The sequence below is a fragment of the Bradyrhizobium valentinum genome (genome assembly GCF_001440405.1).
GTDB classification, from domain to species: Bacteria; Pseudomonadota; Alphaproteobacteria; order Rhizobiales; family Xanthobacteraceae; genus Bradyrhizobium; species Bradyrhizobium valentinum.
On sequence record NZ_LLXX01000101.1, the window covers coordinates 55,420 to 112,377 of the forward strand.

The following is a 56,958-nucleotide window of genomic DNA, read 5'->3' on the forward strand; positions in this document are numbered from 1 at the left end:
ATACCGGCCGGCGTCGACGTCCCTGGCGAGGTGCGGCTGTTCCCATAGCGGGTCGGCACTCGTCACGATCGGGATGCTGCGTGCGCCATATACGCGGTTGTGAACCCACTCCAGCGTGCCACCGTTCCATATATTGCCTGCGGTATTCGAAGCGTCGGGGCGCAGATTTCGGGCGAGATCTATCAGGAACAGCGCTATGCCGGCGGCGAACAGGAAGGCTCCCATGGTGGAGACCATGTTCAATACTCCCCACTCCATCACGGCCGGATAAGTATATACGCGCCGTGGCATGCCCATTAGGCCGGTCAGGTGCATCGGAAAAAACGCGATGTTGAAACCGCCGAACATCAGCCAGAATGTCCATTTCCCGAGACGTTCCGATAAGGCGCGGCGGCTGAAGGCCGGTGCCCAGTAATGGAAGGCTGCGAACAGCGGAAACACCATGCCGCCGACCAGCACATAGTGGAAATGGGCGACGACGAAGTAGGTATCGTGCACCTGCCAATCGAACGGAACCATCGCGACCATCACGCCTGTGAGCCCGCCCAGGGTGAAGATGAAAAGGAAGCCCAGGATGAACAACGACGGTGTTGTCCAGCGCAGGCGCCCCGAGGCAATCGTTGCAATCCATGCAAAGACCTGGATCCCGCTCGGCAATGATACCGCCATGCTGGCGGCGGAAAAGAAGCTGAGCGACAGCGCAGGGATTCCTGTTGTGAACATATGATGCACCCACAGGCCGAAGCTGAAGAATCCCGTTGCGATGAGGGCCACGACCACCAGCCGGTATCCCACGAGCGGTGTTCCGGCCATGGTCGGGATGATCATCGAAACCATGCCGGCAGCCGGCAGGAAAATGATGTAGACGTCAGGGTGGCCGAAAAACCAGAACAGATGTTGCCAGAGCAACGCATCGCCGCCCTTGGCCGCGATGAAGAATGGCCAGCCGAAAGCGCGCTCGAGTTCGAGCAGAATCGTGGCGAGGATGATCGCTGGAAACGCAAACACGATCATTCCGGCGAAGATCAGCATGGTCCAGGCGAACATCGGCATCCTGTCGAGAGTCATTCCCGGCGCGCGGGTGCGCAACACGCCGACGATGATCTCGATCGCGCCCGCGATCGCTGAAATCTCGATGAAGCCGATACCGAGCAGCCAGAAGTCTGCGCCTATATTGGGTGAGAACCGCGAACTGGTGAGCGGCGGATACATGAACCATCCACCCGATGGGGCGAGGTCGAAAAAGAGAGTGCTGAAGAAAACCAGCCCTCCGACCAAGTAGGCCCAGAACGCAAAAGCACCCAGCCGCGGAAACGGCTGGTCGCGGGCACCGAGCATCTGCGGAAGCAGGAGGATGCCCATGGCTTCGACGACAGGAACCGCGAACAGGAACATCATCACCGTGCCGTGCATGGTGAATATCTGGTTGTAGGTCTCCTGGCTGAGGAACGTATTGCTCGGCACGGCGAGCTGTAGCCGTATCAGCAGAGCCAGCGTGCCGGCCAGCAGAAAGAACAGCATTGCCGTGCCGACATAGAAGCCGCCGATCACCGTATTGTTGACGTCAGTAACGATGCGCCATGACCGGGGGCTTGCCCAGACGGCTTCAAGTGCCGCCTGTTCGCCGCCTGGCCGGGGCAGCGTGCTTGGATAACTAGATACGGTGCTGGTGTCAGCCATCGGGATCCGTTGCCTTAAGGCTGAGAAGATAGGCGGCCAGCGCATCCAGCTCTGAAGGTTGCAGGAAGCGAAACTCTGGCATCAAATTGCCGGGCTTGACGAGCTGGCCATCGGTTATGAAACGCACCACGTTATCGCGGGTGAGCGGCATTGTATCGACGCCGACCGAGCGCCGTGCACCCATCTGCGTGAGGTCCGGACCCAGCGTGCCGGCAGCGGCGGTGCCGCGCACCGTGTGGCAGGCACCGCATCCCGCCGCGAGGAAGAGATCTTGTCCTCGTTGCTCGATGTCCGATTGGGGAGCCCTTGCCGGCATGGCCGCGCGCTGCAGCCATGCGGCATGTTCGGATGCCGGCATCGCTACCACCTCGAGCGCCATCAGCGCATGGGCGCCGCCGCAATACTCGGCACATTGCCCGCGATAAGTTCCCGGTCGTTCGGCGGTGAGCCGCAAATGCGTGGTGCGGCCAGGGATCATGTCGACCTTTCCCCCAAGACTGGGCACCCAGAAACTGTGGATGACGTCGGCAGCTCTGAGCTTGAATGCGATTGGCGTGGCAACTGGAATGCGAATTTCGTTGGCGCTTGCGACAGGCGTACCGCCGGGGGCCAGGTAGGTGACGCGCCACCACCATTGCTCGCCGACCACTTCGATGCTGACGGCGTTCTGGTCGCGGCCAGTATCAAGAAGAGCTCGCGTCAGCCAGACGCCGTAACCCAGCAGCAAACTCAGCGTCACCACAGGAAACGCGATGCCAAGCGCGAAGACGGTGCTCTCCTGCGCAAGGATCCGGCGGCTCCGCGCCGATCCTCCTATGGCAAGCCATGTTGCGGCGATGACGATGGCCAGTACGAAGATTCCAAACCCGAATAGCAGCCATGCCAGGCCTGCGATCTGCTCGGCCTGAATTCCCTTCGGCGCCAACATCGATTGCATATCGCGGCCGCAGCCGGCAAGCATCACGGAGCTTGCGACGATGGCCGTGAATGATCGCGCGTGCCTCAATGATTTTGCTTTCCTGGAGACAGGACATGCATCGACGAGAAATACGCCGAGACGTCTTCGATCTGCTGCTCGCTGAGAGATCGCGCAATCGGCGCCATGATCTCGGAACGCGAGGTATGTGCATTTCTCCAAAGACGCAGGCGATTGGCCATGTAGGCTGCATGCTGTCCGGCAAGGCGTGGGTAGACTTCGAGCGATGAGGTGTTGTGGCAGTCCATGCAGGGAGGGATTTTCGCATCGAGATCGCCGCGGGTCGCGAGCATGCGGCCACGTTCGACAGCTTCATCGCTCGATGACGGCTCCGGTCTGGCCGGCGGCGCCAGCCCGGCGTAGTAGCGCGCTACTCGCTCGCGGTCTTCGGCGGAAAGTTCGCTAGCCTGCGGCTGCATGATCCCGCTCGGGCGGCGCGCGTTCGCGTAGTCCTCGAGCGCCGCCATTAAAAAGCCGGCGGGTTGGCCGTGCAGAACCGGCACGAGACGACTTTTCGGTCCGCGCTGTTTCTCTCCATGGCAGCGTGCACACGCGCTCGCTGCGCCGGACGTCGCCTCCGTCGTCGCGATTTCGCGTCCGCTTTGCGCAGGAACGGTCAGCCCGCCCAGCGCCATCTCGCGATAGGCGGCTGCATCCAACGTGGGAAGGAGCCTTAGAAAGGCAACGACTGCCCAGACCTCGTCGTCCCGCTCCTGGGCCACCCAGGCCGGCATGCCGGTGTACTTGATGCCGTTCTTGACGATCCAGAACAGCTCCCGATCGCGCCACTCTCGCATTGATTTCGACAGATCCGGCGGGGAGGGCAGCATGCTTTGCGCGATCGGGCTGACCGGTACGCCGGGTGCGCCATGACAGAAGGCGCATCCGCTATGGAAATGAGCGGCGCCAAGCGTCGCCAGGTCTTTGCTGTCCAGTGGCCGGGCCTCGATGCCGAGCGCATGAGTTCTGACGGAATTCGTCATCCCAAATGTCAGAATTGCGTCTATCGCGGCCCAGTGGCCGCGACTTGCGGCAACGTTGTAGAGGCCGGACCATGCCAGGAGAAATCCTCCCAGAGCGATTGAAGTAAGGCCGAGCAAGATCAGGCGGACGGACAATAGCAAGCGAGATCGTGGAATGGTGCGCACGCTAGCGGCCGGCGAGAAGTCTGCGGTGCGGCAAAATGGCTGCCGAGGTCTGCGGGCGGCCGATCAACTGTACGGTGATGATCAGGGCCGCGACCAGGTAGCTCAACGGACAAGCCGTTATCATGAGAAGGCCGGCCATATGCTGGTCATCAAGTGCGCGAAATGCCGGCAAATGCTCTGCAGCATGAACGAGGTGACCGGCGGACTCGTAAAGGCTTCTCGGTGCAAAGATCAGCAAGGCTGCCAGCAGGCATGCCAGTTTCCCGGTGAGCAGCAGGGCCGCGATAGCCTGCCAGCGCGCGGCGGAGGTCGTCAGCAGGGTGAACCAGAAGAACACGGCAGCCAGCAACAGAACGCCGTGGAGTGCGAGGCCGACGGCCGGAGATCGAACAATGATGGCGTGAACGGCGGGAGCATGCCACGTCCAGAGCAGCATGATCTGGACAAGGGTTGCGATCCACAGCCAGGAAACCCGAATGTCCCGCGCTGGCCCGTAAGCAATTGCCCATGCTGCCAGTAGCGGCGCCACGACATTCATGGAGGCGATATGAAGCATCATGTGCCTCGAGACATGCCCGAGGTCGTACGTCGCGAGGACGGTCGCCCCGGCAACGAGAACGGCGGAAGCGCTTGCCAGGGCTGGTTTGATCATCCGGATGCTCAAGGGCCGGCTCGCTCCTTGGATGCCCAAGGTGATTCAGGAATACGCGGCGGGTCGCCCAAAACCAACGACATCCCGGCGCAAGGGTTCCATTTGAAGGACCTGCCGGCGGATTTTCAAACCTCGGGCGATGAGCGCCGCGAGAATGAGAAGCCGTATCCACCCGTCATTGCGAGGAGCAATGACGGACAAGGCAGCAGCGGGCAGGCCGTCGCTTTGCTCCTCGCAATGCCGCTGATAGGGTTGAAAAATGAGGTGATATGAGAGCCAAATACCCCCGGAAATCCCGTGCTCCGGATGCCGCTTTTGAAGTGTTGATACCCGCCCGTCCATGCTACTTCTGGCCGCCGGGCGACTAACTTCCTAGGACCATACCTTTGATCGACAAGCTTGAACTCCTGCTGGCGCTCGCAAAGGAGCGACATTTCGGACGGGCGGCGGAAGCCTGCGGCGTCACCCAGCCGACCATGTCGACCAGCCTCAAGCAGCTCGAGGAAATTCTCGGCGTCATGCTGGTGCAGCGCGGTTCCCGCTTTCAGGGATTTACGCCGGAGGGCGAGCGCACCCTCGACTGGGCGCGGCGCATCGTCGGCGACGCCCGCGCGATGCGGCAGGAGATCAACAGCCTCAAGGACAAGCTCTCCGGCGAGATCAGGATCGCCGCGATCCCAACCGTGCTCGGCATGGTGGCGTCGCTGACGACGCCGTTCCGCGCGCGGTACCCGGACGTGCGCTTTCGTATCCAGTCCTGCACGTCGGCCGACGTGCTGGGCCTGCTCGAAAATCTCGAGGTCGACGCCGGGCTGACCTATATCGAGAACGAGCCGATCGGCAAGGTTCGCACCATTCCGCTCTACAACGAGAGCTATCGCCTGCTGACCTCGCCCGATGCCATGTTCGGGGATCGCAAGCAGGTCACCTGGAAGGAAGTCGGGCAGGTGCCGCTGTGCCTCTTGACGCCGGACATGCAGAACCGCCGCATCATCGATCGCGCCCTGGCGTCGGTCGGCGCCGAGGCCACGCCGACGCTGACGTCGAACTCGCTTGTGGTCCTCTACACCCATGTGAAGACCGGGCGTTGGGCGAGCGTGATGCCGGCAAAACTCGCGGAGACCCTGGGGCTGGCGGACACCATCCGCAGCATTCCGATCGTCGATCCCGTCGTCGACTACAGCGTCGGGATGGTGATCCCGCAGCGCGATCCGATGACGCCGCTGATCGCGGCGCTGGTGCAGGTCGCCCGCGAAGTGGCGCCGACGCTGGAGTAGGTCACGCGGCTACTGCCTCGACCTTTGCTTTCGCCATCGGCTGCTGCGGTTCGCGCGGCAGGACGATGCGGACGACGGTGCCGGTGCCAAGCTTCGAGCGCAGCCGCATCGTTCCGCCGTGCAGGCTGGTCAGCGACCGCGCGATGGCAAGGCCGAGACCGGAGCCCTGGTAGGTCTTGGTGAGCTGGCTCTCGACCTGTTCGAACGGGTTGCCGAGCCGCCGCAGCGAGGCCGGCGCGATGCCGATGCCGGTATCGGCGATCATCAGCACGATCGAGTTGGGCAGCACGTGGCTCCGCACGGTGACCTTGCCGTCGTCGGGGGTGAACTTCACGGCGTTGGACAACAGGTTGACGAAGATCTGCTTGACCGCGCGGCGGTCGGCCATCACGGAAATGGTGCTTTCGATATCGGCGTCCAGCGTCAGATGCTTGTCCTCGGCGCGCCCGGAGACCACGCGCAGCGACTCCGCCAGTATCTTCGACAGGTCGAGTTGCTCCATGTCGAGCTTCATGCGGCCGGCCTCGATCTTCGACATGTCGAGGATGTCGTTGATGACTTCGAGCAGGTATTTTCCGCTGGTCAGGATGTCGTGGCAGTACTCCTGATACTTGTCGGAGCCGAGCACGCCGAACATGCCGCTGCCCATGATCTCGGAGAAGCCGATGATGGCGTTCAGCGGCGTGCGCAGCTCGTGGCTCATATTGGCGAGGAATTTCGACTTGGCCTGGTTGGCCTCCTCGGCGCGGTTCTTCTCCTGCGAATATTTTTCGGCAAGATCAGCCAGCTCCGCCTTCGAGCGCTTGAGGTCGAGCACGTTGGCGCGCATCCGCGCGTCGTTCTCGATCAGCTTCTGCTCGTGTTCCTTGATGCGGGTGATGTCGGTGCCGACCGAGACGTAGCCGCCGTCCTTGGTGCGACGTTCAGAGATGTGCAGCCAGCTTCCGTCGTCGAGCTGCGCTTCGAAGGTGCGGGCTCCCGGCGCTTGCGCGCCGGTCTCCTGCAGTCTGGTGCGCACTTCCGGCATGCTGCCGACCTCGATGACGGTCTCGTACGACGTGCCGGGGGTCACCGCCGTATCGGGCAGTTTGTGCAGCCGCTGGAAGTGCGAATTGCAGAGCACGAGGCGGTCTTCCGCGTCCCACAGCACGAAGGCTTCCGGGATGGTCTCGATCGCGTCGCGCAGCCGCAGGTCGGCTTCCACGGTCTTCTCGGCGAGGCTCTTCTGCTCGGTGATGTCGACCGCGATGCCGATCAGGTGCAACCCGCCGTCTGCCGAGGTGTGGCTGAGCTCGCAGCGCACCCGCAGCCAGATCCAGTGGCCGCCGGTGTGCTGCATGCGGAAGCTCTGGTCGATGTGGTCGAGCTTGCCGGCGATCATCTGGTCGGCGATCGCAAACAGGTCGATGTCGTCGGATTTCACCAGCGCGTTGACTTCGCCGAAGGTGAGGAGATCGTTGCGGGAGTCGAGCCCGAGCATCGTGAACATCGATGCCGACCAGAAGATCCTGCCGCGGGAGAGGTCCCAGTCCCACAATCCGCAGCGGCCGCGATTGAGCGCGGTGTCGATCCGGCCGCGCACCGCGTCGTTGATGAGGTCGCCCTCGCGGGCGCGGGTCGACTGCCAGTGGAAGGCGAAGCCGAGGATCAGCACGACGAAGCCCGTGGTGGCCGAGAGCGTCACCGACAATGCGGCGTCCGAACCCCACAGCGGCTCGTTCTTTTCCTGGATGACGATGACCTGGCCCGGCAGCGACTTGACCAGCTTCGAGATCGCCATGGCGCCATTGCCGTTCGGAAGCGTCATGTCGGTGACGACGCCCTGCTGGCCGGGAGCGGCGAGCAGTTGCGCCGTGCTGATGACGTCGAGGATGCGATCGCTGCCGCCTAGGCTGCTCTCGATCGGCACGCGGGCCAGGATCCGGTGATCGGAGCCGGTGATGATGACATGGCGGCCGGAGGCGACGCCCCAGGCCGGAATCAGGTCGGGCAGCAGGCTCTGTAGCCGCTCGATGCTGGCGGCGCGGTCCTGCCGGATGGCGGCGAAGCGGTCGAGCCGTTCGGCCAGGAGATCCGTGAGCGCGGAGAGGTCGCGCTTCATGGCGGCGCGTTTTTGCCGGCTCTGGTCGATCACCTGCACGAAGGCGCCGAGGCAGATGGTGATGAGGAAGGCAATGATGAGCGTCGGCACGGCGCGACGAAGCGCCGGCTCAGCAGTGAGCAGCCGGTGGTAGGCAGGTTTCGCAATCGATTGCGCCAATCCCTTGATCGAATCGGATTGGACACACGCGTTCGCTGCATGCGCGCGCGCCATGCTTTAGACCCCCGCCGAAGGCTCTTTTGCACACTGTCCGGATGCGCGCCCCACGTCGCTTCCGAATCATAGCGATTTGAATCCAGTTTTTCCGGGCTGTCGAGAGTCAACGATTCGTTAATTCGAAATAAATCTTGTCCAACGCGAATTAAGGCATCGCCAAGCGAGTCCGAAACGGGAACGCGCCCGCAAAACTACGCGCGCGGCGGTTCGGCATGACTGATGACGCGCTTGATCGAAGGGAACGCGCCGCGCAGCGCGCGCTCGATCTCGTCGACCTTCTCGTGCACCTTGATGACGCTCATCGACGGTGCGGCGCGGCAGTGGAAATTAACGATTTCGCCGGCATCGGTGTCGCGCACCCGCACATTGTGAATGTCGTGGATCGCGCCATTGCCGGCAAATCGCGACAACGCGGCCTTGATGGTCTCGACGCGCTCGGGCGCGGCGTCGGTGCCGTGCGGCAGTTCCGGCTCGAGCGGTTCGATGTGGGTGTCGACCTCGACATCCTCACCGAAATCCCCGCGGATGCTGCGCTCCAGCCCGTGGGCGATATCGTGCGCGGCTGACAGTTCCATGTCGCCGTCGACTTCGAGGTCGATGCCGACGATCAGCTTTTCGCCGAGATCATGCACGGTGACATGGTGGACGGCGAGGCCGGAGTTGCGGGCGATCACCATGATGCGCTCGCGCACGCTCTCATTGTCGCGCGCGACGGGCACCGCGGTGAAGGTGAGGTCGGCATCGCCGAGCGCCTCAGTGACCGCCGCCTGCGCGGTTTTCTTGATCGCCTCGACGCGGTCGATCGGGTAGCTGCGCGGTACGTTGGCGATGGCGTCGATGAAATGTGTCGGCCCGACCATGCGAACGCGCAGGCGCTCGACGCCGACCACGCCGGGCACCGCGCGGATCGCAGCGGTGGCCTTCTCGGCGGCTCCCTGCGGCGCACGATCAAGCAGCGTCTCAACGGTGGAGCGTCCGAGCCGCAGGCCCAGGATCGATATCATCACGGCAACGGCGATGGCCGCGACCGAGTCGCCCCAGACATAGCCGAGGCCGGTCAGCAAAAGCCCGGCGATGACGGCGATGGAGCCGAGCACGTCAGAGGCAAAATGCAGCGCATCCGCCGCCAGCGCCTGGCTTCGGGTCGCGCGCGCCGTGCGATCCAGCGCCCGCGCACGCCAGAAATTGACCGCGATATCGATCACCAGCACCACGAAGGGAATCGCCGATATCGTCGGCGGGGCTGCGCCCTCGCGCAGGCGGCTGTAGGATTCGACCAGGATGCCGCCGGCCAGCACATAGAGCAGCGCGATGACAAAGAGCGCCGACAGGCTCTCGAACTTGCCGTGGCCGTAATGATGTTCTTCATCGGCCGGCTGGTCGGACACCCGCACCACCAGCCAGGTGATGACGGTCGCGATCACGTCGACCGAGGAGTGCAGGGCCTCCGAAATCAGCGCGAGAGAGCCGATCGCGATGCCGACCGCGAATTTGGCCGCGGCCATGCCGGCACTGGCGAAGATCGAGATCGCCGCGACGTTGGTCTTGATGGTGGGGGTGTGACTCATGGGCGGCGGTTTAGCAGGGCGTTGTCCAACATTAAAGGCGACCGTTGAAGGCGCAATCGCTACTCACTTGCAGGAGCGATTTGTTGCGAATTGTTCTGAGTTGAGAAATTCACCATCTGTGATCCGTCATCCTGAGGTGCGAGCGGAGCGAGCCTCGAAGGATGAGCGGCCCCGCTGGTGGCCGTCGCCCTTCGAGACGCGCGCAAGAGCGCGCTCCTCAGGGTAACGGGGATAGATGAGCGCCAGCGAGCAAAGTACGCCTCCGCATTCTCGCGGCGCATTGCACCCGAGGTTTGCAAAATCATTCGCCCATCGAGAAGAGGGCGCAGGGAATGCCGGGTGCTTGCTGCACCCGCGGTCTCGTGTGCAAATAACGCAAAGAGAACGCACACGAGCATACAGGTACAGCCGGAGCAGCCCGGCACTCCCTGCGCAGTGGTTTTACGGCTTATACCGCGCTCTCCCTGGAGACGAATTCGTCTTGCCTCCATCGCTGACGGATTGAAGACACTGCGAAGCCCGGTTGGGATCGCAACATCTCCGCCAGCTTGACACCAGCAACGGGTGCCAGGACCACACGGCTTTGCCGTACGCAGCCTCGCCAGTCGTCCGCACGTTGTGTTCGCTCACAGGCCAAGGCCCGCCCTGCGAACACGACCACGCGCCCGACGCTGCCGCGTCCACCGCAACCCGCCCAACGTTCGTGACGATGGCCAACGCCCCTCTAGTAGGACGGGATGGCGCGAGTTGTAGGGGTGATTTGGGTCTGCGGCGAAGCGGAATATTTTTGCGGGGGAGACTGGACGGGGCAAATCACGTTGAAGCTGCTAGGGAAAATCGATCTTTCAGGAAAAATCGATTTCTCGCGCGCGCCTGCTATTTATCAACGTGCAGAACAGATAAACCAAGGCGGCGCACGCACTGAAGAACATCGGCCGCGCAGGGGGGGCATGGCGACTTCATGGTGAACTGGCATTGGGTTCGGCCCATGTCAGTTTTGGCCCAAAGCAGACATTTGAACGCTGTTAGCGACCTCTTTGTTAGTACGCCGGCCGCGGGAAGTCGTTTTTTGCATTTGCTTCAAAGTCTAAGGGTTCGATTTCCGAAGAGCTACTTAGGCCGTGATAGTCTGCCAACATGCAACGTCTCGGCAGCATGCTCATTTCACATACCCTGCCCATTGGCCTTTCGTTGTGGGGGGCAGCTCTGACGCCATTGTGCTCGCTCTTCATTTTTGGAAGGCCGGAAATGGGGTTCGGCGATGCATTTCTCACTGCGCTGATGTCGGCGACCATGGCCGCGGCAGTGTTCTACTACGCTGGCCTTCAACTCCTTCGTGGTTTTGGGTTGCCTTCTGACACGACGATGCTCCAGTTTCACAAATTCATGATGGGCCGCTCTGAGGCGTAAGTGCGGTTCTGATGTCACCGCCAAGGATTAGGTATGACGTATAGTGATACTGTTGGGTTGGGCTGTTTTGCTGTGCTGGGCGCGTCCGCATTCATGGTGTTGCGTCCAAAATGGTTCTTCGTTCGAAAATTGTCGTTGGAGGAAGCGCTCACGTTCTGTTGGGTCGTATGGTCGATCTATATGGGGGCGTTCGTGGTCTACATCGGGCTAAAGCTGCCATTAGGCCTTTCGCGCGATGCGCACGGCCTGGCGGTCGGCGTTGCTGTTTGTTCATCCATTGTTGCTGGTCTGTGGTTGGCACGGGTCACTACCGACTGGAAGAGCGCGGGGACAGATCAATTTTTGGTCTGTTTATTCTCACACTTGTGGTGGTTCCCCTTACTGCTGCCTTGGCGCTGTCTCGAAATTGAGAGCTCGTTCGAGCAACAAACAGCTAGTCTTTTGCAACTGGCCCCAAAAGCGGGCTTCAACCGCTCCGCGCAGCAATTCGGCTCGGTCACAAGCGTGATGGCCCAGAGATCCATGTTGCATTCGCGGTAGCGCGAGCCGCAACAAGACGCCGCGGTTTCGCTCCCGCGTGCCATTGCCGTTCGCGATGCAGCGGCGTCGCCCTTGACCCACGCCTGCGCACCGCCACACGCATTGCAGCGCGGCGTCCTTGCTATCTGGACACGAGCCGGCCGCATTGTCCAAAATCGCTCGCAACAAAGCGGAGGCCCCGATGATGATTGTCGATTCCCAGGTTCATGCCTATGAGGCGAACAGTCCGAAGCGGCCCTGGCACAGTGTGCCGAACTGGCCCGATCACGTCACGGGTGACGAGATGGTGGCGGCGATGGACAAGGTCGGCGTCGACGGCGCGATCTTCATCTCCGCCTTTTCGTTGTACCGCTACGACGCCAGCTATGCCGTGGAAGTGCAGCGGGCCCATCCCGGCCGGCTCGCCATCGTCAAGCCGGTCGACCCTGATGACCCTGATGTGGCCGACGTCGTTGCCGACTGGAAGAAGACGCCGGGCGCGGTCGGAATCCGCATCATGCTGACGAAGGAGGCGCGGCGCCCGCCTGATGACCCCGGCCTCGACCGGATTGCGCGCGCGGCGGTTCGCCATGATTTTCCGGTCAACCTCCACTGCTGGGACAATCTGGACGCGGGCAGGGTGCTGATCGATCGTCACCCCGACACGCGATTCATCATCGACCATCTCGGCATCCTGCAGCCACGCGTGCCGCCGGCGCCGCCCGAACCCTGGGCCGTCCTGCCGAAAGTGCTGGAGCTCGCAAAACGCCCGAACGCCGTGATCAAAGTCAGCGGCGCCTGCACGTTGTCCCGCGAGCCCTTTCCTTTCCCTGACATCTGGGACCCGCTCGCCCGCGTATTCGATGCCTGGGGTTTCGAGCGCTGCCTGTGGGGCACGGACTGGACGCGGGCGTTTGCCGTCGTCAATTACGCGCAGGCCGTCGAGCCCTTCCTCAGGAGCAGCCGCCTGAGCGACTCCGAGCGGGCCATGCTGATGGGCGGTGCCTGCATCAAGGCTTATGACTGGTCACCGAAGAAGGGTTAGTGCGCAGGTATGACAGAGTTCCGGGCTGGAAAATCTTCGGTCCGATGCGCATATTTCCGGGATGGCGACAATTGTGCAATGCACTTGCGGCGCCGAGTACAGTCGCACTGAAGAGAAGTTCTTGGTGCCGCATACGGGTGACGCGGTCTGCAAGGTCTGCGGAGCTGCACTGGAATCGTGGCTGGAAACCACCCACGTTCCCATATACGAACTTATTGAACGTCCAGAGAAAAAGCCGGAATGACGCTAGCCCAGTAGCCCACTGCGCCTCATTTGGTTCCGCAAGAAAGTTAATCTTCAAAGTTCTGGCGCTCCTCAGGATCAGGGCGCACACTTTGGCATCACCGCGCGTCTCGTGGCAGTCATCGGTGATGAGAACGCCAGTCGCGCTCCCGCCAATCCTCAAATGGGGAGCCGCGTATGTCAGAGCGTCGCCGTTTCATACAAACGACCTCCCTCGAAGAGCGCCTTGCAAAGGAAGCAACGCAGTTGCGCAAGCAGGCCCAAGGTACCCCGCCGGGTATTGAGCGCAATCTCCTGGTTCGCAAAGCCCGCCGGGCCGAGACAGCTTGCCGTATGACCGCGTGGCTGGCCTCGGGCTCCAGGCACCAAAATAGGTTCAAGTAGAATGGCTATTTATCGCCTATTGAAGAACTCTACCTTGGGGCCGGAAGAGATTGGCCACATCACTGCGGCGTACGAGCAAACGTTGCACACCCTCTGCGTCAAGGATCGCGACGACCCCCTGACGGAAATGGTTGCGAAGAAGATCATCAAGATCGCGCAAACCGGTGTCCATGACGCGGCGCAGCTTTCGGCTCAGGCGATCAGAGAACTAGGCGTCCGGTAAGGTCGTCGCAGTTGGCGGCCTCGCTTATTTCGAATGTCGCCTGTTGGCATCCGCATTTCAGAAAGCCGAAATCAGGGGTGGTCGCTGATCATCACGGCGGCAAACATCAAGGTTGAGCAACGGCCGTTCGACCTTGCATAATCTCCAGATCAGCCGGAGGAACAGCGATGCAATTGCGGGTGTTTGGGCGCACGGGAATGCGGCTCTCGGTGCTGGGCTTCGGCTGCGGCGCGGTGGGCGGGTTGATGGTACGTGGCGATCCTGTCGACCAGGAGCGCACCATCGCACGCGCAATCGCCGCCGGCGTCAACTACTTCGACACCGCAGTGCAGTACGGCGATGGCGAATCGGAAAAGAATCTCGGCCGCGTCTTGCAAAAGCTGAAACCGGCCAACGTGGCCGTCGGCACCAAGGTCAGGTTGCCACCCGGCGAGACCGGCCGCATGGCTGACGCCGTCAGGATATCGCTCGAAGGCAGTCTGGCGCGGCTCCGTCTAGATCGGGTCGACATCCTTCATCTGCACAATTCGATTACCGAGAACGGCGGCGGATCGGCGCTCAGCGTCCGGCAGGTGCTCGACGACGTGGTCCCGGCATTCGAGCGCCTGCGTCAGCAGGGCAAGATTGGTTTTCTCGGGATGACGGCGCTCGGCGATACGGCCGCGCTGCATCACGTGATCGATGCCCGCGTCTTCCACAGCGCGCAGGTCGTCTACAACATGCTCAATCCGTCTGCGGCCTGCGAATTGCCGGCGCGCTATCCGGCGCAGGATTATGGACGGTTGTTTGATCACACCGAGGCCGCCGGCGTCGGCGTCGTGGGCATCCGTGTGCTGGCCGGCGGCGCGCTGTCGGGCTCAGCCGAGCGTCACCCAATCGCGGGTCCGGCGCCGGAGCCGCTCGGTTCGGCGATGAGCTACGACGCCGATATCGATCGCGCGCGCCGCCTGACGCCGCTGGTAGAGGAGGGCTTCGCCACCAACCTGACCGAAGCCGCCACGCGGTTTGCGCTATCTCACCCGGCGATGGGCACGATCCTGGTCGGCATGGCGACGCCGCAACAATTCGAGGACGCACTCACTGCTGCCGAAAAAGGCCCGCTGCCGCAAGCTGCGCTCGATCGGCTGGCGGAGTTGCGACAGGGATTTTCTGGCGAGGCACGATGACGGTGTGGGTCCCGGCTCTGCGGAGCAGCGCTCACGCGCTGCACCGCAGAGCCGGGACACGCAGCGTGCAGGGCGGATTTAGTTCTACTGCGTCATGGCCTTTCAACCCCTCATCCTGAGGAGCCCGCAGAGCGGGCGTCTCGAAGGATGCAGGCCACAGACGGGGCCTCATGGTTCGAGACGCGCTTCGCGCTCCTCACCATGAGGGGCTTATGATGCAGTACGGTTAGCCCATCGCCACTGCGCCCGGCTACAGCGTCACCACGATCTTGCCGAGGTGCTTGTTGGCTTCCATGTGCTCGAACGCACTTCCGATCTCGGCGAACGGATAGACCGTGTCGATCGGCAGTTGCAGCTTGCGGGATTCGACCGCCGGCCAGATGTCCTTGCGGACCTCGTCAAAGATCTCCCGGATCTCCTCGATCGTGCGGGTGCGGAAGGTGACGCCGATATAATTGATGCGGCGGGCGGCGTGCAGGTCGAAATTGAAATCGGCGTGGGTGCCGCCGAGCCGGCCGACATTGACGATGCGCCCCTTGACCTTGGTCGCGGCGAGATTCTGGTTCGCGACCTTGCCGGAGACCTGGTCGACGATCAGGTCGACGCCTTCGCCATTGGTGGCCTTCAGCACCTGATCGACCCAGCCGGGATCGCTGGAGTCAATCGCAAGATCGGCGCCGAACTCCTTCAGGCGGCCGCGGCGCATCGCATCCGTCGAGGAGCCGATGACAAGCTTCGCGCCCTTGAATTTTGCGATCTGCATCGCCATCAAGCCGACGCCGGAGCTGGCGCCCTGGATCAGCACGCTCTGGCCCGCCTGCAGCGCGCCTGATGTGACGACGGCATTGTGCATGGTGGCGAGCGCGACGGGGAGGGTAGCGGCCTCCTCGAAGTTCATGTTGGAGGGCGCGCGGAACAGCCGGCCGTGGTCGGCCAGCGTGTACTCGGCAAACGCCGCGCCGCCCGAGCCCATGATCTTGTCGCCGACCTTGACGCCCTTGGCGTCGGGGCCGAGCTCGGCGACTTCGCCCGCCCATTCCATGCCGAGCACCGTGCCGACGCCGCCGGCAGAGCCATGCGCGTGGCCCTTGGTCATGCCGAGGTCGGCGCGGTTGAGGCCGCAGGCATGGACCTTGACCAACACCTGCGTGCCCTTTGGCGAAGGTTTTGCAATTTCGGCGATTTCGGCGCCGTTGGCGCCGTAGACATAGGCTTTCATGGGCTCTTCTCTTTATCGTCTAACGCAAGGTGAAGTTTTTGTTTCCCGTCATCCTGAGGTGTGAGCGCAGCGAGCCTCGAAGGATGAACGGCCCGGCCGGTGGCCGTCGCCCTTCGAGACGCGCTTCGCGCTCCTCAGGGTGACGGATCACGTTGATCGCGCATCATCTCACCATGCGTCAAGCCGCTTATTCGGCGGCCTGGCGCTGGGCACCGGACAACATACCTTCGAAGCGGCTGCGGATGATCGCTTCCGCATCGCGCATGATGCGCGACACCAGTTCGGCGCAGGTCGGGATGTCGTGGATCAGGCCCTGCACCTGGCCGGCCGACCAGATGCCCTCATCGGCATCGCCGGTGGCGTAGACCATCTTGCCGCGGGCGCCGGCGACGAGTTCGCGGACATCCTCGAACTTCGCGCCTTCCCTTTCCATCGCCACCACCTTGGTCGAGATCGCGTTCTTGGCGACGCGCGAGGTGTTGCGCATGGTGCGGAAGATCAGCTCGGTCTCGCGCTCGTCATTGGCAACGATGCGCTCCTTCACGAGCTGATGGATCGGGCTCTCCTTGGTGCACATGAAGCGCGTGCCCATGTTGATGCCTTCGGCGCCGAGCGCGAGCGCCGCGACCAGGCCGCGGCCATCGCCAAAGCCGCCCGAGGCGATCAACGGGATCTTGACCTTGTCGGCGGCGGCCGGGATCAGGATCAGGCCGGGCGTGTCGTCCTCGCCGGGATGGCCGGCGCATTCGAAACCGTCGATCGAGATCGCGTCGACCCCCATCCGCTCCGCCGACAGCGCGTGACGGACGCTGGTGCATTTGTGGATAATCTTGATGCCGTGCTTCTTGAACTCGGTGACGTGTTCCTGCGGCTTGTTGCCGGCGGTCTCGACGATCTTGACGCCGGCCTCGATGATGGCCTGGCGATATTCGGCGTAGGGCGGCGGCTTGATCGCGGGAAGAATGGTGAGGTTGACGCCGAACGGCTTGTCCGTCAGTTGGCGGCAGCGCGCGATTTCCTTGGTGAGATCTTCCGGCGTCGGCTGCGTGAGCGCGGTGATCAGCCCGAGCGCGCCGGCATTGGCGACCGCCGCGACCAGCTCGGCGCGTCCGACCCATTGCATCCCGCCCTGGACGATCGGGTGCTCGATGCCGACGAGTTCGGTGAATCGCGTCTTGATCATGTCTGCCCTCTGTTTCCCCGGCGCAACAGGTCGCGCACGTCATTTTGTGAGATTTCGCGGGGCAGGATGCCGTCACCCCCCGCAAAAGTCTACGGGGAGCAGGTGGAGGCCAGGGCAACGCCATCATGCAAAAGCGGGGACTTGTTCCGCAGTGCGGATTATTCCGTAGGGGTCCGGCATTTCCGGAGATCACCCTACTGCCGACAAAATCGACGCTTCTGACCCGTACATTGCGCTGAACGGACATTGCGATGCAACACATTGCTGCTTTGGTTTTCATCCAGGGTGCTGTCCATGAACGATCCCCGCAAGGTCGACATCTACTCAGCCGAACACAAGCGTGACCCGTTTCAGTTCTATGCGTTTCTTCGCAGCGAGGCGCCGGTCTTCGAAGTTGGCGTACCCGTCCTGAAGCGGGCGTGGCTGATTACACGTTACGATGACGTGGTGCTGTGCCTTCAAGACAGCGATAGGTTCGTAAAAAACGCGAGCAATGCCGGCTTGCGCTCGCCCAAGTCCATGCCGTGGTGGACACCCGCGAGCCTCAGGACACTCTCGGAGAACATGCTGGACCTCGACGATCCCGCACATCGAAGGCTGCGGGCCCTCATCAACAAGGCGTTCAGTCGTGCGCGCATCGAGCAGTTACGAAACCGCGCCGAAGTGTTGGCTGAGGGTCTCGTCGATCGGATGCGCGCAAAATCGAAGCCCGATGTTATCGAGGATTTCGCGCTTCCGCTTCCGTTGACCGTGATCTCGGAACTGCTGGGCTTGCCCGAAGAGGCCCGGCCGCGCTTTCGGAAGTGGACCAATGTTTTTCTCGGAGCGCGGTCAGAAATTCGCATGGCGCTCTCGCTGCCCTCGATCTTTGCATTAATGCGATATTTGCGGCGCCTCGTTGCCACGCGCCGGCGTACCCCGAGGGATGATCTCATCTCCGCGCTCATCGCCGTAGAGGAGGGGGGCGACCGGCTGAGCGAGAACGAGCTCATCGCCATGCTGGTACTTCTAATCATCGCCGGCCACGAGACGACCGTGAACCTCATTGGTTCCGGAATGCTGGTGCTGATGGAGAATCCGCGCGAGAAAGAGCGCCTCATCGGAGATTTTTCGCTCCTTGGGTCTGCGGTCGAGGAGTTGTTACGCTTCACGGCGCCCGTGGAGATCGCAACGGAGCGATATGCGGCCCAAGACATCGACCTGCGCGACACTACGATCAGGCGCGGCGATGTCATTTTCCCCGTCATTGCCTCCGCCAACCGGGATGCGCAGAAATTCGCGGAGCCCGATCGGTTGGACGTGGCCCGCAGGCCCAATCCGCACCTTGCATTTGGAGATGGCGTTCACTTTTGCGTCGGCTCACACCTGGCGAAGATGGAGGCCGAGATCGCGTTCGGTTGCCTGCTGAGGCGCCTGCCCAAGTTGAGCCTCGCCTGTCCTGCTCACGAACTGCAATGGCGCGCCGCGCCGGTCGTTCGTGGCCTCAAGTCGTTGCCGGTCATCACGTAGCCGTTGTTGCACCGGAAGACCTGCCGGGCTTTCATCGCTAAGAACCCGCACGGTTGCTCAATAGCGGACAAAGTTCGAACCGGCGATACCCGAGTCAGTGGCGTTTGGGTGCTCGAAGTGCGTATAGTCTTTGATAGATCATCGACTCCGGTATCCAATCAAGCAAGGTGTGTCCAAGTGGCAGCTTGATCAGGCCAGCGATAATTCTGGATGAAGGCGGATACCAATAAACCGACAGGTTAAAAAATTTAAGGGGAGTGAACCCCAAAGTCGTAAACTCGTGCATCAATCGCTTATGACTGAAGTGTCTTCTGTAGTCCACAATTGGACCCGAGAGCAGAAGTATTTTGTCAGGGTGTTCTTTGGCAACTTTCTCCAGGAACGCTCCCTGCTCTTCAAAGGACAGAAAGTAGACGCATTCGAGCGCCGCGATGACGTCGTAACCCTCGAATGACGCTTGTAAAAAATCAGCGCACTCAAATCTGGCATTTGGCAGGCCCAGCGATTTGGCGCGAGTAATCGCCACATCGCTTATGTCGATGCCAACCACGGATCGTGCTTTGCTGAAAGTTGTTTGGGTCAAGTGGCCTTCACCACAACCGAGTTCAAGAACGGATTTGTCCCGGATGAATGGCTTCAGGCGTCGGCGCAAGACCTTGTCCCTGAACCGCGCGTGGGAAATATGCCAGGGGTCAGGAGTTGCGTAATAGAGATTGAAATCTGCGGCCGTTCGCATTGCTGGTTTCCGCATTGCGCTTGGTTAGAAAGCAAGAGCTCTTCGCGAGTGCCCCCAAAACAGATTGTTTTTGGCGCGCCGGCGCGATCCCGGCGCTTCGAGACTTTCCTTGGGGGCAACGCTTATTGCATTTTTACCCTTTCGCGCCACCGCGCTTCGAAAGTATCAGAGTCTTTCAATGCCCAGGCTTGCGCGTCCAATGGATTGCCAGGCTCCTCTGTGACAACGCTTTGAATGTTGGAGGCGGGTTGCGCGGATGCCACCTTGGGCCATTCCAACAACGATTTCGAAAGCATGGGCTTGCCTTCGTACCAGCACTTTCGTCCATCGATAAGACGATAGGACCACCAACGCCCGTGCGGATTTGATGGCGCTGCGGCGCTGCATTGTTGTTTGGCCTGCGCATTCGGCGCCCCGACTGGTAGGAGCGTAGCCATCAAGGCGGCCAAGGCGATTGATGGCAGTTTCCTCATTTGCGCACTGAGAGACTGCTCTGTTGCTGCAAGCGGCTTACAGCAACTACCAAATCGGGGCGTTCGAGAACTTCCACCAGCTTGTCGAGGACAAGCTCATTGTTCTGCGGCCGGGGCCGAAGGTATTCTTCCAGTATGAGTTGCGCTTCGTTAATCGCCTGAAGAGCCAATTGTTGATCAGTCATCTCTTCTTCCCCATCAAAGAAATGCCGTTTCCCAATCAAAGAAATGCCGTCCGGCCGGGAAAAAGAAGCAAGAAATCAAGCCGTCTTTTGGGAGGTATCCCCGCCTTTTTCGGATTATGCGATCAATTTTTATTTCAATGCGGGAGGCCCTGCAGCGCCCGAATCGCGGCGCGTCCAGGTTCCACATTGCTTCCGCAGTCCCTTGGCATCTTCGAATGGCCGGCGCGCCTGAGCCGGCGCATTTGTGAAGGTCCGCTGCCAGCGGCGCTTTTCGGAGGGGGGCGGTCTCCGACCTAAGTCAGTAATTGCGCCCCAAAGCCACTCTGGTTTCCACCACCGGTCAGCACGCACGACCGCGCGACCAATTGATGTTCTCAATGTGCTCTCGGGTTTTTGCTGATGCGAGCGGCCGGCCCGAGTTAGCAGGTAATGTGGAAAAGGCCGATCTTCTTTGCATGCGAGTTGTTGAACGTATGAATCGCCTTGGGGGTCGGCTGCAACAGGACCGTGCAACCCTTTTTCGAAAAATACGTCTCGGCTTCCGGCGATAGGTGCACATTGCCCATCTGGCCCGAACCAAGAATTAACTGCTCGCATCCGTCCTCATAGATGAACTTCGCTTCGTCTTTCGAGAGGATATGCGAGGTGCCGTAGTACTTCTTCGATAGCTTTTTCTTCCGCTTTGCCACCTCGCCGGAGAGACGAATGATCACGTCGTGTTCATAGGTCTTTCCGTCAATCGTGATGGTGCCGAAGGTAGTGCGTTCGATCTCCATGGCCTGACTCCTTCCGAAGCTACCCCACAGGAGATGTTCTTGGGGGCTACCACTGCCAGCTATGACGCGCGGTTGAGAAAGATCGGCAGCCCTCGCTTGTTGCCGTAGATGGGGCGGTAGCGCTCCGTGTTGTACGTGCCGGCGACGTCCAATTTGCGCGGCCCGAGCTTGGCGTCGGGAATGGGCACGAGGTCGTAGCGCCCCTCCACCAGCGCCGACATGAGGCCGGTCTTGCCTTGCAGGATGGCATCGTAGGCCATGTTACCGAAAGTCAGGGCCACGAGCTTGTCCATGAAGTCCGGATTGCCAGATCGCAGGTCGTAGGTGAGGTCAGACGTGATCGTCTCCTCGCCGGCTCGCCGCTTGATCTCGTCGGCGAACGATTCCGCCACGCTCGCCTTCTTGCGATGGCCGTAGGCATCGGGCTCGCCGTATTCCTGCACCTCGTAGCCCTCCCACGCGGCGCCCTCGCTGAGCACGACCAGCGCGTAGTTGCTTGGGTTGGCGCGCTTCTCCTCGACGAGCAACTGGATCAGCTTGTCGAGATCGACCCTGTACTCCGGTATGACGCACCGTATCGAGGTGGCGTACGCGGTGTAGAGCGCCGTAAATCCGGCGTCGCGGCCAAAGACGCGGAAGATGCCGACTCGCTCGTGCGAACCGACAGTGGTGCGCTGCCGCTGGATGGCGTCGCTTGCGCGGGTTATCGCGGTCGAGAAGCCGATGCAGTACTCGGTGTTGCGGACGTCGTTGTCCATCGTCTTCGGAATGGCGATGATCTTGACGCCGATTTCGTTGAGCCTGGCTGCGTAGCTGAGCGTGTCGTCGCCGCCGATGGCGATCAGATGTTCGATGCCGAGCCCCGAGAGGTTCGCCAGCACCTGGCCGGTGACGTCCCACGTTCTGCTTGCGATGCCGCCCTTGGTGCTGAGCGAGGCCGGAAAGTCGTGGCCTGCGAGATGATCCGGCAGCTTCTTCATCTTGGACGGATTGGTGCGGCTCGAGTGCAGCACGGTGCCGCCGCTCCGGTCTATGGTGCGCGTGTTGTCACGGTTCAGCGGGATGATGTAGTGGGACCTGGAGGCCGGGTCCTCGAGGTTCACGTGCGTCAGGGCCTCCCAACCACGGCGGAGGCCGACGACCTCGATGTCGTTCTCGCTGCCGCGATATGTCACGCTCTTGATAACTGCGTTGAGACCGGGAACGTCGCCGCCGCCCGTGAGAATGCCGATACGCCTTTTTGCCATACCCACCTCGCAAGCGGTCCCTTACTCGGCCGCTTCCGGTTTGCGCTCCTTGCGCACCTGAAAGCGCTTCAGCAGTGAGGACACGGTGTCGCGGAAGCCACCATACTCCAGCTCGGAATAGGGCAGCATCGCGGCACCGGACCAGCCCTGGCTGCGCATCTCGATGGCCTTGCGCTGGGCGCGCCGGCGGACCTCGTCCCACGCCGGGTTGTCGAAGAAATCGGTAAAGGACTCCGAAAAACGGCCGTCCTTGTCGATCGAAAAGCCGGTGCAGGAAACGATCGGCAGGCAGTACATGCCTGTCACCGGTGTGTTGATTGGCACAGGCATCAGCGGCATCACGTGCGAGCCGCGCGCATCGCCGCCTACGAAGTGCGCCTTCGCGAACGGCGAGACGATTTCTTCGGGCGCCGGGAAAATCCCCTGGTTCCTGACGATCGCGACCGGATCGTCCTTTCCGGTGTACTTGCCTGCGATCGCGTGAAGACGCTGCGCCGAAACGGCGACGGCGACCTCGCCATGGGTCCGGGAAACGATGCGATCAATGCCAAAGCGCTCGTTGTCGCGGAGCAGCGCGGCAATGTGGTAGCCATCCGCGGGCGCGTCGAGTTCGATCACGCTGTCACCGGCCGTGTTGTCCATGTCGATGACATGGAAACGGAATCCCTTGATCATCGGGGGCAGCATCAGCCCGGCGCAATACATGGGATCGGCGAAGGCGAGGTAGAGCGGTAGGTTGTAGGCGCCGGGGCCGCATTTGTCGGCGGCGAACACCATGAAGGACTCCGCAGGTCTCGTGCCCGAGAGGCTGTGGTCGAAGCTGAGCTCGGCGACGCCCGGGCCGGCGCCGCGGACGTTTCCGGACGGTGCGTCGACGAGAAGATCCTGGCCGGCGCCGTAAAGCCCGGAGGTTTTCGCGACCGAGGTGGCCGCGAGGAACGCCTTCCAGGCAAGTTGATGCACCTCGGAGCTCCCTTCGCCCCGTGTGTGCGTCATGATGATCGCAATGTCATCGCCGGTGTGGCAGACGAAAGCGTCGATCAGCAGGCCATCGCAGATCGCCTTCGCGACCGCGCCCTCGACAGCCGCCATCATGCGTGTAGACGGTTTGGTGTGACCGCCAACGGAGCCTATGTCAGCCTTGATGACCGAAAGGGTGAGTCTCATGAGCGTTCCCTCCGCCAGCGCAACGCAGCGCCTCGGCGTCTGCGCTTGCTGCGCCGGGGCGACGGCGCTGCTCATTTCCGCGAAAAAGAACGTCTGAGGTTCCGTTACGTTCCACAAATGCTCTTCTCGAAAGGCTCGGGCTCATCCGGTAGCCGGGATCATCGATCACCGTAAAGATTATGCCAGAAGCGATGGGACACCAGTTCATGCGCCGCCATTTGCTGCGGTGTAGGAGCCCGCTATTGTGAAGGTTTTCGGAAGCGGGGCGATGGGCTTTTGCGATTGATCCTTCACGGTAAACTGAGACCCGCCCCAGGGCGATTGTGCTAGTCTAGAGGACGCAAGTTCTACGTGTGTGCGGTCCAGACGCATGCCAAAGGAACCAAAAAAGAAATGCACCCTTACCGAGCGTGGTCGGCTGATTGCGCTGGCTGTCGCGGTGGGGCTGGTGCTGGGCATGGCCGGCCCTACCTCGGCACAGTTTTTTAATTTCGGCGGATATCAGCAGCGGCCGCAACCGCAACGCGGCGGATGGTTTGGCAACGACCAACGCGGTGGCGGCTGGTTTGGTAACGATCAGCGCGGCGGCTGGTCTGGTAACGATCAGCGTGGCGGCGGCTGGTCTGGTAACGACACGTATGCGCCGTACCAGCAGCAGTACGCGCCGCCGCCTCGGCAGGGGCGGCAGGCGCCCCCGGCGGTGCGTGAGGATTTCTCAAAGGCGCCGCCGCCCGAGAAGCGCAACACTGTACCCGAGCGCCACATTCTTGTGCTTGGTGACTCCATGGCGGACTGGCTCGCCTATGGGCTTGAAGACGTCTATGACGATCAGCCTGAGATAGGTGTGATACGCAAGCACAAGACAGCCTCCGGCCTGATCAAGTATCAGCCGAAGGGCAATCCAGCCGATTGGGCCGCCGCCGCCAAGGGCATTCTCGCTACCGAAAAAGCGGACGCCATTGTCGTCATGCTCGGGCTTGACGACCGCGTCGCAATCCGCGAGCCGGCAGCCGACAAATCGCAGAATAAATCGGAGGACAAGAAGGACGCCGACAAGAAGGACGCGAAGGCCAAATCCGATGGCAAGCCTTCGAGCGACAAACCCGCGGCGAAGCCGGATGATGCAACCAAGGTGGCGGATCCCGAATTGTCGCCAGACGATGCCGCCGACAACAATGACGCGCGATCGGTCACAGGATCGGAGAAGAGCGCGGGCTCGCCGAGCGGCCTCCATGAGTTTCGCGAGAAACGCTGGGTGGAACTCTACAGGGAAAAGATCGACGAGATGATCGGCGTGCTCAAGTCCAAGGGTGTGCCGGTGCTGTGGGTGGGTCTGCCGGCGGTACGTGGCCCTAAGGCGACCGCCGACACGGCGTTTCTGGATACGCTCTATCGCGATGCGGCCGGCAAGGCCGGCATCACCTATGTCGATGTCTGGGACGGATTTGTCGATGAAGCCGGGCGCTTTTCACAGCATGGTCCCGATTTCGAAGGGCAGATCCGCCGGCTGCGCTCCTCCGATGGCGTGTACTTCACCAAGGCCGGCGCGCTCAAGCTCGCGCATTATGCCGAGCGCGAGATCAATCGGCTGTTGGCTGCACGTTCCGGGCCGATTGTGCTGCCCAGCGAACCGGCAACGCCCGACGCCAGTGCTCGGCCGGATCAGCCGGCACAGCGTCCGCTGGCCGGGCCGATCGTTCCCTTGGGGCCCGCTTCTGTCGCCACGGATCAATTGCTCGGCGCTCCCGGGTCGCGGCCGGTGGCGATCGATGCGCAAGCAGCTCGGGTCTTAATCACAGGTGAGCCCTTGTCGGCACCCGCCGGTCGCGCCGACGATTTTGCCTGGCCGCGACGCGAAATTGGACGCGATGGGGCCAAGGGTGAGACGCCAGTGGCGTCAACATCGCTCGATGCCAACGCACTGGCACCGGCGCCAAAGCCGAAAAAGCGTCGCCGTTAGAGCCCCAATCGCATTTAGCCTCCCCACTGCCGAAACTCGTTGGTGAGTTCGCCGATGCCGTCGATCGCCACCGTCACCGTGTTGACCGGCTCCTTCATGACGCCAATGCCGACCGAGGTGCCGCAGGCGATCAGATCGCCGGGCAACAGCGTCATGTCGTGGGAGATCTTGCTGACGAGCTGCTGCGCGCTGAAGATCATGTCTGATATGGGGTAGTTCTGACGCTCAGTGCCGTTGAGAATCGTGCGCACCACGAGGCTTGCCAGATCGATGCCTGAGGTGATGACGGGCCCACCGCTTCGCCTAGACAAACGCGTCGAAACTGGGGACCAGAGTCCCTTCTGGTTCATTCGAATCGAGAACCGCCAAGGCTCTACGTCACGGCGATTGGAGCACATCGCTGCGCACCGGAACCGTCCGCCCCGATGCTCTCATTCAGTTTCTGATTGACGATCTGGACCGTACGGTCGATTTCGGCATTGGGTGCGCCAAGCTGATGCGAAATCAGCTTCACCAGCAGGTCGACCCGTTCGATGGAAGGCGCGCCACCAGCGACCGCCCGGGCCGCCGACGAGGGCTTGAGAAGGCTTTCCGCCGCTTTGGCGTATTTCTCGAAAGGTACCTGATCCGTGGGATCGGCGCCCAGACGCTGGGCGATGGCGTCGACATGGTGATAGATCGACTGCGAGAGGTCGATATCGCCGTGCACCGCGTCGCGGATCGATTGCGGCTCTTGCGGCGTGATGCAGCGGTAATTCCCGGTCAACAGCATCGACCATTTGGCGAGAGGGACGAACATCGAATCGAACACTTTGAGCTTCACCGGAACGTCCTGGCCATCCAGCTTCACCGCGTCGATGTCGGCTTCCAGCTCCCGAAGCAGCAAGTTATGTTTCTCATCCGCAAATGGCGCGGCCTTGAAATTTGTTGGCAGCCCGACATGAAGAACATTCGCCGCCTCTTCCGGTGGACGGAAGGCTTGCGGATCAGGGGAGCACAGCGACACCAGGCCCGGCTCGAACCGTTTCCATACCGCGGCGTTGGTGTAGGCCTCCTCCAGTTCCATTTTCGCGAGGGCCGGGATCCGTTTGAGATAGGGCAAAGGCGGCATGTTCATGATCGAAAGACAAGGCAGTTTCGCGTCGGCGATTTTGATCATCAGAATCTGGATCGTGTGGTTGGTGTATTGCGGTTCCTGCATCGCCAGACCAACCAGATCATAACGGGAAGGATCGACGTCGGCGGGCTCGACCGCGTCCAAGATGCCAGGCAGGTCGCGCGAGAAGATCGGCCGGTGGGCCGCCTCGTCGCGCAGCTTGATGCGAACTTCGGTGCCGTCGCGATTGATGAGTTCTGCCGTCTGCTTCCGGCAAACCAGTGTCACGTTGTGACCCGCCATCAAAAGCTTCGTCGCCAGCAACGAACCATACGAGGCCCCAAGGATCAGAATGTTACGCGCCATGCGCCCTCCCACAGATGATGTTTTCCGGCGCCACTACTCCGGCGCAGATTTGCGAGCGCCTGCTTTGCGACAGGAGTTAAGCCGAACAGTGCGGTGCGATACCGTCTTCCCTGGGAGTGCGACCCAAAAAATGCCGGCGCAGTTCGGAGCGACCGTCAGGCCGACGCGGCCAGCTTGTAGGGCGTTGCTTCGTCGTCAAACGCGTTGAAGATATCGCGAATGCTGATGACGCCGATCAGGCTGTAATTGTCGATGACAGGCACGTGGCGGATGTGATGCTTGCTCATGAGGTGACGGACATGTTCGAGCGTATCCGTCGATGTGCAGGAGACGAGCTGCTGCACCGAAATGAATTGCGAAACGCGCATATTCACGCCGGCCGCGCCATGTTCGGCGATGGCGCGCACCACGTCGCGTTCCGTGAACATGCCGACGGCGGTATTGCCTTCGGTGCGGACGACGTCCTTGACGACAAGAGCGCTGATATTGCTGGAGCGCATCAGTTGCGCGGCAATGGCGACGGTCTCGTTCATGCGAACCGTTGCGACACGGGCGGCTTTCTTGCGCAGGATATCTCCGACTTGCATGGCAACCTCCTTGGGTGAATTATTACCTTAAGTCTGGTATACATAATGCCAATTGTCAACATGATTGGCGGTGGAAATCTTTCGGGAGGATGACGATAAATAGGCAGTACTACTGACGTTTTTGGAGATGGACATTCAGTCAAAAGGGTGGGTCGCGCTGCCCAAGCAGGGGCCTCAATGCGCTCAGGTATACCAGAGCCACCGACGCGCAAAGAAAACGCGCCCATCCCGGAGGATGAGCGCGCGTCTCGTAACAACCAGTCCGGTTCGGATCAGGCGGCAAGCTGCGACTTGGCGACCACCACCTTACGCCAGGGCTTGAGCACAGCTATCGCCAGCAGCGAGGCCAGAATATTCGCCCCGGCCGCGATGATGAACACCGAGTCCCAAGTGCCCGAAGACTGCTGCATGTAGTTCGCCACCGGCACCAGCAGCGCCGCCGTACCCTTTGCGGTGTAGAGCAGGCCGGCATTGGTGGTCGCGAACTTCGAACCGAAGGTGTCGGTGCAGGTCGACGGGAAGAGGGAGTAGATCTCGCCCCAGGCGAAGAACACGAAGCCTGACAGCAGCACGAACCACACCGGATCGTGGCCCAGCATGTAGAGGCCCCAGATGCCGATGCCTTCCATGCCGAACGCGATGAACATGGTGTTCTCGCGGCCGATCATGTCGGAGATCCAGCCGAAGAAGGGACGGGTGAGGCCGTTGAGGACGCGATCGATGGTCGCCGCGAACGTCACTGCCGTCATCGTCACCGCCATCAGCGTGACCGGTACGCTGTCGACCTTCCAGTCGACAGCGATCGGCTTGAGGTTTGCGGTGACCATCAATCCGCCGGCGCCGACGATCACGAACATGAAATACATCAGCCAGAAGATCGGCTGACGGATCACCTCGGTCGGCTGATAATTGCGCCGGGTCTGGATGATGTTGGCGTTCTGCGTCACCGCAGGCACCTGTCCCACTTTGGGTGCGAACATCAGGAAGGCGAGGATCACGATGATGATGCCTTGGCCGAGGCCGAAATAGAGGAAGGTGGTCTGGAAGCCGGAGTCCTTGATCATCGCCTGGATCGGCGCGACCGTCAGCGCCGAGCCTGCGCCGAATCCGGCGGCGGTGATGCCGGCGGCGAGGCCGCGCTTGTCCGGGAACCACTTCAGCGCGTTGCCGACGCAGGTGCCGTACACGCCACCGGCGCCGATGCCTGCGATGATCATGCCGAGATAGAAGCCGTTGAGGGTGGTCGCCTGGGCGTTGATGGCCCATCCGATGGCGCAGAGGATGCCGCCGACGAGCACGACGATGCGCGGGCCGTATTTATCGACGAACCATCCCTCGACCGGCACCAGCCAGGTCTCGAACAGCACGAAGAGCGTGAATGCCCACTGGATCGAAGCGCGATCCCATCCGAATTTCTGCTGGATGTCGGGGACGAAGAACGTCCAACCATATTGGTAGTTGGCAATCATGACCATCGCGGCGACGCCGATGGCTAATTGGGTCCAGCGATACGCATCGCTGACTCGGGCCGCCGCGACGGGGGCTGCTCCGTGCACTGTGTCCGTCATTTTTCCTCCAATGGGCTGTTCTATCGATAACCCCGACAGCTCCGTGAAAGTCTGGTATATGTTATGCCAGTAGACAAGAGAAAATTTTGCGCAAGCTGTGAAAATTTCGAATTTCCACAGACGTGCTGCGAGCACAAAAAAAGCCGCGCAGTTTGCGCGGCTTTTTCTCCATGAGCCTAACTAAATCGTTGTTTCGCCGCGGTTAAGCGGCACGGCTGCCCGGCCCGGCGACCGTACCTCGCAAGCGGGTATAGCCTTCCTGGATGACCGACCAGAACAGTGCGATCAAGCCCAGGATCATGATCGTGCTGACGAGCGGGTTGGAAAGGAATATGCCAAACGAACCCTGGGATCCCAGAAGCGACTGCCGGAAGGCCTCTTCCGCCTTGTCGCCGAGCACGATGGCCAGCACCAACGGGGCGAGGGGATAATTGCACTTCTTGAGCAGATAGCCGATCACGCCGAACACCAGCATCAGCATGACGTCAAACGTGCTGCTGTGGACGGAATAGGCGCCGATCGCGCACAGCACCAGGATAAGCGGCGCAATGATGCTGAAGGGCACACGCAGGATTGCCGCGAAGATCGGCACGCAGGTCAGCACGACGATCAGGCCGACGAGATTGCCGAGATACATCGAGGCGATCAGGCCCCAGACGAATTCCTTCTGTTCGACAAACAGCATGGGTCCGGGTTGCAGACCCCAGATCAACAGGCCGCCCAGCAACACCGCTGCCGTCGGCGAGCCGGGCACGCCGAGCGAGAGCATCGGCAGCAGGGCCGCGGTGCCAGCGGCATGCGCCGCGGTTTCCGGCGCGACCACACCTTCGATCTCGCCTTTGCCGAAGTTCTTGCCGTTCTTCGCCACGCGCTTGGCGATACCGTAACTCATGAACGAGGCCGGAGTAGCGCCTGCCGGCGTGATGCCCATCCAGCAGCCGATGAAGCAGGAGCGCAACGAGGTCATCCAGTATTTCGGCAATTCCTTCCAGGTCTGCAGCACGACCCGCAAATCGATCTTGGCCTTACCGCCGCGGAAGGCGAGCCCTTCCTCCATGGTCAGAAGGATTTCGCCGATGCCGAACAGCCCGATCACCGCAATAAGGAAGTCGAAGCCGTTGAGCAGATGGGTGACGCCGAACGTCAGCCGCAATTGCCCGGTGATGGAATCAAGCCCGACAGCGGCGAGCGCAAAGCCGATCATCATCGCCGCAATGGTCTTGAACGGCGGCTCCTTGCTTAGGCCCACGAAGCTGCAGAATGCGAGGAAATACACCGCGAATTTTTCCGCTGGGCCAAACTGCAGCGCAAAGCTCGCGACCAGGGGAGCGACCAGCGTGATCATGACCACGGCGAACAGAGCGCCGACGAAGGACGAGGTGAAGGCGGCGGTCAGTGCCTCGCCGGCCTTGCCCTGCTGCGCCATCGGATAGCCGTCGAACGTCGTGGCTACCGACCACGGTTCGCCCGGTATGTTGAAGAGAATTGAGGTGATCGCTCCGCCGAACAGCGCACCCCAATAGATGCACGACAACATGATGATGGCCGACGTCGGCGACATGCTGAATGTCAGCGGCAGCAGGATGGCAACGCCATTGGCGCCGCCCAGTCCCGGAAGCACGCCGATGATGACACCGAGCACGATGCCGAGAACCATCAGCATGATGTTGTACGGCTGCAGCGCGACCGCAAAGCCGTGAAACAGATTGACGAGTTCTTCCATCCCGATAATCCAATCCTGACTGTGCGTCGTTGTTTACAGACCGAGCCACTCTTCGATCGGTCCCTTGGGAAGCGGGACCATGAACCAGCGCTCGAAAATGAAGTAGGTGACGATGGGCATACCGAACGCCACCGCCAGGACGATGATCCAGTTGTATTTGCCCAGCCATCGCATGAACCATGCGATGAAGATGATCGAGGCGACGTAGAGGCCAATGAACGGCATGGAGCCGACGTAGATGGCTGTCGGAATAACGACGCTCAGAACCTGACGAAGCTGTCCCCATTCCGCGAACAGCCCGTCATTGTCTTCGCGCAGCCCGTGCCAGAGATTGATCGCGCTGGAAGCGAGGATGAAGAGTCCGATATAGAACGGAAAGAATCCCGCGCGGGGTCCTTCAGGACCCCAGTTGATTCCCGCCTTGACGCTGCCGAAGATCACGATCACTCCAAACAGAGCGATCGCCAGCGTGACGCCTGCTTCCACGAGTTTGTGGGTCGGGCCGGTATTGCTCGAACTTCCTGTTGTCATCGAAACTCCGTGCGGAATCGAGCCTGCGGTACCAGAGCCCGCCGTCTGCGTTGCTATTCCAATTCAGTCGATCAGTGCTTGTCGGTCAGTTTCCCGACGCGAGGAAACCGGCGTCTTTCATCAAGCTCTGGTGACGCTTTTCCTCGACCTCGACCCACTTGGCGTAGTCGGCGCCGGTCAGGAAGGTGGTGTTGAACGCACCGCTTTTCATGAATTCCTGCCACTCCGGAGTGGCGCGAACCTTCTTGAACAGCTCGATGTAGTATTCAACCTGATCCTTGGTGGCCCTGGGCGACATGAATATGCCGCGCAGCATCAGGTATTCCATGTCGAGACCTTCCGACTTGCAGGTCGGAATGTCCTTCCAGGCCTTGCCGTCGGCGATCGGCTCGTCATAGGCCATGCGCTGTGCGTCGAACACGCAGAGCGGGCGCAGCTTGCCGCCACGCCATTGCGCGACCGCCTCGATCGGATTGTTGACGGTCGAATCGACGTGATTGCCGACGAGCTGAACGGCGACTTCTCCGCCGCCCTTGTACGGGATGTAGGTGAAGCGGGCGCCGGTGGCCTTTTCGACGGCAACCGTAATGATCTGGTCTTCCTGTTTCGAGCCGGTGCCGCCCATCTTGATGCTGCCGGCGGGAGCGGCCTTCACCGCATCGACGTAATCCTTCACCGTCTTGTACGGCTTGTCGGCATTCACCCAGAGCACGAATTCGTCGAGCGCCAGCATGGCGACCGGCGTGAGGTCTTTCCAGTTGAACGGAATTCCGGTGGCGAGGGGGGTGGTGAAGAGGTTGGAGAGCGTGATGATGATCTTGTGCGGATTGCCGCCCGATCCCTTGACGTCGAGGAAACCTTCGCCGCCGGCGCCGCCCGACTTGTTGATGACAACCAGCGGCTGCTTCATCAGATTGTGCTTGGTGACAATGCCCTGGATGGTGCGCGCCATCTGATCGGCGCCGCCGCCGGTGCCGGCGGGAATGATGAATTCAACGGGGCGCACCGGCTCCCATGCGGCAGTCGCGGGAGCCACGATTCCGCCGGCGCACAATGCAGCAATCGTCCCGAACGCAAGATATGCAGAACGCTTCATTTGGTTCACTCCCGTCGAACTATGGTTACGCCGGTCTTTGCCGGCTTTTAATTTCATCCCGATCAAACTTGTCGGGTCTTCATGCACTCATGATCGTCACGCTGCAATGGTTTGCCCATCGCAGTGAGTTCCAAGCTTGAATTGTACGAGGGTCCCGTTGGAGCGGCATCCGCTCCTTTCGGCCAATGCTAAATTGCGATGCGCAAGAAAAGGGACGCATGCATGCACTGCCCGTCCTCCGCCACATCGCTTTTCGCTGTCCCTTGCGGACTGCACGGCCATCCCCCCAATATGCGCTCATACTTCTTGGTATGAGCATTTTGGGCATTCTTGTATATGATATGCCACAGTGCAAATGGTTTTTGCTTCCGTTTGCCGCACTGGCCAATTTGTCGCAGATGCGCAGTTCTCAGCAATTGGTTTGCGGCAATAAAAATGGCCCCGGAAACCGGGGCCATTGACCGAAACATTAGTGAAAGTCGCTCGGCAGCGTGCGCGGATCCGCGGCATCAGATGCTGCGAAATAAAGCGTCAGAGGCCAAAATAGGGAAGATCACCATTGCGGACGGCGATGCGGCTGCTCGCGGTCAAAAGGCGGTCGATTGAGGCCATCAGGCGGCCGAACAGGGTGCTGGAGGGAAGGAGGCCGATTGATGCAGTCTTGGACATGGATGTCCCCTTTTCTGAAGTGGCGGAGCAGTTCCGCTTCGTGATCAGGGGTGATTTATGTATACCAGATACCAATCGACAACGGGGGTTGTTTGCATAGCAGCAATCGAAGGTTTGCAATGCAGCAAATTCGCCGCTGGCATTCCAAATAAAAAAGGCCGCCGGAACCCGGCGGCCTTGTATTCCAGATTACTACGCGGCTATTCCGCCGCTTGCTTCCGCGGCGGCTCGAGCGCGCCGGAATCGTGGATCTCAGCCACCTGGTGATCGGAGAAGCCGAGAACCTGGCGCAGGATCTCGTCGGTGTGCTCGCCGAGCAGCGGCGACCTTGTCACCTCGCTCGGTGAGTCCGACAGTTTGATCGGATTGCCGACCGAGATGTACTTGCCGCGGGTCGGGTGATCGACCTCGACCACCGTGCCGGTCGCGCGCAGCGACTGGTCTTCCGCGATCTCCTTCATCGACAGGATTGGGCCGCAGGGGATGTCGTCCTTGTTGAGGATCTCCATCGCCTCGAATTTCGTCTTCGTCATCGTCCACTGCTCGATGCGCGCGAAGATTTCGTTCAGCCGCGGCAGACGAGCCGCCGGCTTGGCGTAGTCGGGGTGGGTCTTCCAGCCAGGCTCGCCGATCACGTCGCAGATCTTCTCCCAAACCGGGGCCTGGGTGATGAAGTAGATGTAGGCGTTCGGATCGGTCTCCCAGCCCTTGCACTTGAGGATGCGGCCGGGCTGACCGCCGCCGGAATCGTTGCCGGCGCGCGGCACGGCATCGCCGAACGGAATGCCTTCGCCGAACTGGCTGTATTCCCTGAGCGGTCCGTGGGCGAGGCGCTGCTGGTCGCGCAGCTTGACGCGGGCAAGATTGAGCACGCCGTCCTGCATCGCGGCGGTGACGCGCTGGCCTTTGCCCGAGTGGGTGCGCTGATAGAGCGCGGTGACGATACCGAGCGCCAGATGCAGGCCGGTGCCGCTGTCGCCGATCTGCGCGCCGGTGACGAGCGGCAGGCCGTCGCGGAAGCCGGTGGTCGAGGCGGCGCCGCCGGTGCATTGCGCCACGTTCTCATAGACCTTGCAGTCTTCGTAGGGGCCGGGGCCAAAACCCTTGATCGAGGCCACGATCATCTTCGGGTTGATGCTGTGGATCTTCTCCCAGGGGAAGCCCATGCGGTCGAGCACGCCGGGACCGAAGTTTTCCACCAGCACGTCGCAGCTCTTGATCAGTGCGGTGAGGACTTCCTTGCCCTTCGGGTTCTTGGTGTCGAGCGTGATCGAACGCTTGTTGTGGTTGAGCATGGTGAAATACAGGCTGTCCACATTGGGAATGTCCTGCAACTGGCCACGCGTGATGTCGCCGACGCCGGGGCGCTCGACCTTGATCACGTCGGCGCCGAACCAGGCCAGCAATTGCGTGCAGGTCGGACCCGACTGAACGTGAGTGAAATCAAGAATGCGAACGCCCGTAAGCGCCTTTGTCATCGTCTTTGCTCCGTACTGTATCTGTGCTGCGTGTGCCGGATGAATGGGTGAAGGTCGGTTACTTCTTTTTCAAAACGCTTTGCGGGTTGAGGTTGCCGATGCGGCCGCTTTCGGAACCGGCTGCCGGATCGATCACCGCGTTGATGAGCGTCGGCTTGCCGGAATCCATCGCCTCGTTCACGGCGCGCTTCAGCTCGTCAGGCGAGGTGGCGTTGATGCCGACGCCGCCGAACGCTTCCATCATCTTGTCGTAGCGCGAGCCCTTGACGAATACCGTCGTCGCCGGATCGGAACCGCCCGCATTGACGTCGGTGCCGCGATAGATGCCGTCGTTGTTGAAGACGACGATGCAGACCGGAAGCTGGTAGCGGCAGATGGTCTCGATCTCCATGCCGGAGAAGCCGAAGGCCGAGTCGCCTTCGATCGCCAGCACCGGCTTTCCGGTTTCGACGGCGGCCGCGATCGAATAGCCCATGCCGATGCCCATCACGCCCCAGGTGCCGACGTCGAGCCGCTTGCGCGGCTTGTACATGTCGATGACGCCGCGGGCGAGGTCGAGGGTGTTGGCGCCTTCGTTGACGAGGACGGCGTCGGGCCGCTCCTTGATGATGGTGCGCAGTGCGCCGAGCGCGCCGTGATAGTCCATCGGCGAGGCGTTGCTCATCAGCTTCGGCGCCATCTTGGCGACGTTGTCGTCACGCTTCTTGTTGACGGTCGAGACCCAATCGGCCGGCGCGACCGGCCAGCTTCCGCCCATGCCCTCGAGCAGCGCGGATACGCAGGAGCCGATATCGCCGACCACGGGGGCCACGATCTCGACGTTGGAATCCATTTCCTTCGGCTCGATGTCGATCTGGATGAATTTCTTGGGCGCGTCGCCCCAGGTCTTGCCCTTGCCGTGCGACAGCAGCCAGTTGAGGCGGGCGCCGATCAGCATGACGACGTCGGCGTCCTTCAGCACGGTCGAGCGCGCCGCACCGGCCGACTGCACATGGGTGTCGGGCAGCAGGCCCTTGGCCATGCTCATCTGCAGGAACGGTGCGCCGGTCTTTTCGACGAAGGCGCGGATCTCGTTGTCGGCCTGCGCATAGGCTGCGCCCTTGCCGAGGATGATGAGGGGACGCTTTGCGCCCTTGAGCACGTCGAGCGCGCGCTTGACGGCTGACGGGGCAGGGATCTGGGCAGGTGCTGCGTCGATCACCTTCACCAGCGATTTCGCGCCGGCAGCCGCGTCCATCACCTGGCCGAAAAGTTTTGCCGGCAGGTCGAGATAGACACCGCCCGGACGACCCGACACCGCGGCGCGGATCGCGCGCGCCAGACCGATGCCGATGTCGGCGGCGTGCAGGACGCGGAAGGCGGCCTTGCAGAGCGGCTTGGCGATCGCGAGCTGGTCCATCTCTTCATAGTCGCCCTGCTGCAGATCGACGATCTCGCGCTCCGAGGAGCCCGAAATCAGGATCATCGGGAAGCAATTGGTTGTGGCGTGGGCGAGGGCCGTGAGGCCGTTGAGGAAGCCGGGCGCCGAGACGGTGAGGCAGACGCCCGGTTTCTTGGTCAAATAGCCGGCGATCGAGGCTGCATAGCCGGCATTCTGCTCGTGGCGGAACGACAATACGCGAATGCCCTCGACCTGCATCATGCGACCGAGGTCGGTGATCGGGATGCCCGGCACACCATAAATGGTGTTGATGCCGTTGAGCTTGAGCGCATCGATGACGAGATGAAAGCCATCCGTCAGCTCTTGCTCGGTGCCCGGTGCTACGGACTTGGTCGCGGTATTCAGCATGGGCTTCATCTCCCTGATCGTTAGTTTTCGGACGATTTTTGGTCGTCTTCTGGTGCGAAGGTGCGTCTAGCTAAAAAGTTCCTGTCCATGCGCTTCGACATAGGCAGCGAGGCCCAGCGTGTGGTCGCGCGCGCGCTTCTCGGCGAGTTCGGTGTCGCGCGCTTCCAGCGCCTCGATAATGGCGAGGTGCTCGGGCAGGGAGGTCGCGGTGCGATCCTTCCGTCCGATGGTCAATTGCCGGTAGCCGCGCACATGCAGCAGGATGTCGTTGGTCATGTCGACCAGCACCGGCGATTCCGAAAGCGAGATCAGCGCCTGGTGGAACGCGATGTTGGCTTTGGAGTATTCTTCGACATGATCCTGCGGCAGACGGTCCTTGCCAAAATCCTTGAAGAAATCGCGCAGCGCCGTGATGTCCTTCTTGCGCGCCGTCGTCGTGATCAGGCGTGCGGCCATGCTCTCGAGCGCGGCCCAGGCGCGGATCATGTCGACGATCTCGGTCTTGGTGCGGCGGACCACGACGATGCCGCGACGCGGCACGGTTTTGACGAAGCCATCCTGTTCCAGCATCGCGATGGCTTCGCGAATAGGGGTACGGCTAACGCCGAGGCGTTCGGACAGCGCGCGCTCGTCGAGCATCACCTGCTCGGGCGTCGCATAGATGTCCATCTTGAGAATGGCTTCCTTCAAGGCCTCGTAGGCCTTGTTCTTGAAGCTCGTCTCGGGCGCAATCCGGACGATTGCGATATCTGCCTCAGCCATGACAGGCGGCGCCTTGGTTTGTTTACGTGCGGGCACGACTCGTCTCCTCCCTGTTTTTGGAGACGTCTTCTTAGCAGAAGAAATGCTCGAATATTTTTGGCATACCAAATACCAGGATGTCAAGGTGCCCGTGTTTTCGCTGTTTCTGCGCGATAGTTTGTCTTGACAATCTGATCTCTGGCATACCAAATGCCATAAAACTAGCCCTAGGAGGAAGCCTATGTCAAATTCTGCAGATGCGGCCCGCAAGATCGCCGAGCCCAGCGCCCACGAGGCTGTCCGCCGGGTGCTCGATACGGTGAAAGCCGAGAAGCGCACCAGCCTCACCGCGCCGGAAGGCAAGCTGGTGTGCGATGCCTACGGCATCCCGGTTCCGAAAGAAGGCGTGGCGAAGTCGGCCGCTGAAGCATCCAAGCTCGCGTCAACCATGGGCTTCCCGGTGGTGATGAAGATCGTCTCGCCGGACATTCTCCACAAGACCGAAGCCGGCGGCGTCATGGTCGGCCTCAAGACCGCGGCCGAGGCTGAAAAAGCCTATGACACCATTCTCGCCAACGCCAAGAAATATAAGGCTGACGCCAAGATCGAGGGCATTCAGGTCCAGCAGATGCTGGCCGGCGGCACCGAGGTCATCGTCGGCTCCATTACCGACGGCTCGTTCGGCAAGCTGGTGGCGTTCGGCCTCGGCGGCGTGCTGGTCGAGGTGCTGAAGGACATTACCTTCCGCCTCGCGCCCGCCACCAAGGACGATGCGCTGTCGATGCTCGACGGCATCCAGGCCCACGATATGCTGAAGGGCGTGCGCGGCGGCGATCCGGTCAGCCGCGATGCGCTGGCTGATGTCATCGTCAAGGTGTCGCAGCTCGTCAGCGATTTCCCCGAAATCGTCGAACTCGATCTCAACCCGGTGTTCGCCACCAAGAAGGACGCGATTGCCGCCGACGTGCGCATCGTCGTCGACTTCGACTACAAGCCGCGCCCGGCGCCGCGTCCGACCGAAGAAATCGTAGCGGCCATGAATCGCATCATGCAGCCGAAGGGCGTCGCCGTGATCGGCGCCTCTGCCGAGGACGGCAAGATCGGCAATTCCGTGATGAAGAACCTGATCAATGGCGGCTACAAGGGCGAGATCTATCCGATCCACCCGAAGGCCGCCGATATCCTGGGCTACAAGGCCTACAAGAGCGTCAAGGATGTGCCCGGCGTGATTGATACCGCGGTGTTCGCGATCCCCGCGAAGTTCGTCGCTGGCGCTTTGGCCGAATGCGGCGAGAAGAAAATTCCCGGCGCTGTCCTGATTCCGTCGGGCTTTGCCGAAGCGGGCGCGCCCGAACTGCAGGCCGAGATCGTCGAGGTCGGCAAGAAGTACAACATCCGCCTGATGGGGCCGAACATTTACGGCTTCTATTATACGCCGGCCAATCTCTGCGCCACGTTCTGCACCGCCTACGACGTCAAGGGCCATGCGGCGCTGTCATCGCAGTCCGGCGGCATCGGCATGGCGATCATCGGCTTCTCGCGTTCGGCCAAGATGGGCGTCTCCGCGATCGTCGGCCTCGGCAACAAGTCGGATATCGATGAGGACGATCTGCTGGCGTTCTTCGAGCAGGACCCCAACACCAACCTCATTGCCCAGCACTGCGAAGACCTCAAGGACGGTCGCGCCTTTGCGGAGGCCGCCAAGCGCGTCTCCAAGAAGAAGCCGGTCATCGTGCTCAAGGCCGGCCGCACCTCGGCCGGCGCCAAGGCGGCGTCGTCGCACACCGGCGCGCTCGCCGGCAACGACAAGATCTACGAGGACGTGTTCGCCCAGTCGGGTGTGATCCGCGCCCGGTCCTTGCGGCAATTGCTCGAATTCGCCCGCGGCGTGCCGGTGCTGCCGACGCCAAAGGGCGAGAACATCTTGATCATCACCGGTGCGGGCGGCTCGGGCGTGCTGCTGTCGGACTCGGTGGTGGATAACGGCCTGTCGCTGATGACCATGCCGCCTGATCTCGATGCCGCGTTCCGCAAGTTCATCCCGCCGTTCGGCGCGGCCGGAAATCCTGTGGATATCACCGGCGGCGAGCCGCCGATCACCTACGTCAACACGGTGAAGCTCGGCCTGTCGGACGAGCGCATCCACTCGCTGATCCTCGGCTACTGGCACACGATCGTGACGCCGCCGATGGTGTTCGCGCGCAACATGGTCGAGGTGAAGAAGGAGATGGAGGCCAAGGGCTTCGTGAAGCCGATCGTCGCCTCGCTCGCCGGCGACGTCGAGGTCGAGGAGGCCGCCGAATATCTCTACCAGAACGGCATCCCGGCCTATGCGTACTCGACCGAACTGCCGGTCGAAGTCTTGGGCGCCAAGTACAAGTGGGCGCGCGGCGCGGGCCTGCTCTGAGCTTATCAACAACAAATGCCGCTTCGGAAAACCATCCGAAGCGGCATTTTTCGGTGGCTTCATCCTTCGAGACGCCACGCTGCGCGTGGCTCCCTCGGTGAGCGCAAAGCGCTCATCCGGGGATGAGGTCTTGGACCCTCATGGTGAGGAGCGCGGCAACGCCGCGCGTCTCGAACCACGAGGCCATCGGACGGTATTGATCTAAACTGTAGGGAATACGCGCTAGCAGTCTGACCCACGGATGGATGCAGGTCGCGATGAAGCGAAACGTGATCCGGCGCAAACCGGTCGAGCCGAAATCCGGCGCCGACAATGATTCCGATCCCAGGGATGGCGGCGTCCAGTCGGTCGACCGCGCGCTCTCCATCATCGAAGTGCTGGCCGAAGACGACGAGGGCTATCGGCTGACCGATCTCGCGGTTCGCACGGGGCTGTCGACCTCGACCGTGCACCGCCTGCTGGCGACGCTGGAGAAGCGCCGCTTCGTCCAGTTCGATCGTACCGAATCGAAATGGCATGTCGGCGCGCAGAGCTTTGCGGTGGGTGCGACCTTCACCCGCCGCCGCAACTTCACGGCGCAGGCGATGCCGTATTTGCGCAAGCTGCGGGATCTTACCCGCGAAACTGCCAATCTCGCGGTGGTCGACGACGAATCCATCATCGTCCTGACCCGCATGGAAAGCCGCGAGATCATGCGCTCGCTGACCAAGGTCGGGGGCCGCGTCGCCATGGTAGCTTCCGGCGTCGGCAAGGCCGTGCTCGCCACCTATTCCGATGCTGACGTCAACGCGATCATTTGCCGACAGGGCATGCCGCGCCTGACGGAGAAGTCGATCGTGCGGCCGGGCGAGCTGTTCCGGGAGCTCCAGGCGATCCGCCGGCAGGGCTATGCAGTCGACGACGAGGAGGCGCGCATGGGGCTGCGCTGCGTTGCCGCCGTCGTCTACAGCGACTGCAGCGAGCCGCTGGCGGCGATTTCAGTCTCCGGCATGACCTCGCGCGTCACCGAAGAGCGCGTGCCCGAGCTCGGAAAAATAGTGCGCGACGTTGCGGGTGAGCTGACGGTGGCGCTCGGTGGCGTGATGCCGGAGGCGGCGAAATCGGCCTGAGCCGGGCTTCGGTCCGTCGTTGCCCGCCCAAGGGAAATTAGGTCTGGCGGCGCGCGCCCCGACATCGCTATATCCATCCATCGCTGTCCATGGCGCGGCTTCGAGGGACAATGTCCTTCGATTCAGCGATTGGGGAAATTCATGCCTTCTGAAACCCGCTCGCCCCGTCTCGCGGTTCTGATCGATGCCGACAATGCGTCCGCAAAGATTGCGGACGGATTGTTCGAGGAGATCGCCAAGATCGGCGAGGCCAGCGTTCGCCGAATCTACGGCGACTTCTCCAATGCCCGGTCCAAGGCCTGGGCCGATATTCTGTCGAAGCACGCCATCATACCCCAACAGCAGTTCGCCTATACGACTGGAAAGAATGCGTCCGACATAACCCTGGTCATCGACGCAATGGACCTGCTTCACAGCGGCCGGTTCGACGGATTCTGCCTGGTGTCATCAGACAGCGATTTTACGCGACTTGCCGCCCGCATCCGGGAGCACGGCGTCGATGTGTTCGGGTTCGGCGCGCAGAAGACACCGGAAAGCTTCAGGCAGGCCTGCCGAAGATTCTTCTATACCGAGAACCTGTTTGGCGGCACGGCCAACACTCAGGATGCCGCCTCGAAGTCGCCGCCGCTCCAATCCCCTGATGAAGCCACCTCGATCATCAAGAAGGTCATCGCCCAGATGGAAAGCGAAGACGGGTGGGTCGACCTTGGGGAGGTCGGAAAACGCATTACCAACCTGGCCCCCGATTTCGATTCGAGGACCTTCGGCTCCCGCAAGCTGAGCGACCTCGTGCGAAAGACAAATTCCTTCGAGATCGATCAGCCCAAGGGCGGATCCATGCGAATTCGGATCAAGTCCACCGCCGAATCGCCTGCGAAGACGCGAACCGCGCGAAAACCCGCGGGGTGACTAACCGAAGGCTGCCTGAGCCCCGACCGCAACGAGCGCAACCATAAGCCATCCATGATTAGCGGCATGGCACGGGTCCGCTTCTGGTGCAAAGCGGAGATTAGGCGAGCTGGCCATGTCGGCATGTGCCACTTTCAGACTAATGCACCGCGGCAAACAGTATCCTAATTCGATCACCTCGTCGGCGAGCTCGGGAGTTCCAATGACGAAAGAGGCCGCCGATGCATGGCGGCCCCTCGACTCCGATGAGTGGGGTGTGCGTTATTGTGGCGTGCCCTCGATGGCAAAGGAGCGGAATTTCGCGTATTTGTCGCCAATCTCTCGGAGTTTCTTGTACTCCGGGTCATTTCGCCAGGCCTGGACTTTTTCCATGCTATCCCAGACTTGGACGACGGCGCGCTTTGGTGCCTGGCCATCAAATCCAGTTATTTGTTTCGCGTTACTCCCGGCGATTCCGCCAATCGCAAGGAATTTGCCGCCGTGCGACTTGATGAGAGCCTGCGCTTTCGGGGCATATTCCTTCCCGTAGGCCTCCGGATCCGTCACGTCGATTTCTGCAACAAAGTACACGGGCGGCTTCGCTTGCGCGTGCAGCCCCTGGACCGCCGCGGCGCCTAGTGTAACGCCGGCTAGCACCGCCAACCCAATGTTGTGTTTGGTGTTCATGAGTCATCTCCGCGCTGTCGAGATGAGCCGCTAAAAAGTCCGGCCCAAGGCAGAAAATTTGCCGGCCGACGGCACTGTCGCTGCCCGTTCACCCTGCGAAGAACTCGGCACCTCCCGCTTCCAAGACAGCTCGCCGAAAAATCTAGATCACTTCATTTGCGCGCGAAAGGGAAATCGAGCCTGCTGCGGTGTGGGATTTCACTCCGGCCTAGGTCGACTCAGGGTCAAAAAGCTCCCCTCTTCGGAACGACCGCTTCTGGTGCAAAGCGGACGGTTGGCAGGGCCTCTCGATCCGCTAGAGTGTCTCGCAACGGATGAGTGGACGCGGTTGCGTCGTCTGCTGCAAGAAGATGCGAGGGAGAAGCATGGGTCGGAAGATCGCGATCGTCGGAGCGGGCGCCGTCGGCGGCTATGCCGGTGCCCATATGGTGCAGGCGGGCGAGGAGGTCACGTTCATCGATCCCTGGCCCGAGCATGTCGAGCACATGAGAAAGCACGGCCTGCGCGTCACCCATGCCATGGATGTTGCGGAGTTCTCGGTTCCGGTGCGCGCGCTCCACGTCACGGACGCGCAGCAACTCGCCAAGGAGCAGCCGGTCGAAATCGCCTTCGTCTGCATGAAATCCTACGACACGGCCTGGGCCACCATGCTGATCCAGCAATATCTGGCGCCGGACGGCTACGCCGTGTCGCTGCAGAACTGCATGAACGAGGAGACGATTGCCGGCATTGTCGGCTGGGGCAAGACGCTGGGTTGCATTGCCAGCAGCATCACGGTGAACCTCCCAGAGCCCGGCCACATCCACCGCGGCGCCGGCAAGGGCGGGGCGGCGCACACGGTGTTTCGCGCCGGCGAAGTGCATGGCCGCATCACGCCGCGAGCGGAAGAGGTCTGCCGCCTGGTCGCCTACTCCGACAGCGCCAAGGTGACAGAGAACCTCTGGGGCGAGCGCTGGTCGAAACTGGTCGCCAACGTCATGGGCAACGGGCTCTCCGCCTGCACCGGCCTGCCGGGCGCAGACATCCTGCAAAGCGAGCCGCTTCGCCGTTTCTCCGCGCGGCTCGGCAGCGAAGCGATCCGCGTCGGACAGGCGCAGGGCTATCAACTGGAAGAGATTCTGCATCTGCCGCCGGAGACGATCGCGCGCGCCGGCGAGGGCGACGAGGCGGCGATGCGTGTCTGTGACGAGCAGCGCTTCAAGGATGCCAAGCGCACCTCTTCGCAACAGCGCCCCTCGATGGGCCAGGACATGCAGAAGGGCCGGCGCACCGAGATCGAATTCCTCAATGGGCTCGTGGTGCGCGAGGGCGAGAAGATCGGCCTGCCGTGCACCGCAAATGCGGCGCTGACGGATATCGTCAAGCGCGTGGAGCGAGGCGAGCTGAGCCCGGATCCGCGGCACATCACGGAACTGCGGTTGAACTGAGCTGGGAAATCGCCATGGGGATAAAAAGCCATACTGCTACGCCCACGGCAGCTCGTGCTCTCGGACTCTGCACGGTCGCATCGCTGGTCGCGGCCGTCATCGGCAATCTCGGCTTCATGTCGCCTGCAATGGGTGAGCCGGCCGCACTCACGAAGAAGCAATCGGATGCGCTCGATACATACAATAATTCACGAAGGCAGTTTGAGGCGATCCTGAGCCAGCGGCGCGCGCAGATCAATTCGAAGCAACCGCTGCCGAACCTGCCGGGACAGGCGCTCTACCTCGCCCGCAACAATATGATGAGCGCATACAAGGACCTCACCGATGCTCTTCCGTCCAGAATAGGCGGGCCTAATAAATACGGAATCCCTCCGGCGTATTTTAGCGCCGATAATGAACCCCTGCTCGACGAATACAGGAGGCTGTTCGACCTCATGCAGGCGCCGCCCGCCAACGCGCAGAAGTCGGATACGCCATTCAAGGACGTTGTCGATCTGGGCACGGCCATTGCGCGCGCCAGGGGCCTTGATGCGGCCAATGCCGAAGCGGCAGGCCGCATCAGCCTGGGACTGTTCTTTGCCGAGACAAATGGCAATCAAAACATCGGGAATGCGCGCTCGAACAAATACAAGGGCAGTTTGCAGACCGGCATACCCGAAGATCAAAATGGTCGAAGGAGGTGGGCGGCGATCAAGAAGTCGATTGCAGCCTTCGATCCTGCACTGAACGATCGCGACGACAGGGAAGAGGCGCGGGTCGGCAATCAGGATCATCGGTTCAACCACTGGACCGCCGTGCGCGATGGCCTGATGAACGCACACGCGGATATTTTTCCGCAAGTACCGGCGATCGTGAAAACACTGCCGGATCCCACCGATCAGATGAAGCTCTTTGAACTCATCCAGATTATTCCCAGCCCGACCAGGTCCGCACTCGGCTCACGCAACCTGACCGGCTACAGAATTTCCGACCCGAAGATCATGGCATATCTGCGAAACAACAGCATTTTCACCTTTGGGCAAGCCGACAGGGCCAAAACATCTGCAACCTTCCGCGAAATTCTTGATGCGATGTGGCTCTTCAACGACAAGTTTGAACGAGCGCTTTCCAAATTCGACGAGATCAAGGCGCAGTCAAAAGGTTGAAGTCGGCAGGTCGGGACCGAATGCGAGATGGCGCCGCCGCCCCGCCGTCAGAGCGGACCGAGCATGGCCCATCGGGGCTCGCAGAATTCCTTCACGGCCGCCGTGACACCGCTGCTGATGATTTCCCGGCGCTCAGGCGAATTCATCTTGAGCTCTTCGTCCCGGTTGATGATTGAGCCTGCCTCCAGCAGGACGGCGGGCATCTGGGTCTTTCTCAGCACGATGAGCTCATCGTAGCGATAGACGCCGGTTTCCTTGTTGAGCAGCGGACGCTGGTGCCGGCCCATGATGGGCTGGGAATATTGCTTGGCGTAATCAAGGCCCTGGGCCTTCATCTCCTTGCCGATCAGTTCGGCGAACGAGAGGCTCGTCTTGAAGTCCGGATTGTTGCGGGAGACGAAGACGGAATAGCCGCTGAAGCGGTCGCTGAAATGGCTTTTCTTTCCCTCGAATTCCCAGTCCTCGAGGAATTTGTTGGGCACGGAGTCATGGTGGATCGACAGGAAGAGATCGGCGCGCAGATCGTTGGCGGCGGCGACGCGTTTGAAGAGGCTGCGCCTGGCCTTGCCTTCGGTCAGCAGCAATCTGGTCTCGGTAAAGCCTTCGGCCTTCAGCTTCTGCTCGATCAGCTTCGCAAGGCGCAGATTGAAGACAAACTCGGAGACGTTGCGGGCGCTGATTGCGCCTTCTGATTCGGCGGTATGCCCCACGTCCAGAACGATCCGGAGCTTCGAGGGATCGCACGCGGCTGCGACCGGTTTCAAAGCGGCAGGGGGCAAGGCGACGGGCCCCAGCGCGGCAAGTTTCACGTTGCGGCGCTTTGGCGAGGCGGCAGGCTTCGCCGAAGTGACAGGCTTGCGTGAAGCGACGTGCTTTGGCGATTTGGCTTGCTTTGGCGATTTGGCTTGCTTTGGCGATTTGGCTTGTTTGGCCGATTTGGCTTGCTTTGACGGGCCTTTGAAGAGGTCAGACAGCCAGCCGGCATCGCTGACCTCGATCGGCAGAAGCACCATTGCGGCCATCGCGGCGATGATGGTGCGGCGGCGGGGCCAAGATCCCGAAGCGATACTGCCGAGAACACAAATGAACTCGCGACGCTTCATGCTCGCCCCTCCCCGAAAGGCCATTATAGCAGCTCAGATCGCTATACCGGAAGGGGTCGGTGACATGGGCTGCGGGTTCCTCCGGGCACCGGCGTTCCCTGCGCCCTCTGCTTTTCATGGCGGAAGAGTTTGCGGCACAGCTCGGGCGCATCATGTCGCGAGATGGATGTCGTACTCAGCCGCGCCGTACTGGATACCCCGCATGCGCGGGGTATGACGGTCTGTGGGCGGGCGCCGTCCAGTTCATCGGCGAAGCCCGGCAATTGAACTGTTTCATTGAACGGGTGTCCCAACCACCTGATCTGACTTCCCTTTTCAAGGTCATTCCACATCGCGGGAAACAAATTCGAGTTCGTTGAGATCGCTGATGGCAGCCGTGATGATCGCATCAGAGCAACACGGTCAAGCGAGGTTCGAAATGGCAAGGATGCGCGCAATTGATGCGGCCGTACGGATCCTGGAAAAGGAAGGCGTCACCATCGCCTTCGGCGTACCGGGTGCGGCGATCAATCCGCTTTACTCCGCGCTAAAGAAGCGCGGTTCGATCGGCCACATCCTGGCGCGCCATGTCGAGGGCGCTTCCCACATGGCCGAGGGCTATACCCGCGCCAAGGCCGGCAATATCGGCGTCTGCATAGGCACGTCAGGTCCGGCCGGCACCGACATGATCACGGGGCTCTATTCGGCGATCGCGGACTCGATCCCGATCCTCTGCATCACCGGGCAGGCGCCGCGCGCGCGGCTCTACAAGGAAGATTTTCAGGCCATCGACATCGAATCCATCGCAAAACCCGTGACGAAATGGGCGGTCACCGTGCGCGAGCCGGCATTGGTGCCGCGCGTGTTCAGCCAGGCGTTCCACATCATGCGTTCGGGCCGCCCGGGTCCGGTCCTGATCGACCTGCCGCTCGACGTGCAACTTGCTGAAATCGAATTTGACGACGAGACCTATGAGCCGCTGCCGGTCTACAAGCCTGCGGCGACCCGCAAGCAGATCGAGAAAGCGCTTGAGATGCTCAACGCCGCGGAGCGGCCGCTGATCGTCGCGGGCGGCGGCGTGATCAACGCCGATGCGTCCGAGCTGCTGGTGCAGTTCGCCGAAACCGTCAGCGTGCCGGTGGTGCCGACGCTGATGGGGTGGGGGGCCATTCCCGACGACCACGTGCTGATGGCCGGCATGGTCGGACTGCAGACCAGCCACCGCTACGGCAACGCGACCATGCTACAATCCGACTTCGTGCTCGGCATCGGCAACCGCTGGGCCAACCGGCACACCGGTTCGATCGAGACCTACACCAAGGGCCGGACGTTTGTGCACGTCGATATCGAGCCGACGCAAATCGGGCGCGTCTTCAATCCTGATTTCGGCATCGTGTCCGACGCCAAGGCGGCGCTGGAATTGTTCGTCGCGGTCGCCAAGGAGTGGCGCAAGGCCGGCAAGCTGCGCGAGCGGCAGGCGTGGCCGGCGGGGTGCCAGGACCGCAAGCGCTCGATGCTGCGCAAGAGTCATTTCGACGACATGCCGATCAAACCGCAGCGTGTTTACGAGGAGATGAACAGGGCATTCGGGCGCGACACCTGCTATGTCAGCGTGATCGGACTGTCGCAGATCGCCGGCGCGCAGTTTCTGGGTGTCTACGGTCCGCGCAACTGGATCAATGCAGGGCAGGCCGGTCCGCTCGGCTGGACACTGCCGGCGGCGCTCGGCGTGCGCGCGGCCGATCCGAGCCGCGAGATCGTCGCGGTGTCGGGCGATTATGATTTCCAGTTCCTGATCGAGGAGCTAGCGGTAGGCGCCCAGTTCAAGCTGCCCTATCTCCACGTCGTCGTGAACAACTCCTATCTCGGGCTGATCCGCCAGGCGCAGCGCGGCTTCGACATGGACTACCATGTCCAGCTTTCGTTCGAGAACATCAACGCGCCCGAGCTCGGGGTCTATGGCGTGGACCACGTCGCGGTGGCCGAAGGACTGGGCTGCAAGGCGATCCGCGTCACCGATCCGAACCACGCGCAGGAAGCCTTCGCGACGGCGCGCGAATGGATGGCGGAATTCAAGGTGCCCGTCGTCGTCGAGTTCATTCTCGAGCGGGTCACCAATATCTCGATGGGCACCGAGATCGACAACGTCATCGAGTTCGAGGAAGTGCTGGATCTGCCGCTGGACGACACCCCCGCAAGACCGACTGTGCCGCAATCCGGCAAGCTGCTGCCGGCGTAGTTCTAGTGCGCTCAACCCCCTCATCCTGAGGAGCCCGCAGAGCGGGCGTCTCGAAGGATGTAGGCCACAGACGGGGCCTCATGGTTCGAGACGCGCTTCGCGCTCCTCACCATGAGGGACTTATGACGCAGTAAGGCTAGTTTAACGCGAGGAGAGTAGATCGTGCCGAAATTTGCCGCCAATCTCACCATGCTGTTCGGCGAGCAGCCGTTCCTCGATCGCTTCGCCGCCGCCAAGGCTGCCGGCTTCAGCGGGGTGGAATATCTGTTTCCCTATGATTTCGACAAGGCCGAGCTGCGCGAGCAATTGCACCAGCACGGCCTGACCCAAGTGCTGCACAACCTTCCCGCGGGCAACTGGGGAGCCGGCGAGCGAGGCATCGCCATCCTGCCCGACAGAGTGGAAGAGTTTCGCGATGGTGTCGCGCGCGCCATCGACTATGCCAAGGCGCTCGATTGCCGGCAGTTGAACTGTCTGGTCGGCATCGCGCCCAATGGCGCTGACGCGGTCGACCTGAACGAGGTGCTGGTGGGAAATCTGCGTTTCGCAGCGGAGAAGCTCGCCAGAGAGGGGATCAAGCTTCTGATCGAGCCGATCAATACGATCGATATTCCTGGATTCTTTCTGAACAAAACCGAACAGGCGCTCAAGATCATCGCCGACGTACGCTCGAGCAATTTGTTCGTGCAGTACGATATCTACCACATGCAGGTGATGGAAGGCGACATTGCGCGCACCTTGCAAAGGCACCTGCCGCGCATCGCTCATGTTCAGCTTGCCGATAATCCCGGCCGCAATGAGCCGGGTACGGGCGAGATCAACTATCCCTTCCTGTTCCGGCATCTCGACGCTATTAGTTATCGCGGCTGGATCGGGTGCGAATACAAGCCGAGGACGACGACGGTCGAGGGCCTCGGTTGGCACGCAGCGCTGACGGCCGATACCTGACCAAGAACCAAGAAAAGACAAAGGGGAGTTTGAAATGATCGATATCGGCTTTATTGGCCTCGGCACCATGGGGCGCCCGATGGCGGGCCATCTCCAGGCCGCCGGTCATCGCCTGTTCCTGCACGATGTCGGGCCAATTGCGCCAGACCTGGTCGCCGCGGGCGGCGTAGTCTGCAAGTCGGGCAAGGAAGTTGCGGAGCGGGCCGACGTGATGATCGTCATGGTGCCTGATACGCCGCATGTGGAAGCCGTCCTGTTCGGGCCGGACGGCGTCGCGGCCGGGCTGTCGAAAGGAAAGATCGTCGTCGACATGAGTTCGATCTCGCCGCTCGCCACCAAGGAGTTTGCCAAGAAGATCGAGGCGCTCGGCGCCGACTATCTCGATGCGCCCGTCTCTGGTGGCGAAGTCGGGGCCAAGGCGGCGAGCCTCACCATCATGGTCGGTGGGCCGGAGCGCGCGTTCAACGCCATGAAGCCGGTGTTCGACAAGATGGGCAAGAACGTCACGCTGGTGGGCGCCAACGGCGACGGGCAGACGACCAAGGTCGCCAACCAGATCATCGTGGCGCTGACGATCGAGGCGGTCGGCGAAGCGCTGCTGTTTGCGTCGAAGGCCGGCGCGGATCCGGCGCTGGTGCGGAAAGCGCTGATGGGCGGCTTCGCTTCGTCGCGAATTCTCGAAGTGCACGGCGAGCGCATGGTGAAGCGCAATTTCGAGCCGGGCTTCCGCATCGAGCTGCACCAGAAGGATCTCAACCTGGCGCTGGAGGGCGCGCGTGCGCTCGGCATTTCCTTGCCGAGCACGGCAGTCGCTCAGCAATTGTTCTCATCCTGCACCGCTCATGGCGGCAAGGCGTGGGACCATTCGGGCATGGTGCGCGCGCTGGAAATGATGGCAAGCCACGAGATCGCTACAGCTTGATTTCTTAGTAGCTCCCTGTGACTGGAACCGCGTCGAAATTTCGGCGGGGCCCTTTTTGCGTCCACATTGGAACCGGAACCTCCCACGCTTCCAGTGGTTGAGCCACATCGTCAATTCACTGGAGAGTGCAATGAATAATCGTTTGGCTGTTTCACTGATTGCAGCTTCGTTGCTGACCTCGGGCGCGGCATTCGCTCAATCGACGACCGCGCAAGGTGCAGCGGACGGCGCTGCCGCGGGCGCCGAAGTCGGCGGCCCGGTTGGCGCAATTGTTGGCGGCACCGTGGGGGCCGCAATGGGCGCAGCCGTGGAAATTCCGAACGCCGTGATCAATTCGATTCCGCGCGATCGCTCTGTCGTGGTTCGTGAAGAGGTGATGGTGGGCGAGCCGCTGCCGCCGACCGTCACACTGCGTACGGTGCCGCGGCACACCGAATACCGTTATGCGGTCATCAATGATCGCCGTGTGATCGTGGAGCCGCGCACGCGCAGGGTCGTCAGAATCCTCGACTGACGCGCACAGTCGCCAAGCCATCCTCGCGGGTGATCCCCGCGAGGAATTTTTTATGGGTTACGGCAGCGATCGCTGCGCTCGCCTGAGCTTCCAGTCGAGCGCCGCGGCTATCACAAGGCCGAGAGACGCTGCGAGCGCGTCGACCACGAAATCTGACATCCGCGCGTGCCGGCCGGGCGCCCAGAACTGCAAGACTTCGATCAGACCGGTGAAGACAATGACAAAGGTCGCTGTAAGCGAACGGTTTCGCGTGTGGGCCAGCCCGAAGGCGAGCCCCAGTAGCACAAAGGCCAGCGCGTGCTCGCCGTTCTGCCCCAGATTCAAGTGGGGTCGTCGTTCCGCTGGCCCGACGGTCGCGAAGGCAATGGCGGCGGCGAGGCCCCAGGCGAATAGTCGAAGGATGATCGTCATGGGGCCGGCATAGCACAAATTCCGCGCCGGAAGTCCATGCGCGCGAAGCGCCAATGCCTGTGGTTAATTTGCCGAGCGCGTCATTCCGGGGCGCCCGAAGGGCGAACCCGGAATCGCGAGATTCCGGGTTCGATGCTTCGCATCGCCCCGGAATGACGGCTGGCGGTTCAGAGCGGCTCCCGTACGCCCATACCGTGCATGAAGCGCTCCCGGATCTGTACGGGATCGCGGCGGGTGGTGCCTGTGCCCGGCTTGTCGTCGATACGCACGCCGATCAGCGTCGGGCCTGCGGCCAGCATGGACTCCTCGACCAGGCGCTCGAAATCGTCTTCATCCGCCGCCCAACTGCTGTTGCTAAGCCCGCTCGCCACTGCGATCGCGACGATATCGGCAACGGCGGCAGCCGGCGTCGGTTGCGCGCCGGTGATCTGGTAGATGCCGTTGTCCATCACCACCATGGTGAGGTTCTTCGGCGCCAGCGACGCAATCGTCGTCAGCGAGCCCAGTTGCATCAACAGCGAGCCGTCGCCCTCGAGCGCAAAGACGCGTCGATCCGGTTGCGCCAGCGCCACGCCGAGCGCGATTGGAAAGGCGAGGCCCATGCTGCCGAGCATGTAGAAATTCTGCGGCCGGTGGCCGGCGGCCCACAGGTCGAAATTGGTATTGCCGATGCCGCCGATCACGGCTTCCTCGTTCTTCAACTTCGCGATCAGCCGCGAGGTCAGATCGAAGCGATTCATGAGCTTGGTATTGCGGGCCGGGTTGTCGTTGGCGCTGTTCATGAGATCGCTCACTTGTCGAAGACCTTGCCGCCGGTGAGCAGCGGCGAGAGGATCAGCGCCACCGGCGCCTGGGTCGTGATGGCCTGCTTGATGGAGCGGTCGACGATGAACTCGAATTCGTCGAGCCGGGTCGCGGTATGGTGCTCCATCGCGAGCGAATCCAGCACCGGCCGCATGGTGCGGCAGACCAGCGACTGCCCATAGTTGAATTCGCCGAGCGTGCCGCGCTCGGAGACGAACATGATCAGCGGAATCTGATAGGGGATTGCCAATGACGCCAGCACGTTCGCAAGCGTGGCGAACCCCGACGTCTGCATCAGCACCGCGCCGCGCATGCCGCCCATCCAGGCGCCGGAGACGATCCCGACCGCTTCCTCCTCGCGCGCCGCTGGAAAGGTCGTGAAAAAGGGGTCGGCGTGCAGGTTCCTGATCAGCGTCGTCAGGACGCGATCGGGCACGTAAGGGACCAGGCGGACTTCGTTACGCTTGAGCGTCTGCAGCACCACGCCGTGCCAGCTCATTTCGGAAGTGCTCCTCTCGGAAGTCCCTGGCGAGTTTTTCTCCTCTGCAACCGCCATTTCGGTCTCCCTTTGTCCGCGACGATTATTCGTCGGCTTTCATTCTTGGAGCGGCGAAACTTGACGTCATCGGCGAGATTGTCAACATGTTCCGATCGTATCCTGCTCTGCGCCGCGCGCCGCTACAGCCGGGATGGGACGATGTGAGATAGCAAGAAAAGATACCGGGAGGGGCAATGGCTGGATATATCCGAAATGCTGCCCAATGCGGCGGCGCTGGCCGCGGCCGCTGCGCCGCGGGCACTTCCGCTGAGACCTGTCACCTGATCATGGCCGCCAGCGGCCATCCCGCCCAACCAGTCAAGCCTTACGATCTTCCGAACTGAAAGTTGCCAAGGAAATGACCGTCAACAACAAGCGCGTGTTCTACGTCAAATATCTCGCCCACGAGATCTATATCGATATTTTGAAAGCGCGCGCCGATGTGCGGCTCGACCGGCTGGAGAACGAAAGCCCCGATACGATTGCAGCGCCGATATTGTCGGCGGCGCATGCCTATCAGGTCGGTGCAGCGCGTGACGAGATCGCCGGGCATTTCCATGTCAACAAGGACCTGTTGCAGCGGGCGCCGAACCTCCTGATCGTGTCCTCGAACGGCGCGGGCTTCGATCCCGTGGACGTCGATGCCTGCACGGCGGCCGGCGTGCTCGTCGTCAATCAATCCGGCGGCAACGCCAATTCGGTCGCGGAGCATGCATTGGGGATGATGCTGACGCTGTCCAAGCGCATCCTCGAATCCGACCGCGCGCTGCGCCGCGAGGCCAATGTCAATCGTAATGCGCTGATCGGCAATGAGGTTCAGGGCAAGACTGTCGGTATCGTCGGCATCGGCAATGTCGGCCGCCGTATCGCCGAGCTCTGCAACGGCTTGCTGCATATGAAGGTGATCGCCTACGATCCTTATCTGACGGCGGAAGAAATCGCCGCCCGCGGTGGCGAAAAGGTTGAACTTCACGATCTGATGCGCCGCTCGGACTTCGTCTCGATCTCCTGTCCCTTGACCAAGGACAATCGTCGCATGATCGGCGCCCGCGAATTCGCGCTGATGCAGCCGCATGCATTTTTCATCACGACCGCGCGCGGCTTCATTCACGATGAGGTCGCCCTGTACGAGGCGTTGCGCGACAAGCGGATTGCGGGGGCCGGACTCGACGTCTGGGACAAGGAGCCGCCGCCGCCGGAGCATCCGCTGCTGCAGTTCGACAATGTGCTGGCCAGCCCGCATACGGCCGGCGTGACGAAGGAGGCGCGGGTGAATATGGGCAGGATCGCCGCCGAGCAGATCCTCGATGCGCTCGACGGCAAGCGCCCGCCACGCATCGTCAATCCCGAAGTGTGGCCGGCTTACGTGAAGCGCTTCGAGCGCGCGTTTGGATTTGCGCCGAAATAGGCCATCATCTCCGCGAGGGACAATCCCATGATGGCCGAGCCGGCAGATCGTTTTTATGAATCCCAGGGGCTGCGATTGCACTATGTCGACTGGGGCAACGAAATCGCGCCGCCTTTGATGCTGGTCCATGGCGGGCTCGACCATTGCCGAAACTGGGATGCGATCGCGCGGGAATTGCAGCCGCATTTCCATATCATGGCCCCGGATCTGCGCGGCCATGGCGATTCCGAATGGGCGAAAGGAAGCAGCTACAGTCTGACCGATAATGTCTACGACCTTACCCGGCTGATGCGTTTCGCAGGGCTGCAGGATGCCGCGATCGTAGGCCATTCGATGGGAGGCATGGTCGCGCTAGCCTATGCCGGTACCTATCCGGAGAAGGTATCGCGCCTCGTCGTGCTCGATGGTGCTTTCCTGTCGGGCTCGCAACCTGCGCCGATCGCCGAACAGATGTCGCGCTGGATCGACCAGCTCGACCGTATCTCGGAGTATCAACCGAGCGCTTTCCGAACGATCGACGAGGCGGCGCGGCGGCTTTCGGCTCGCAACAAGCGACTGACGCCAGCGCTGGCGCTTCATCTTGCCCGCCACGGCGTCCGTCAGGGCTCCGATGGTCTCTACCGCTGGAAGTTCGACCATTATCAGCGGGCGAGGGCGCCGTACCGGCTATCGGTGGATGACTATGCCGCCCTGTGGTCGCGGATTACTTGTCCAACGCTTTTGATGTGGGGCGATGAAAGCTTTCTGCCCGATCCCGAAGCCGCGGGCCTGCTCGCGCATTTCAAGGGGGCCGAACTGCAGAAGATAGCGGGCGCCGGACACTGGCTCCATCATGACCGGCTCGATGTGGTCCTCGCATCGCTGCGGCGGTTTCTCGATGCGCCGCAGCCTGCTCAAGCACGGTGATCTCCGACGGGAGGTCAGCGCCCAGACGCTGGCGGTCGACTCGGCATTACCGGGCTTTGAAGGTCAGAATCCGGGGAGAAAATCTCGTTCGCCGCGGGGGCGATGGCGGCAATAAATCCACTGCCGATTGGCCTGCCGGCGAAGCGCGCATTGCTATTTTCTCTGACATCTCGACTACTTAGCCGGGTAAGACCATCTTTCCTGTGCGCCTTTGCCCCCGGCGCACATGGAAGACGAAGAGATGCGACAGGTTCGTTCATTGCTGCGTAACGCCCCGTCCCGGATCGGACGTCGGCTGGCCCAGATTGTCGCCATTGCCGCCGCCAGCCTGCCGGTCGCCGGCGCTTAAGGCGCGCGTCCTTTACCCCTCCGCCATCAAGCTTAATTCTGCAGTGCCTGATCGAGGCGCTCGACGAGCAGATCGGCATGTTCCGTCCGGAACACCAGAGGTGGCCGGATCTTGAGCACATTGCCGTGTGGGCCGGCCGAACTGATCAGCACGCGCCGTTCGCGCAACAGGTTCACGATCCGCGCGGCCTCTGCTGTGGCCGGCGCGCCCGTTGGTCCACCGCGCCGCAGCTCGACGCCGACGAACAGGCCGGCGCCGCGCACCTCAGTGATCAACGCGTGCCGTGCCTGCAACTCCCTGAGCAGCTTGATCAGATAAGCGCCGGTGTGTTGCGCGTTCTTCATCAGCCCTTCGTCCTCGATCACGTCGAGAACTGCAATCCCGGCGGCGGCAGAAACCGGATTGCCGCCGAAGGTGTTGAAGTAGCGCGACCGTCGGCCGAACTCCGCCAGCAATTCCGGCCTTGCCGCCATGCCGGCAACCGGATGGCCATTGCCCATCGGCTTGCCCATGGTGATGAGATCAGGCAGGAGGCCATGGCGGGCAAACTCCCACATCTCTCCGCCGCAGCGGCCGAAACCGGGCTGCACTTCGTCGGCGATGAACAGCGCGCCGTCTGCCCGGACGGCTTCGACCGCCGGCCGCAAAAAGCCGGGGGGATCGGCGAATACGCCATCGCTGGAGAAAATGGTATCGACCAGAAGGGCCGCCGGACGGATGCCGCTCTTCTTCATATCGGCCAATGCGTCGCGGACGTGACCGGCAAAGATTTCGCCGGCGTTTGCGGCCGAAACCGGCGCCGGCACCAGTCGCACGTGGCTACCTTCCGGAAGCGGCAGCCCGAGCGAAGGAGACAGTTCAGTCAGCGCGCTGGTGACGCCGTGATAGGCGTTTGCCGTGACGATGAAGCCGGTGCCGCCGGTGCAGGTTCGCGCGACGCGCAAGGCGAGATCGTTGGCCTCGCTGCCGGTGCAGGTGAACATGACGTGACCGATCTGGGGCGGAAACGTTGCGAGCAGTTTTTCCGCGTAGTCGAGCACGGTCTCATGCAGGTAGCGCGTATGCGTGTTGAGTAGGGCGGCCTGCCGCGCAATCGCCTGCACGACGTGCGGGTGGCAGTGCCCGACGGACGCGACGTTGTTGTAGGCGTCCAGATAGCGATGACCGGCGGCGTCATGCAGCCAGACGCCTTCGCCGCGGACGAACTGGACCGGCTGGTCGTAGAACAGCCGGTATGCCGGCCCGAGAAGCCGGCTTCGCCGCGCGATCACGTCTTGTGTCGAAATATGCTCATCGGCAACAGACATCTCTACTCCACATCGCACGCGCGTTGGATTTGGAGCCTGGCCTGGTCCCGCGACAGTTTCGCCATGCGCTGCAGCCGCGCCCAAGCGGCAGGATTGTTGCGCAGAATGTAATTCCGGTTAGCAGGATAACGGGCGGCTCGCCAACTGCTGATCACGACCGTCATGGCCATGCGCGTGGCGATCAGGTCGAACAGCACGCCAAATTCGGCCGGTTCGAGCGGCAGCACGGCATGGTAGGCCGCGATCACCTCGCAGGCCGGAGCAAGCGGATCGTCGTTGTCGGCAACCTGATACGCTGCCGTGATCGCAAGGTCGTTGACCCGCGCCGTGCAGGTGAGGTCGCCGAAATCGATGATCCCGGCAACGCCGGCATGGGTTTCGGGATCGACGACAACGTTATGCGGGTTCAGGTCGTTATGGACCGGCTGGTTCGGCAACTGCGGAAGTATCGGCAGTGTGTAGCGTTCGAAGCTGCCGAGAACGTCCTCCACCAGACCGCGCCGCTCGTCCGGGACGGCGTCAATCAGCGGCCGCAGTTCGGCGGCGTGCTGAAGGTCCCAAAGCAATTTATGATTGGCGCCGCAATGGCTGAAATCGGAAAGCCCACGCGCGAGCCTTGCGGCGCAGCGGCCGAGATCGCGCCGCAGCGCCGTCGCCCCTGCGACGGCATGCATTGGGGTTCCCGCGAGATACGACAACAGGCGCACGACGCGCGTCGAGCCGTCGGCGAACGCAATATCAAGCTCCGTCATGCCGTTCCGCGCCGGAAAGATGCGCGGGACCGGCAGGCCAGGATCTGCGGCTGCGAGGTGGAGCAGGGCCTCCGTCTGCAGGTTGGTCACAGCGCGGTCTTCCGCAGGGCTGGCAATCTTCAGGACATATTCGCGGCCGCTCAGCGAGCGCAGCCGAAAGTTTTGATCGCGCTCGCTGTCGAGCCGGTGCACGGCTGATATCAGGCCGTAGTGCTCGGCCGCCAGTCTTTGCGCCAGCGCTTCCGGGACGGCGGATGCGGCGCGCAGCGTGTCGATCGGGTGAGCGGCAATAGTCGCGAGCGACGAGTCCGGCACTGGAACATCCATTGCTGTCGCTCAGTAGCCGCGTTCGCGGTCGATGGAGTGCGGTGGGCGCCGGCCGGCTCGTATCGCTTCCGCAGTCGCGCG

The 56,958-nt window shown here is 61.8% G+C and carries 52 protein-coding genes and 1 pseudogene (2 of these 53 cut by a window edge); 21 read left to right on the top strand and 32 right to left on the bottom strand.

Going from position 1 to position 56,958, the window contains the following annotated elements; translation table 11 throughout:
- From ctaD to CP49_RS15320, 4 genes are all read right to left on the bottom strand, one after another.
- Positions 1–1,680 carry the 5' portion of a cytochrome c oxidase subunit I gene (gene ctaD / locus CP49_RS15305; protein ID WP_057851056.1) on the bottom strand. The gene continues 852 nt to the left of window position 1, outside the view, so 1,680 of the gene's 2,532 nt are visible here — the first part of the coding sequence; its start codon is at positions 1,678–1,680; the stop codon falls past the left edge of the window.
- Positions 1,673–2,608 (bottom strand): cytochrome c oxidase subunit II, encoded by a 936-nt coding sequence (gene coxB / locus CP49_RS15310; protein ID WP_245310697.1) that lies wholly within the window; start codon positions 2,606–2,608, stop codon positions 1,673–1,675. Before coxB ends, ctaD begins: the two co-directional genes overlap by 8 nt.
- Before the next feature lie 74 nt (positions 2,609–2,682).
- On the bottom strand, positions 2,683–3,639 hold the full coding sequence (locus CP49_RS15315; protein ID WP_057851057.1) for a c-type cytochrome: 957 nt from the start codon (positions 3,637–3,639) through the stop codon (positions 2,683–2,685).
- Between the two features lie 166 nt (positions 3,640–3,805).
- Positions 3,806–4,456 carry a cytochrome c oxidase assembly protein gene (locus CP49_RS15320; RefSeq protein ID WP_057851058.1) on the bottom strand — a complete coding sequence of 217 codons (651 nt, stop codon included), beginning with the start codon at positions 4,454–4,456 and terminating at the stop codon, positions 3,806–3,808.
- On the opposite strand from CP49_RS15320, the gene CP49_RS44660 reads away from it, so the two are divergent.
- The gene (locus tag CP49_RS44660; protein WP_197423124.1) at positions 4,352–4,729 is read left to right on the top strand and encodes a hypothetical protein; all 378 of its coding nucleotides are present in this window, start codon (positions 4,352–4,354) and stop codon (positions 4,727–4,729) included. The genes CP49_RS15320 and CP49_RS44660 overlap by 105 nt on opposite strands.
- A gap of 113 nt (positions 4,730–4,842) precedes the next feature.
- On the top strand, positions 4,843–5,733 hold the full coding sequence (locus tag CP49_RS15325) for a LysR family transcriptional regulator (protein WP_057851059.1): 891 nt from the start codon (positions 4,843–4,845) through the stop codon (positions 5,731–5,733).
- A gap of 1 nt (position 5,734) precedes the next feature.
- On the opposite strand, the gene CP49_RS15330 is transcribed toward CP49_RS15325, so the two are convergent.
- A complete protein-coding gene (locus CP49_RS15330; RefSeq protein ID WP_057851060.1) occupies positions 5,735–8,047 on the bottom strand; it encodes a PAS domain-containing sensor histidine kinase in 2,313 nt (770 codons plus the stop codon).
- A gap of 194 nt (positions 8,048–8,241) precedes the next feature.
- A complete protein-coding gene (locus CP49_RS15335) occupies positions 8,242–9,618 on the bottom strand; it encodes a cation-efflux pump (RefSeq protein ID WP_057851061.1) in 1,377 nt (458 codons plus the stop codon).
- Between the two features lie 737 nt (positions 9,619–10,355).
- Here CP49_RS15335 and CP49_RS44665 point away from each other — a divergent pair.
- The 6 genes from CP49_RS44665 (at position 10,356) to CP49_RS15370 (ending at position 14,608) form a co-directional block, all read left to right on the top strand.
- Entirely contained in the window at positions 10,356–10,586 is a 231-nt protein-coding gene (locus CP49_RS44665) for a hypothetical protein (protein WP_156438451.1), read from the top strand.
- Between the two features lie 169 nt (positions 10,587–10,755).
- Positions 10,756–11,028: a hypothetical protein gene (locus tag CP49_RS15340; RefSeq protein ID WP_057851062.1), complete on the top strand. Its 273-nt coding sequence runs from the start codon at positions 10,756–10,758 to the stop codon at positions 11,026–11,028.
- 33 nt (positions 11,029–11,061) lie between these two features.
- A complete protein-coding gene (locus CP49_RS15345) occupies positions 11,062–11,568 on the top strand; it encodes a hypothetical protein (RefSeq protein ID WP_057851063.1) in 507 nt (168 codons plus the stop codon).
- Between the two features lie 181 nt (positions 11,569–11,749).
- On the top strand, positions 11,750–12,592 hold the full coding sequence (locus CP49_RS15350; protein WP_057851064.1) for an amidohydrolase family protein: 843 nt from the start codon (positions 11,750–11,752) through the stop codon (positions 12,590–12,592).
- Between the two features lie 628 nt (positions 12,593–13,220).
- Positions 13,221–13,442 carry a hypothetical protein gene (locus CP49_RS15365; RefSeq protein WP_057851067.1) on the top strand — a complete coding sequence of 74 codons (222 nt, stop codon included), beginning with the start codon at positions 13,221–13,223 and terminating at the stop codon, positions 13,440–13,442.
- 167 nt (positions 13,443–13,609) lie between these two features.
- The gene (locus tag CP49_RS15370; RefSeq protein WP_082646034.1) at positions 13,610–14,608 is read left to right on the top strand and encodes an aldo/keto reductase; all 999 of its coding nucleotides are present in this window, start codon (positions 13,610–13,612) and stop codon (positions 14,606–14,608) included.
- A 250-nt stretch (positions 14,609–14,858) separates the two neighbouring features.
- Here CP49_RS15370 and CP49_RS15375 read toward each other — a convergent pair whose 3' ends face one another.
- Positions 14,859–15,827, bottom strand: coding sequence for a zinc-binding dehydrogenase (locus tag CP49_RS15375; protein WP_057851069.1), 969 nt, complete (start codon positions 15,825–15,827; stop codon positions 14,859–14,861).
- 187 nt (positions 15,828–16,014) lie between these two features.
- On the bottom strand, positions 16,015–17,010 hold the full coding sequence (locus tag CP49_RS15380) for an NAD(P)H-dependent flavin oxidoreductase (RefSeq protein WP_057851070.1): 996 nt from the start codon (positions 17,008–17,010) through the stop codon (positions 16,015–16,017).
- Positions 17,011–17,304: 294 nt separating this feature from the next.
- Between CP49_RS15380 and CP49_RS15385 the strand changes: the two genes are divergently transcribed.
- Positions 17,305–18,519: a cytochrome P450 family protein gene (locus tag CP49_RS15385; protein WP_057903000.1), complete on the top strand. Its 1,215-nt coding sequence runs from the start codon at positions 17,305–17,307 to the stop codon at positions 18,517–18,519.
- 94 nt (positions 18,520–18,613) lie between these two features.
- Here the strand turns inward: CP49_RS15385 and CP49_RS15390 are convergent, their stop codons facing one another.
- From CP49_RS15390 to CP49_RS15410, 5 genes are all read right to left on the bottom strand, one after another.
- Positions 18,614–19,255: a class I SAM-dependent methyltransferase gene (locus tag CP49_RS15390; protein WP_057851072.1), complete on the bottom strand. Its 642-nt coding sequence runs from the start codon at positions 19,253–19,255 to the stop codon at positions 18,614–18,616.
- A gap of 469 nt (positions 19,256–19,724) precedes the next feature.
- Positions 19,725–19,913 (bottom strand): hypothetical protein, encoded by a 189-nt coding sequence (locus CP49_RS15395; RefSeq protein WP_057851190.1) that lies wholly within the window; start codon positions 19,911–19,913, stop codon positions 19,725–19,727.
- A 419-nt stretch (positions 19,914–20,332) separates the two neighbouring features.
- A complete protein-coding gene (locus tag CP49_RS15400) occupies positions 20,333–20,689 on the bottom strand; it encodes an Mth938-like domain-containing protein (protein ID WP_057851073.1) in 357 nt (118 codons plus the stop codon).
- A gap of 59 nt (positions 20,690–20,748) precedes the next feature.
- A complete protein-coding gene (locus tag CP49_RS15405; protein ID WP_057851074.1) occupies positions 20,749–21,936 on the bottom strand; it encodes a 6-phosphofructokinase in 1,188 nt (395 codons plus the stop codon).
- Between the two features lie 21 nt (positions 21,937–21,957).
- Entirely contained in the window at positions 21,958–23,103 is a 1,146-nt protein-coding gene (locus tag CP49_RS15410; protein WP_057851191.1) for a fructose-1,6-bisphosphatase, read from the bottom strand.
- 370 nt (positions 23,104–23,473) lie between these two features.
- Here CP49_RS15410 and CP49_RS15415 point away from each other — a divergent pair, with 370 nt between their 5' ends.
- A complete protein-coding gene (locus CP49_RS15415) occupies positions 23,474–25,063 on the top strand; it encodes an SGNH/GDSL hydrolase family protein (RefSeq protein WP_057851075.1) in 1,590 nt (529 codons plus the stop codon).
- A 14-nt stretch (positions 25,064–25,077) separates the two neighbouring features.
- Here CP49_RS15415 and CP49_RS15420 read toward each other — a convergent pair.
- The 11 genes and pseudogenes from CP49_RS15420 to CP49_RS15465 all read right to left on the bottom strand — a co-directional run.
- A pseudogene (locus CP49_RS15420) lies at positions 25,078–25,356 on the bottom strand (fumarylacetoacetate hydrolase family protein); the annotation flags it as partial.
- A gap of 80 nt (positions 25,357–25,436) precedes the next feature.
- Positions 25,437–26,525: a ketopantoate reductase family protein gene (locus CP49_RS15425; RefSeq protein ID WP_057851077.1), complete on the bottom strand. Its 1,089-nt coding sequence runs from the start codon at positions 26,523–26,525 to the stop codon at positions 25,437–25,439.
- A 155-nt stretch (positions 26,526–26,680) separates the two neighbouring features.
- Complete coding sequence (locus tag CP49_RS15430) at positions 26,681–27,112, bottom strand: CBS domain-containing protein (RefSeq protein WP_057851078.1); 432 nt, start codon at positions 27,110–27,112, stop codon at positions 26,681–26,683.
- Between the two features lie 272 nt (positions 27,113–27,384).
- Positions 27,385–28,680 carry an oxalate/formate MFS antiporter gene (oxlT, locus tag CP49_RS15435; protein WP_057851079.1) on the bottom strand — a complete coding sequence of 432 codons (1,296 nt, stop codon included), beginning with the start codon at positions 28,678–28,680 and terminating at the stop codon, positions 27,385–27,387.
- 202 nt (positions 28,681–28,882) lie between these two features.
- Positions 28,883–30,403 carry a tripartite tricarboxylate transporter permease gene (locus CP49_RS15440; RefSeq protein WP_057851080.1) on the bottom strand — a complete coding sequence of 507 codons (1,521 nt, stop codon included), beginning with the start codon at positions 30,401–30,403 and terminating at the stop codon, positions 28,883–28,885.
- Between the two features lie 33 nt (positions 30,404–30,436).
- Positions 30,437–30,934 (bottom strand): tripartite tricarboxylate transporter TctB family protein, encoded by a 498-nt coding sequence (locus CP49_RS15445; protein WP_057851081.1) that lies wholly within the window; start codon positions 30,932–30,934, stop codon positions 30,437–30,439.
- 85 nt (positions 30,935–31,019) lie between these two features.
- Positions 31,020–32,030: a Bug family tripartite tricarboxylate transporter substrate binding protein gene (locus CP49_RS15450; protein WP_057851192.1), complete on the bottom strand. Its 1,011-nt coding sequence runs from the start codon at positions 32,028–32,030 to the stop codon at positions 31,020–31,022.
- Between the two features lie 531 nt (positions 32,031–32,561).
- A complete protein-coding gene (locus tag CP49_RS46015) occupies positions 32,562–32,699 on the bottom strand; it encodes a hypothetical protein (protein ID WP_197423117.1) in 138 nt (45 codons plus the stop codon).
- Positions 32,700–32,899: 200 nt separating this feature from the next.
- Positions 32,900–34,177, bottom strand: coding sequence for a formyl-CoA transferase (gene frc / locus CP49_RS15455; protein ID WP_057851082.1), 1,278 nt, complete (start codon positions 34,175–34,177; stop codon positions 32,900–32,902).
- A 58-nt stretch (positions 34,178–34,235) separates the two neighbouring features.
- Positions 34,236–35,966: an oxalyl-CoA decarboxylase gene (gene oxc / locus CP49_RS15460; protein ID WP_057851193.1), complete on the bottom strand. Its 1,731-nt coding sequence runs from the start codon at positions 35,964–35,966 to the stop codon at positions 34,236–34,238.
- Between the two features lie 66 nt (positions 35,967–36,032).
- On the bottom strand, positions 36,033–36,728 hold the full coding sequence (locus tag CP49_RS15465) for a GntR family transcriptional regulator (protein WP_057851083.1): 696 nt from the start codon (positions 36,726–36,728) through the stop codon (positions 36,033–36,035).
- 220 nt (positions 36,729–36,948) lie between these two features.
- On the opposite strand from CP49_RS15465, the gene CP49_RS15470 reads away from it, so the two are divergent.
- The 3 genes from CP49_RS15470 to CP49_RS15480 all read left to right on the top strand — a co-directional run bounded on the left by CP49_RS15470 (position 36,949) and on the right by CP49_RS15480 (position 41,132).
- Positions 36,949–39,114 (top strand): acetate--CoA ligase family protein, encoded by a 2,166-nt coding sequence (locus CP49_RS15470; RefSeq protein ID WP_057851084.1) that lies wholly within the window; start codon positions 36,949–36,951, stop codon positions 39,112–39,114.
- A gap of 257 nt (positions 39,115–39,371) precedes the next feature.
- Positions 39,372–40,223: an IclR family transcriptional regulator gene (locus CP49_RS15475; RefSeq protein ID WP_057851194.1), complete on the top strand. Its 852-nt coding sequence runs from the start codon at positions 39,372–39,374 to the stop codon at positions 40,221–40,223.
- A 141-nt stretch (positions 40,224–40,364) separates the two neighbouring features.
- The gene (locus tag CP49_RS15480; protein WP_057851085.1) at positions 40,365–41,132 is read left to right on the top strand and encodes an NYN domain-containing protein; all 768 of its coding nucleotides are present in this window, start codon (positions 40,365–40,367) and stop codon (positions 41,130–41,132) included.
- A gap of 261 nt (positions 41,133–41,393) precedes the next feature.
- Here the strand turns inward: CP49_RS15480 and CP49_RS15485 are convergent, their stop codons facing one another.
- Positions 41,394–41,798 carry a DUF1330 domain-containing protein gene (locus CP49_RS15485; RefSeq protein WP_057851086.1) on the bottom strand — a complete coding sequence of 135 codons (405 nt, stop codon included), beginning with the start codon at positions 41,796–41,798 and terminating at the stop codon, positions 41,394–41,396.
- Between the two features lie 365 nt (positions 41,799–42,163).
- On the opposite strand from CP49_RS15485, the gene CP49_RS15490 reads away from it, so the two are divergent.
- Together CP49_RS15490 and CP49_RS15495 are read left to right on the top strand one after the other, a co-directional pair.
- Positions 42,164–43,225, top strand: a complete 1,062-nt coding sequence (locus CP49_RS15490; protein ID WP_057851087.1) for a ketopantoate reductase family protein — start codon at positions 42,164–42,166, stop codon at positions 43,223–43,225.
- A gap of 14 nt (positions 43,226–43,239) precedes the next feature.
- Positions 43,240–44,370 (top strand): hypothetical protein, encoded by a 1,131-nt coding sequence (locus CP49_RS15495; RefSeq protein ID WP_057851088.1) that lies wholly within the window; start codon positions 43,240–43,242, stop codon positions 44,368–44,370.
- 47 nt (positions 44,371–44,417) lie between these two features.
- Here CP49_RS15495 and CP49_RS15500 read toward each other — a convergent pair whose 3' ends face one another.
- Positions 44,418–45,473, bottom strand: a complete 1,056-nt coding sequence (locus tag CP49_RS15500; protein WP_338060359.1) for an N-acetylmuramoyl-L-alanine amidase family protein — start codon at positions 45,471–45,473, stop codon at positions 44,418–44,420.
- 418 nt (positions 45,474–45,891) lie between these two features.
- Between CP49_RS15500 and gcl the strand changes: the two genes are divergently transcribed.
- The 4 genes from gcl to CP49_RS15520 all read left to right on the top strand — a co-directional run bounded on the left by gcl (position 45,892) and on the right by CP49_RS15520 (position 50,075).
- On the top strand, positions 45,892–47,691 hold the full coding sequence (gene gcl, locus CP49_RS15505; protein ID WP_057851196.1) for a glyoxylate carboligase: 1,800 nt from the start codon (positions 45,892–45,894) through the stop codon (positions 47,689–47,691).
- A 162-nt stretch (positions 47,692–47,853) separates the two neighbouring features.
- Complete coding sequence (gene hyi / locus CP49_RS15510; RefSeq protein ID WP_057851089.1) at positions 47,854–48,639, top strand: hydroxypyruvate isomerase; 786 nt, start codon at positions 47,854–47,856, stop codon at positions 48,637–48,639.
- 34 nt (positions 48,640–48,673) lie between these two features.
- Positions 48,674–49,561: a 2-hydroxy-3-oxopropionate reductase gene (locus CP49_RS15515; RefSeq protein WP_057851090.1), complete on the top strand. Its 888-nt coding sequence runs from the start codon at positions 48,674–48,676 to the stop codon at positions 49,559–49,561.
- A gap of 130 nt (positions 49,562–49,691) precedes the next feature.
- Positions 49,692–50,075, top strand: coding sequence for a DUF1236 domain-containing protein (locus tag CP49_RS15520; protein ID WP_057851091.1), 384 nt, complete (start codon positions 49,692–49,694; stop codon positions 50,073–50,075).
- Between the two features lie 57 nt (positions 50,076–50,132).
- Here CP49_RS15520 and CP49_RS15525 read toward each other — a convergent pair whose 3' ends face one another.
- The 3 genes from CP49_RS15525 to CP49_RS15535 form a co-directional block, all read right to left on the bottom strand.
- Complete coding sequence (locus tag CP49_RS15525) at positions 50,133–50,486, bottom strand: VanZ family protein (RefSeq protein WP_057851197.1); 354 nt, start codon at positions 50,484–50,486, stop codon at positions 50,133–50,135.
- A gap of 167 nt (positions 50,487–50,653) precedes the next feature.
- The gene (locus CP49_RS15530; protein WP_057851092.1) at positions 50,654–51,268 is read right to left on the bottom strand and encodes a thiamine pyrophosphate-dependent enzyme; all 615 of its coding nucleotides are present in this window, start codon (positions 51,266–51,268) and stop codon (positions 50,654–50,656) included.
- Positions 51,269–51,276: 8 nt separating this feature from the next.
- Positions 51,277–51,846 carry a thiamine pyrophosphate-binding protein gene (locus CP49_RS15535; protein WP_057851093.1) on the bottom strand — a complete coding sequence of 190 codons (570 nt, stop codon included), beginning with the start codon at positions 51,844–51,846 and terminating at the stop codon, positions 51,277–51,279.
- Positions 51,847–52,186: 340 nt separating this feature from the next.
- Here CP49_RS15535 and CP49_RS15540 point away from each other — a divergent pair, with 340 nt between their 5' ends.
- Positions 52,187–53,236: a hydroxyacid dehydrogenase gene (locus CP49_RS15540; RefSeq protein ID WP_057851094.1), complete on the top strand. Its 1,050-nt coding sequence runs from the start codon at positions 52,187–52,189 to the stop codon at positions 53,234–53,236.
- 27 nt (positions 53,237–53,263) lie between these two features.
- Positions 53,264–54,142 (top strand): alpha/beta fold hydrolase, encoded by an 879-nt coding sequence (locus CP49_RS15545; RefSeq protein ID WP_156438453.1) that lies wholly within the window; start codon positions 53,264–53,266, stop codon positions 54,140–54,142.
- Positions 54,143–54,523: 381 nt separating this feature from the next.
- Here the strand turns inward: CP49_RS15545 and CP49_RS15550 are convergent, their stop codons facing one another.
- The 3 genes in view from CP49_RS15550 to CP49_RS15560 are tightly spaced (at most 9 nt apart) and all read right to left on the bottom strand, a layout consistent with a single transcriptional unit that may run on beyond the window.
- A complete protein-coding gene (locus CP49_RS15550; RefSeq protein ID WP_057851095.1) occupies positions 54,524–55,798 on the bottom strand; it encodes an aspartate aminotransferase family protein in 1,275 nt (424 codons plus the stop codon).
- Between the two features lie 2 nt (positions 55,799–55,800).
- The gene (locus CP49_RS15555) at positions 55,801–56,877 is read right to left on the bottom strand and encodes a phosphotransferase (RefSeq protein ID WP_057851096.1); all 1,077 of its coding nucleotides are present in this window, start codon (positions 56,875–56,877) and stop codon (positions 55,801–55,803) included.
- 9 nt (positions 56,878–56,886) lie between these two features.
- Positions 56,887–56,958 carry the end of a 2-hydroxyacid dehydrogenase gene (locus CP49_RS15560; protein WP_057851097.1) on the bottom strand. 867 nt of this gene lie beyond the right edge of the window, so 72 of the gene's 939 nt are visible here — the last part of the coding sequence; the start codon falls outside the window, past its right edge — the gene reads right to left on this strand; its stop codon occupies positions 56,887–56,889.

Excerpts from the sequence above, each read along its gene's own strand:
- coxB (WP_245310697.1), bottom strand. The coding sequence starts at position 2,608 with ATGTTGGCGCCGAAGGGAATTCAGGCCGAGCAGATCGCAGGCCTGGCA.
- CP49_RS15315 (WP_057851057.1), bottom strand. The coding sequence starts at position 3,639 with ATGACGAATTCCGTCAGAACTCATGCGCTCGGCATCGAGGCCCGGCCA.
- CP49_RS44660 (WP_197423124.1), top strand. The coding sequence starts at position 4,352 with ATGAAGCATCATGTGCCTCGAGACATGCCCGAGGTCGTACGTCGCGAG.
- CP49_RS15320 (WP_057851058.1), bottom strand. The coding sequence starts at position 4,456 with ATGATCAAACCAGCCCTGGCAAGCGCTTCCGCCGTTCTCGTTGCCGGG.
- CP49_RS15330 (WP_057851060.1), bottom strand. The coding sequence starts at position 8,047 with ATGGCGCGCGCGCATGCAGCGAACGCGTGTGTCCAATCCGATTCGATC.
- CP49_RS15335 (WP_057851061.1), bottom strand. The coding sequence starts at position 9,618 with ATGAGTCACACCCCCACCATCAAGACCAACGTCGCGGCGATCTCGATC.
- CP49_RS44665 (WP_156438451.1), top strand. The coding sequence starts at position 10,356 with ATGGCGCGAGTTGTAGGGGTGATTTGGGTCTGCGGCGAAGCGGAATAT.
- CP49_RS15340 (WP_057851062.1), top strand. The coding sequence starts at position 10,756 with ATGCAACGTCTCGGCAGCATGCTCATTTCACATACCCTGCCCATTGGC.
- CP49_RS15345 (WP_057851063.1), top strand. The coding sequence starts at position 11,062 with ATGACGTATAGTGATACTGTTGGGTTGGGCTGTTTTGCTGTGCTGGGC.
- CP49_RS15350 (WP_057851064.1), top strand. The coding sequence starts at position 11,750 with ATGATGATTGTCGATTCCCAGGTTCATGCCTATGAGGCGAACAGTCCG.
- CP49_RS15365 (WP_057851067.1), top strand. The coding sequence starts at position 13,221 with ATGGCTATTTATCGCCTATTGAAGAACTCTACCTTGGGGCCGGAAGAG.
- CP49_RS15370 (WP_082646034.1), top strand. The coding sequence starts at position 13,610 with ATGCAATTGCGGGTGTTTGGGCGCACGGGAATGCGGCTCTCGGTGCTG.
- CP49_RS15375 (WP_057851069.1), bottom strand. The coding sequence starts at position 15,827 with ATGAAAGCCTATGTCTACGGCGCCAACGGCGCCGAAATCGCCGAAATT.
- CP49_RS15380 (WP_057851070.1), bottom strand. The coding sequence starts at position 17,010 with ATGATCAAGACGCGATTCACCGAACTCGTCGGCATCGAGCACCCGATC.
- CP49_RS15385 (WP_057903000.1), top strand. The coding sequence starts at position 17,305 with ATGAACGATCCCCGCAAGGTCGACATCTACTCAGCCGAACACAAGCGT.
- CP49_RS15390 (WP_057851072.1), bottom strand. The coding sequence starts at position 19,255 with ATGCGAACGGCCGCAGATTTCAATCTCTATTACGCAACTCCTGACCCC.
- CP49_RS15395 (WP_057851190.1), bottom strand. The coding sequence starts at position 19,913 with ATGACTGATCAACAATTGGCTCTTCAGGCGATTAACGAAGCGCAACTC.
- CP49_RS15400 (WP_057851073.1), bottom strand. The coding sequence starts at position 20,689 with ATGGAGATCGAACGCACTACCTTCGGCACCATCACGATTGACGGAAAG.
- CP49_RS15405 (WP_057851074.1), bottom strand. The coding sequence starts at position 21,936 with ATGGCAAAAAGGCGTATCGGCATTCTCACGGGCGGCGGCGACGTTCCC.
- CP49_RS15410 (WP_057851191.1), bottom strand. The coding sequence starts at position 23,103 with ATGAGACTCACCCTTTCGGTCATCAAGGCTGACATAGGCTCCGTTGGC.
- CP49_RS15415 (WP_057851075.1), top strand. The coding sequence starts at position 23,474 with ATGCCAAAGGAACCAAAAAAGAAATGCACCCTTACCGAGCGTGGTCGG.
- CP49_RS15425 (WP_057851077.1), bottom strand. The coding sequence starts at position 26,525 with ATGGCGCGTAACATTCTGATCCTTGGGGCCTCGTATGGTTCGTTGCTG.
- CP49_RS15430 (WP_057851078.1), bottom strand. The coding sequence starts at position 27,112 with ATGCAAGTCGGAGATATCCTGCGCAAGAAAGCCGCCCGTGTCGCAACG.
- oxlT (WP_057851079.1), bottom strand. The coding sequence starts at position 28,680 with ATGACGGACACAGTGCACGGAGCAGCCCCCGTCGCGGCGGCCCGAGTC.
- CP49_RS15440 (WP_057851080.1), bottom strand. The coding sequence starts at position 30,403 with ATGGAAGAACTCGTCAATCTGTTTCACGGCTTTGCGGTCGCGCTGCAG.
- CP49_RS15445 (WP_057851081.1), bottom strand. The coding sequence starts at position 30,934 with ATGACAACAGGAAGTTCGAGCAATACCGGCCCGACCCACAAACTCGTG.
- CP49_RS15450 (WP_057851192.1), bottom strand. The coding sequence starts at position 32,030 with ATGAAGCGTTCTGCATATCTTGCGTTCGGGACGATTGCTGCATTGTGC.
- CP49_RS46015 (WP_197423117.1), bottom strand. The coding sequence starts at position 32,699 with ATGTCCAAGACTGCATCAATCGGCCTCCTTCCCTCCAGCACCCTGTTC.
- frc (WP_057851082.1), bottom strand. The coding sequence starts at position 34,177 with ATGACAAAGGCGCTTACGGGCGTTCGCATTCTTGATTTCACTCACGTT.
- oxc (WP_057851193.1), bottom strand. The coding sequence starts at position 35,966 with ATGCTGAATACCGCGACCAAGTCCGTAGCACCGGGCACCGAGCAAGAG.
- CP49_RS15465 (WP_057851083.1), bottom strand. The coding sequence starts at position 36,728 with ATGGCTGAGGCAGATATCGCAATCGTCCGGATTGCGCCCGAGACGAGC.
- CP49_RS15470 (WP_057851084.1), top strand. The coding sequence starts at position 36,949 with ATGTCAAATTCTGCAGATGCGGCCCGCAAGATCGCCGAGCCCAGCGCC.
- CP49_RS15475 (WP_057851194.1), top strand. The coding sequence starts at position 39,372 with ATGAAGCGAAACGTGATCCGGCGCAAACCGGTCGAGCCGAAATCCGGC.
- CP49_RS15480 (WP_057851085.1), top strand. The coding sequence starts at position 40,365 with ATGCCTTCTGAAACCCGCTCGCCCCGTCTCGCGGTTCTGATCGATGCC.
- CP49_RS15485 (WP_057851086.1), bottom strand. The coding sequence starts at position 41,798 with ATGAACACCAAACACAACATTGGGTTGGCGGTGCTAGCCGGCGTTACA.
- CP49_RS15490 (WP_057851087.1), top strand. The coding sequence starts at position 42,164 with ATGGGTCGGAAGATCGCGATCGTCGGAGCGGGCGCCGTCGGCGGCTAT.
- CP49_RS15495 (WP_057851088.1), top strand. The coding sequence starts at position 43,240 with ATGGGGATAAAAAGCCATACTGCTACGCCCACGGCAGCTCGTGCTCTC.
- CP49_RS15500 (WP_338060359.1), bottom strand. The coding sequence starts at position 45,473 with ATGAAGCGTCGCGAGTTCATTTGTGTTCTCGGCAGTATCGCTTCGGGA.
- gcl (WP_057851196.1), top strand. The coding sequence starts at position 45,892 with ATGGCAAGGATGCGCGCAATTGATGCGGCCGTACGGATCCTGGAAAAG.
- CP49_RS15515 (WP_057851090.1), top strand. The coding sequence starts at position 48,674 with ATGATCGATATCGGCTTTATTGGCCTCGGCACCATGGGGCGCCCGATG.
- CP49_RS15520 (WP_057851091.1), top strand. The coding sequence starts at position 49,692 with ATGAATAATCGTTTGGCTGTTTCACTGATTGCAGCTTCGTTGCTGACC.
- CP49_RS15525 (WP_057851197.1), bottom strand. The coding sequence starts at position 50,486 with ATGACGATCATCCTTCGACTATTCGCCTGGGGCCTCGCCGCCGCCATT.
- CP49_RS15530 (WP_057851092.1), bottom strand. The coding sequence starts at position 51,268 with ATGAACAGCGCCAACGACAACCCGGCCCGCAATACCAAGCTCATGAAT.
- CP49_RS15535 (WP_057851093.1), bottom strand. The coding sequence starts at position 51,846 with ATGGCGGTTGCAGAGGAGAAAAACTCGCCAGGGACTTCCGAGAGGAGC.
- CP49_RS15540 (WP_057851094.1), top strand. The coding sequence starts at position 52,187 with ATGACCGTCAACAACAAGCGCGTGTTCTACGTCAAATATCTCGCCCAC.
- CP49_RS15545 (WP_156438453.1), top strand. The coding sequence starts at position 53,264 with ATGATGGCCGAGCCGGCAGATCGTTTTTATGAATCCCAGGGGCTGCGA.
- CP49_RS15550 (WP_057851095.1), bottom strand. The coding sequence starts at position 55,798 with ATGTCTGTTGCCGATGAGCATATTTCGACACAAGACGTGATCGCGCGG.
- CP49_RS15555 (WP_057851096.1), bottom strand. The coding sequence starts at position 56,877 with ATGGATGTTCCAGTGCCGGACTCGTCGCTCGCGACTATTGCCGCTCAC.